This is a genomic window from Streptomyces sp. NPDC058576 (assembly GCF_042718715.1).
Classification (GTDB): domain Bacteria; phylum Actinomycetota; class Actinomycetes; order Streptomycetales; family Streptomycetaceae; genus Streptomyces.
Genome location: NZ_JBHXPF010000020.1, coordinates 56303 through 112699 on the forward strand (window position 1 = coordinate 56303; position 56397 = coordinate 112699).

The 56397-nt window shown below is 70.6% G+C and carries 51 protein-coding genes and 3 pseudogenes (1 of these 54 running past the window's edge); 25 read left to right on the top strand and 29 right to left on the bottom strand.

Annotation, left to right across the window (positions count from 1 at the left end; genetic code table 11):
* Positions 1 to 78 precede the first annotated feature (78 nt).
* Positions 79 to 897 carry an NAD(P)-dependent oxidoreductase gene (locus ACFWRV_RS16570; RefSeq protein WP_384334653.1) on the top strand — a complete coding sequence of 273 codons (819 nt, stop codon included), beginning with the start codon at positions 79 to 81 and terminating at the stop codon, positions 895 to 897.
* A 141-nt stretch (positions 898 to 1038) separates the two neighbouring features.
* On the opposite strand, the gene ACFWRV_RS16575 is transcribed toward ACFWRV_RS16570, so the two are convergent.
* Positions 1039 to 1368: a hypothetical protein gene (locus ACFWRV_RS16575; protein ID WP_384334656.1), complete on the bottom strand. Its 330-nt coding sequence runs from the start codon at positions 1366 to 1368 to the stop codon at positions 1039 to 1041.
* Positions 1369 to 1543: 175 nt separating this feature from the next.
* Here ACFWRV_RS16575 and ACFWRV_RS16580 point away from each other — a divergent pair, with 175 nt between their 5' ends.
* The 3 genes from ACFWRV_RS16580 to ACFWRV_RS16590 all read left to right on the top strand — a co-directional run bounded on the left by ACFWRV_RS16580 (position 1544) and on the right by ACFWRV_RS16590 (position 4350).
* Positions 1544 to 2356 (top strand): arylamine N-acetyltransferase, encoded by an 813-nt coding sequence (locus ACFWRV_RS16580; RefSeq protein WP_384334659.1) that lies wholly within the window; start codon positions 1544 to 1546, stop codon positions 2354 to 2356.
* Positions 2357 to 2652: 296 nt separating this feature from the next.
* On the top strand, positions 2653 to 3864 hold the full coding sequence (locus ACFWRV_RS16585) for a pyridoxal phosphate-dependent aminotransferase (protein WP_384334661.1): 1212 nt from the start codon (positions 2653 to 2655) through the stop codon (positions 3862 to 3864).
* Between the two features lie 81 nt (positions 3865 to 3945).
* Positions 3946 to 4350 (top strand): hypothetical protein, encoded by a 405-nt coding sequence (locus tag ACFWRV_RS16590; RefSeq protein WP_384334664.1) that lies wholly within the window; start codon positions 3946 to 3948, stop codon positions 4348 to 4350.
* 260 nt (positions 4351 to 4610) lie between these two features.
* Here ACFWRV_RS16590 and ACFWRV_RS16595 read toward each other — a convergent pair whose 3' ends face one another.
* Complete coding sequence (locus ACFWRV_RS16595) at positions 4611 to 6437, bottom strand: phosphoenolpyruvate carboxykinase (GTP) (RefSeq protein ID WP_384334667.1); 1827 nt, start codon at positions 6435 to 6437, stop codon at positions 4611 to 4613.
* A 224-nt stretch (positions 6438 to 6661) separates the two neighbouring features.
* Here ACFWRV_RS16595 and ACFWRV_RS16600 point away from each other — a divergent pair, with 224 nt between their 5' ends.
* Positions 6662 to 7354, top strand: coding sequence for a hemolysin III family protein (locus tag ACFWRV_RS16600; protein ID WP_384334670.1), 693 nt, complete (start codon positions 6662 to 6664; stop codon positions 7352 to 7354).
* 69 nt (positions 7355 to 7423) lie between these two features.
* On the opposite strand, the pseudogene ACFWRV_RS16605 reads toward ACFWRV_RS16600, so the two are convergent.
* From ACFWRV_RS16605 to ACFWRV_RS16620, 4 genes and pseudogenes are all read right to left on the bottom strand, one after another.
* A pseudogene (locus ACFWRV_RS16605) lies at positions 7424 to 9462 on the bottom strand (thioredoxin domain-containing protein).
* Between the two features lie 522 nt (positions 9463 to 9984).
* Positions 9985 to 10557, bottom strand: a complete 573-nt coding sequence (locus tag ACFWRV_RS16610; RefSeq protein ID WP_384334673.1) for a hypothetical protein — start codon at positions 10555 to 10557, stop codon at positions 9985 to 9987.
* Positions 10558 to 10685: 128 nt separating this feature from the next.
* Entirely contained in the window at positions 10686 to 11108 is a 423-nt protein-coding gene (locus tag ACFWRV_RS16615) for a hypothetical protein (RefSeq protein WP_384334676.1), read from the bottom strand.
* A complete protein-coding gene (locus ACFWRV_RS16620; RefSeq protein ID WP_384334679.1) occupies positions 11108 to 13474 on the bottom strand; it encodes a glycoside hydrolase domain-containing protein in 2367 nt (788 codons plus the stop codon). The genes ACFWRV_RS16615 and ACFWRV_RS16620 overlap by 1 nt, the downstream gene beginning before the upstream one ends.
* Before the next feature lie 1518 nt (positions 13475 to 14992).
* On the opposite strand from ACFWRV_RS16620, the gene ACFWRV_RS16625 reads away from it, so the two are divergent.
* The 3 genes and pseudogenes from ACFWRV_RS16625 to ACFWRV_RS16635 all read left to right on the top strand — a co-directional run.
* Positions 14993 to 15547: a hypothetical protein gene (locus tag ACFWRV_RS16625; protein WP_384334682.1), complete on the top strand. Its 555-nt coding sequence runs from the start codon at positions 14993 to 14995 to the stop codon at positions 15545 to 15547.
* Positions 15547 to 16044, top strand: coding sequence for a hypothetical protein (locus ACFWRV_RS16630; protein ID WP_384334685.1), 498 nt, complete (start codon positions 15547 to 15549; stop codon positions 16042 to 16044). Before ACFWRV_RS16625 ends, ACFWRV_RS16630 begins: the two co-directional genes overlap by 1 nt.
* Positions 16045 to 16145: 101 nt before the next feature.
* Positions 16146 to 16706: pseudogene (locus tag ACFWRV_RS16635) on the top strand (winged helix-turn-helix domain-containing protein); the annotation flags it as partial.
* Between the two features lie 904 nt (positions 16707 to 17610).
* Here ACFWRV_RS16635 and ACFWRV_RS16640 read toward each other — a convergent pair.
* The 3 genes and pseudogenes from ACFWRV_RS16640 to ACFWRV_RS16650 form a co-directional block, all read right to left on the bottom strand.
* Positions 17611 to 17763: pseudogene (locus ACFWRV_RS16640) on the bottom strand (DUF255 domain-containing protein); the annotation flags it as partial.
* 95 nt (positions 17764 to 17858) lie between these two features.
* The gene (locus ACFWRV_RS16645) at positions 17859 to 18092 is read right to left on the bottom strand and encodes a hypothetical protein (RefSeq protein WP_384334687.1); all 234 of its coding nucleotides are present in this window, start codon (positions 18090 to 18092) and stop codon (positions 17859 to 17861) included.
* Between the two features lie 516 nt (positions 18093 to 18608).
* Positions 18609 to 19106 carry a hypothetical protein gene (locus tag ACFWRV_RS16650; RefSeq protein WP_384334690.1) on the bottom strand — a complete coding sequence of 166 codons (498 nt, stop codon included), beginning with the start codon at positions 19104 to 19106 and terminating at the stop codon, positions 18609 to 18611.
* Positions 19107 to 19472: 366 nt separating this feature from the next.
* Between ACFWRV_RS16650 and ACFWRV_RS16655 the strand changes: the two genes are divergently transcribed.
* On the top strand, positions 19473 to 22694 hold the full coding sequence (locus ACFWRV_RS16655; protein WP_384334693.1) for a tetratricopeptide repeat protein: 3222 nt from the start codon (positions 19473 to 19475) through the stop codon (positions 22692 to 22694).
* 355 nt (positions 22695 to 23049) lie between these two features.
* Here the strand turns inward: ACFWRV_RS16655 and ACFWRV_RS16660 are convergent, their stop codons facing one another.
* Positions 23050 to 23289, bottom strand: coding sequence for a hypothetical protein (locus tag ACFWRV_RS16660; RefSeq protein ID WP_384334696.1), 240 nt, complete (start codon positions 23287 to 23289; stop codon positions 23050 to 23052).
* 1 nt (position 23290) lies between these two features.
* Positions 23291 to 24172, bottom strand: a complete 882-nt coding sequence (gene mca, locus ACFWRV_RS16665; RefSeq protein ID WP_384334699.1) for a mycothiol conjugate amidase Mca — start codon at positions 24170 to 24172, stop codon at positions 23291 to 23293.
* A gap of 181 nt (positions 24173 to 24353) precedes the next feature.
* On the opposite strand from mca, the gene ACFWRV_RS16670 reads away from it, so the two are divergent.
* On the top strand, positions 24354 to 24770 hold the full coding sequence (locus ACFWRV_RS16670) for a DUF4307 domain-containing protein (protein WP_384334702.1): 417 nt from the start codon (positions 24354 to 24356) through the stop codon (positions 24768 to 24770).
* A gap of 194 nt (positions 24771 to 24964) precedes the next feature.
* On the top strand, positions 24965 to 25462 hold the full coding sequence (gene greA / locus ACFWRV_RS16675) for a transcription elongation factor GreA (RefSeq protein WP_384334705.1): 498 nt from the start codon (positions 24965 to 24967) through the stop codon (positions 25460 to 25462).
* Between the two features lie 86 nt (positions 25463 to 25548).
* On the opposite strand, the gene ACFWRV_RS16680 is transcribed toward greA, so the two are convergent.
* The 3 genes from ACFWRV_RS16680 to ilvA all read right to left on the bottom strand — a co-directional run bounded on the left by ACFWRV_RS16680 (position 25549) and on the right by ilvA (position 28748).
* Positions 25549 to 26412 carry an ABC transporter permease gene (locus ACFWRV_RS16680; RefSeq protein ID WP_384334707.1) on the bottom strand — a complete coding sequence of 288 codons (864 nt, stop codon included), beginning with the start codon at positions 26410 to 26412 and terminating at the stop codon, positions 25549 to 25551.
* Positions 26409 to 27383: an ATP-binding cassette domain-containing protein gene (locus ACFWRV_RS16685; protein ID WP_384334710.1), complete on the bottom strand. Its 975-nt coding sequence runs from the start codon at positions 27381 to 27383 to the stop codon at positions 26409 to 26411. The genes ACFWRV_RS16680 and ACFWRV_RS16685 overlap by 4 nt, the downstream gene beginning before the upstream one ends.
* Positions 27384 to 27518: 135 nt before the next feature.
* A complete protein-coding gene (ilvA, locus tag ACFWRV_RS16690; protein ID WP_384334713.1) occupies positions 27519 to 28748 on the bottom strand; it encodes a threonine ammonia-lyase in 1230 nt (409 codons plus the stop codon).
* 157 nt (positions 28749 to 28905) lie between these two features.
* Here ilvA and ACFWRV_RS16695 point away from each other — a divergent pair, with 157 nt between their 5' ends.
* From ACFWRV_RS16695 to ACFWRV_RS16705, 3 genes are all read left to right on the top strand, one after another.
* Positions 28906 to 29436: a MarR family winged helix-turn-helix transcriptional regulator gene (locus ACFWRV_RS16695; RefSeq protein WP_384334715.1), complete on the top strand. Its 531-nt coding sequence runs from the start codon at positions 28906 to 28908 to the stop codon at positions 29434 to 29436.
* A gap of 72 nt (positions 29437 to 29508) precedes the next feature.
* Complete coding sequence (locus tag ACFWRV_RS16700; RefSeq protein WP_384334718.1) at positions 29509 to 29985, top strand: sigma factor-like helix-turn-helix DNA-binding protein; 477 nt, start codon at positions 29509 to 29511, stop codon at positions 29983 to 29985.
* A complete protein-coding gene (locus tag ACFWRV_RS16705; RefSeq protein ID WP_384334721.1) occupies positions 29982 to 30239 on the top strand; it encodes a hypothetical protein in 258 nt (85 codons plus the stop codon). Before ACFWRV_RS16700 ends, ACFWRV_RS16705 begins: the two co-directional genes overlap by 4 nt.
* A gap of 36 nt (positions 30240 to 30275) precedes the next feature.
* Here the strand turns inward: ACFWRV_RS16705 and ACFWRV_RS16710 are convergent, their stop codons facing one another.
* On the bottom strand, positions 30276 to 31421 hold the full coding sequence (locus ACFWRV_RS16710; protein WP_384334724.1) for a cystathionine gamma-synthase: 1146 nt from the start codon (positions 31419 to 31421) through the stop codon (positions 30276 to 30278).
* A gap of 67 nt (positions 31422 to 31488) precedes the next feature.
* On the opposite strand from ACFWRV_RS16710, the gene ACFWRV_RS16715 reads away from it, so the two are divergent.
* A complete protein-coding gene (locus ACFWRV_RS16715; RefSeq protein ID WP_384334727.1) occupies positions 31489 to 32592 on the top strand; it encodes a hypothetical protein in 1104 nt (367 codons plus the stop codon).
* An 85-nt stretch (positions 32593 to 32677) separates the two neighbouring features.
* On the top strand, positions 32678 to 33343 hold the full coding sequence (gene msrA, locus ACFWRV_RS16720) for a peptide-methionine (S)-S-oxide reductase MsrA (protein WP_384334730.1): 666 nt from the start codon (positions 32678 to 32680) through the stop codon (positions 33341 to 33343).
* A 114-nt stretch (positions 33344 to 33457) separates the two neighbouring features.
* Here msrA and ACFWRV_RS16725 read toward each other — a convergent pair whose 3' ends face one another.
* The 3 genes from ACFWRV_RS16725 to gdhA all read right to left on the bottom strand — a co-directional run bounded on the left by ACFWRV_RS16725 (position 33458) and on the right by gdhA (position 36105).
* Complete coding sequence (locus tag ACFWRV_RS16725; RefSeq protein ID WP_384334733.1) at positions 33458 to 33895, bottom strand: helix-turn-helix domain-containing protein; 438 nt, start codon at positions 33893 to 33895, stop codon at positions 33458 to 33460.
* Positions 33896 to 33904: 9 nt separating this feature from the next.
* Positions 33905 to 34552 (bottom strand): hypothetical protein, encoded by a 648-nt coding sequence (locus ACFWRV_RS16730; protein WP_384334736.1) that lies wholly within the window; start codon positions 34550 to 34552, stop codon positions 33905 to 33907.
* A 164-nt stretch (positions 34553 to 34716) separates the two neighbouring features.
* Positions 34717 to 36105 (bottom strand): NADP-specific glutamate dehydrogenase, encoded by a 1389-nt coding sequence (gene gdhA, locus ACFWRV_RS16735; protein ID WP_384334739.1) that lies wholly within the window; start codon positions 36103 to 36105, stop codon positions 34717 to 34719.
* Positions 36106 to 36915: 810 nt separating this feature from the next.
* On the opposite strand from gdhA, the gene ACFWRV_RS16740 reads away from it, so the two are divergent.
* On the top strand, positions 36916 to 37365 hold the full coding sequence (locus tag ACFWRV_RS16740; protein WP_384334742.1) for an RDD family protein: 450 nt from the start codon (positions 36916 to 36918) through the stop codon (positions 37363 to 37365).
* A gap of 97 nt (positions 37366 to 37462) precedes the next feature.
* On the opposite strand, the gene ACFWRV_RS16745 is transcribed toward ACFWRV_RS16740, so the two are convergent.
* From ACFWRV_RS16745 to ACFWRV_RS16755, 3 genes are all read right to left on the bottom strand, one after another.
* A complete protein-coding gene (locus ACFWRV_RS16745; protein WP_384334745.1) occupies positions 37463 to 37822 on the bottom strand; it encodes a DUF1330 domain-containing protein in 360 nt (119 codons plus the stop codon).
* A gap of 215 nt (positions 37823 to 38037) precedes the next feature.
* Positions 38038 to 39306, bottom strand: a complete 1269-nt coding sequence (locus ACFWRV_RS16750; protein WP_384334748.1) for an Ig-like domain-containing protein — start codon at positions 39304 to 39306, stop codon at positions 38038 to 38040.
* Between the two features lie 236 nt (positions 39307 to 39542).
* Positions 39543 to 39992, bottom strand: coding sequence for a hypothetical protein (locus ACFWRV_RS16755; protein ID WP_384334751.1), 450 nt, complete (start codon positions 39990 to 39992; stop codon positions 39543 to 39545).
* Positions 39993 to 40099: 107 nt separating this feature from the next.
* On the opposite strand from ACFWRV_RS16755, the gene ACFWRV_RS16760 reads away from it, so the two are divergent.
* Positions 40100 to 40396, top strand: coding sequence for a hypothetical protein (locus ACFWRV_RS16760; RefSeq protein WP_384334754.1), 297 nt, complete (start codon positions 40100 to 40102; stop codon positions 40394 to 40396).
* 99 nt (positions 40397 to 40495) lie between these two features.
* Here ACFWRV_RS16760 and hutH read toward each other — a convergent pair whose 3' ends face one another.
* The 5 genes from hutH to ACFWRV_RS16785 form a co-directional block, all read right to left on the bottom strand.
* Positions 40496 to 42046: a histidine ammonia-lyase gene (gene hutH, locus ACFWRV_RS16765; RefSeq protein WP_384334756.1), complete on the bottom strand. Its 1551-nt coding sequence runs from the start codon at positions 42044 to 42046 to the stop codon at positions 40496 to 40498.
* Between the two features lie 93 nt (positions 42047 to 42139).
* Entirely contained in the window at positions 42140 to 43294 is a 1155-nt protein-coding gene (locus ACFWRV_RS16770; RefSeq protein WP_384334759.1) for a diguanylate cyclase domain-containing protein, read from the bottom strand.
* 114 nt (positions 43295 to 43408) lie between these two features.
* The gene (locus ACFWRV_RS16775; RefSeq protein WP_384334762.1) at positions 43409 to 44221 is read right to left on the bottom strand and encodes an enoyl-CoA hydratase/isomerase family protein; all 813 of its coding nucleotides are present in this window, start codon (positions 44219 to 44221) and stop codon (positions 43409 to 43411) included.
* Positions 44222 to 44364: 143 nt separating this feature from the next.
* Positions 44365 to 45564, bottom strand: coding sequence for an adenylate/guanylate cyclase domain-containing protein (locus tag ACFWRV_RS16780; protein ID WP_164616882.1), 1200 nt, complete (start codon positions 45562 to 45564; stop codon positions 44365 to 44367).
* 203 nt (positions 45565 to 45767) lie between these two features.
* A complete protein-coding gene (locus tag ACFWRV_RS16785; protein WP_384334765.1) occupies positions 45768 to 46637 on the bottom strand; it encodes a biotin--[acetyl-CoA-carboxylase] ligase in 870 nt (289 codons plus the stop codon).
* 229 nt (positions 46638 to 46866) lie between these two features.
* Here ACFWRV_RS16785 and ACFWRV_RS16790 point away from each other — a divergent pair, with 229 nt between their 5' ends.
* The 4 genes from ACFWRV_RS16790 to ACFWRV_RS16805 all read left to right on the top strand — a co-directional run bounded on the left by ACFWRV_RS16790 (position 46867) and on the right by ACFWRV_RS16805 (position 49636).
* Positions 46867 to 48447, top strand: a complete 1581-nt coding sequence (locus tag ACFWRV_RS16790; protein WP_384334768.1) for an acyl-CoA carboxylase subunit beta — start codon at positions 46867 to 46869, stop codon at positions 48445 to 48447.
* Positions 48448 to 48490: 43 nt separating this feature from the next.
* Positions 48491 to 48697, top strand: coding sequence for an acyl-CoA carboxylase epsilon subunit (locus ACFWRV_RS16795; RefSeq protein WP_010058521.1), 207 nt, complete (start codon positions 48491 to 48493; stop codon positions 48695 to 48697).
* An 87-nt stretch (positions 48698 to 48784) separates the two neighbouring features.
* Complete coding sequence (gene mmpB, locus ACFWRV_RS16800) at positions 48785 to 48913, top strand: morphogenic membrane protein MmpB (RefSeq protein ID WP_010058523.1); 129 nt, start codon at positions 48785 to 48787, stop codon at positions 48911 to 48913.
* A gap of 105 nt (positions 48914 to 49018) precedes the next feature.
* Positions 49019 to 49636 carry a Maf family protein gene (locus tag ACFWRV_RS16805; RefSeq protein ID WP_384334772.1) on the top strand — a complete coding sequence of 206 codons (618 nt, stop codon included), beginning with the start codon at positions 49019 to 49021 and terminating at the stop codon, positions 49634 to 49636.
* A gap of 79 nt (positions 49637 to 49715) precedes the next feature.
* Here ACFWRV_RS16805 and ACFWRV_RS16810 read toward each other — a convergent pair whose 3' ends face one another.
* On the bottom strand, positions 49716 to 50153 hold the full coding sequence (locus tag ACFWRV_RS16810) for a hypothetical protein (protein ID WP_384334775.1): 438 nt from the start codon (positions 50151 to 50153) through the stop codon (positions 49716 to 49718).
* Between the two features lie 352 nt (positions 50154 to 50505).
* Between ACFWRV_RS16810 and ACFWRV_RS16815 the strand changes: the two genes are divergently transcribed.
* Both ACFWRV_RS16815 and ACFWRV_RS16820 read left to right on the top strand, forming a co-directional pair.
* Positions 50506 to 52260, top strand: coding sequence for an acetyl/propionyl/methylcrotonyl-CoA carboxylase subunit alpha (locus ACFWRV_RS16815; protein WP_384334778.1), 1755 nt, complete (start codon positions 50506 to 50508; stop codon positions 52258 to 52260).
* A gap of 147 nt (positions 52261 to 52407) precedes the next feature.
* The gene (locus tag ACFWRV_RS16820) at positions 52408 to 53004 is read left to right on the top strand and encodes a TetR/AcrR family transcriptional regulator (protein WP_384334781.1); all 597 of its coding nucleotides are present in this window, start codon (positions 52408 to 52410) and stop codon (positions 53002 to 53004) included.
* A 173-nt stretch (positions 53005 to 53177) separates the two neighbouring features.
* Here ACFWRV_RS16820 and ACFWRV_RS16825 read toward each other — a convergent pair whose 3' ends face one another.
* The gene (locus ACFWRV_RS16825; protein ID WP_384334784.1) at positions 53178 to 54140 is read right to left on the bottom strand and encodes a DeoR/GlpR family DNA-binding transcription regulator; all 963 of its coding nucleotides are present in this window, start codon (positions 54138 to 54140) and stop codon (positions 53178 to 53180) included.
* A gap of 186 nt (positions 54141 to 54326) precedes the next feature.
* Positions 54327 to 55766, bottom strand: coding sequence for an NAD(P)H-quinone dehydrogenase (locus ACFWRV_RS16830; RefSeq protein WP_007458836.1), 1440 nt, complete (start codon positions 55764 to 55766; stop codon positions 54327 to 54329).
* Between the two features lie 293 nt (positions 55767 to 56059).
* On the opposite strand from ACFWRV_RS16830, the gene ACFWRV_RS16835 reads away from it, so the two are divergent.
* Positions 56060 to 56397, top strand: the 5' portion of a protein-coding gene (locus ACFWRV_RS16835) for a gamma-glutamylcyclotransferase (RefSeq protein ID WP_007458837.1). The gene runs 100 nt beyond the window's last position; 338 of the gene's 438 nt are visible here — the first part of the coding sequence; the start codon lies at positions 56060 to 56062; its stop codon lies off the right edge, out of view.

The following is a 56397-nucleotide window of genomic DNA, read 5'->3' on the forward strand; positions in this document are numbered from 1 at the left end:
GGTCGCTATCCACGAGGTAACCACCCACTCCATAGTGCGTACTTGTCGGCACCGGCCTCTTCGACCAGCCTAATCGTCATGTCCGACAACACCGTTGAATCCGCCTCTCCCGCCCCTCTCACCCTGCTCGGCCTCGGCGCCATGGGCACCGCGCTCGCCCGTACCTGGCTCGCCGCCGGGCACCCTCTGACCGTCTGGAACCGCAGCCCCGGCCGGAGCGCCGAACTCGCCGCCGCGGGCGCGCGGGTGGCCGCGACGGCGGCCGAGGCGGTGGCCGCGAGCCCGCTCGTCGTCGTCTGCCTCCTGGACGACGCCTCGGTCCGCGCGGCGCTCGCCGACGCCGACCTCACCGGCAAGGACCTGGTCGACCTCACCACCTCCACCCCGGCCGAGTCGCGCACCCGGGCGGTCTGGGCGAACGAGCGCGGCGCCCGCTTCCTGGACGGCGGGATCATGGCCGTCCCGCCGATGGTCGGCGTGCCGGAGGCCGGCGGCTATGTCTTCTACAGCGGCTCGCGCGAGGTCTTCGACGCGCACCGGGACGTGCTGGCCGTGCCCGTCGCCACCCGGTACGTCGGCGCCGACCCCGGTTTCGCCGCGCTGCACGACGTGGCGCTGCTCAGCGCGATGACCGCCATGTTCGCCGGGGCCCGGCACGCGGCCGCGCTGGTGGCGGACGCCGGGATCGACCAGAAGGAGTTCGGCACGCTGGTGGCGGACTGGCTGACGGCGATGGCCCCGGCGACGGCGGCGTACGCGGGCGGTCCCGTGCCCGAGGACTCCACCAGTGCCGCCGTGGCGGAGGCGGGAGACGCGACGCTGCTCCGCACCGCGCAGGAGCAGGGCGTCGACACGGCCCTGCTGATCGCGTCGGCGGGCTCGATGACGGGCATGTGACGGTCCGGCGCGACTCACGGCCCGTGACGGTCCGGCGCGACTCACGCCGCGTGACAGTCGGGCGCGGCGATGCGGACCGGGCGCTTCCGCCCTTCCGCCCTCCCTTCCGCCCTACCGTCGGCGCCTGCGCCTGCGCCTGCGTCAGGCTTCCGTCGCCGCGGCCTCCTTCGCGTACGTCACCGCCTGGAGCAGCGTCAGTCCGGGTTCGGCCTGGCGCAGGATCTTGATGGCCTCCACCGAGTCCGCCGGCCCCGCGTGCCCGGCGGCGGCGAGCCGCTGCCGCACCCACTGGCCGCGCAGCTCCGCGTCCGGGCGTCCGGCGGAGTCCTCGGCCAGGGCGAGGGCGCGCTCCAGTCCGGGACGCTCGGCGTCCGGGGCGGTCTCCAGCGCACGCCGAAGGCCGGCGACGACATCGGGGGCGTCGCGGACGACGAGAACGGCGAGGGGCTGGGGCTTCCGGAACAGGCTCATGGGGCACCGTTACCCGGGACGGCCCGGCTCTCACCGGAGTTGAGCAAGATCTGAGCCGCCCGCCTCGGGAGCGCCTCGGTCCAGCGACCGAGGCCCAGCGACCGAGGCCCTCCGGTCGCGCACTTCGGTCCGTGGCCGGAGGCGTGCCCGCGCCCCGGCTGCGTACGGTCGGCGTATGACAATCGACCTCGACGCGTACTTCGCCCGCATCGGCTGGGCCGGGGAGCCCCGCCCCACGCTGGAGGTGCTGCGGTCCCTGCACCGGGCCCACCTGTCCGGCATCCCGTTCGAGAACCTGGACGCCGTCCTCGGCTCCGCCCCGTCACTGGCGCTCGACGACCTGGAGGCGAAGCTCGTGCGCGGCGGGCGCGGTGGGTACTGCTTCGAGCACAGCACCCTCTTCTGCGCCGTCCTGCGGCAGATCGGCTTCTCCGTGACGCCGCTGACGGCCCGCGTGATGCTGGGTGCGGCGCCGGGCGACATCCGGCCGCGTGCGCACATGCTGCTACAGGTGGGCGTGGAGGGTGAGCCGCATCCCTATCTGGCGGACGTCGGCTTCGGGGCGACCGGCGCCCTGCTGGAGCCGATCGAGCTGGTGGAGGGCGCCGACCTGTTCGACGCCCCGCGCCACCACCGGCTCGTCCAGGTCGCCCACGACGGCCCGCTGCCGACGTGGGAGCTCCAGGCGAACAAGGGCGGCTCGTGGGAGCCGCAGCACACGTTCACCCTGGAACCGTTCGAGGCGCCCGACTACGAGATGATGAACTGGCACGTCGCGACGCACCCGAACTCGCCGTTCCGGCAGGCGGTGTACGCGCAGCGCACCCGGATCGGCTCGCACCTGCTGCTCGCCGGGCTGGACCTGGTGGAGACGGCCGACGACGGCACGGTCAAGGAGCGGCGGCTGAAGGACGGCGCAGAGGCGCTGCGGGTCCTGGCGGACGACTTCGGCATCCGGCTCCCGGAGGGCGCCCGGCTGCCCGAGTGACCGCCCCGGACGGCCCGGCCGACCCCACGCACCCGCCCCGTACGCGTCGGCCGGGTACGGGGCGACCGGGTCCACCCGGCCCCCGGCCCGGGTACCCGCGTGGCGCATCTCACCCGTCCCGGCCGCTCACGCCGCCTTTCCAAGCCCCGACGCCGTCCCGACCGGGCGATCCCACGGTCCGGGGCGGCGACGGGCATGGCGATGGAAGACGCGGCGGGGCGGGGGCGCGCCCCGCGGGGAGCACGCCGGGAGCAATCCCCGCGCACCCCGCGAAACGCCGCCGTAAGCTCGCGGACATGCAGGTCATCCAGTCGACGAAGCTCGCCAACGTCTGTTACGAGATCCGGGGTCCCGTGCTGGAGGAGGCGATGCGGCTGGAAGCGGCCGGTCAGCGCATCCTCAAGCTGAACACGGGCAACCCCGCCGCGTTCGGGTTCGAGTGCCCGCCGGAGATCCTCGAAGACATCCTGCGCAATCTCGCGGGCGCGCACGGCTACGGCGACGCGAAGGGGCTGCTGTCCGCGCGCCGCGCGGTGATGCAGCACTACCAGACCAAGGGGATCGACCTCGACGTCGAGGACATCTACCTGGGCAACGGCGTCTCCGAGCTGATCCAGATGTCGATGCAGGCGCTGCTGGACGACGGCGACGAGGTGCTCGTACCGGCTCCCGACTATCCGCTGTGGACCGCCTCGGTCTCGCTGGCGGGCGGTACGGCCGTGCACTACCGGTGCGACGAGCAGGCCGACTGGATGCCGGACCTCGCGGACATCGAGCGGAAGATCACCGACCGCACCAAGGCCCTGGTGATCATCAACCCGAACAATCCGACCGGTGCGGTCTACGACGACGCGATGCTGCGCGGTCTCACCGAGATCGCCCGGCGGCACAACCTGATCGTCTGCTCCGACGAGATCTACGACCGGATCCTCTACGACGGCGCGACCCACACCCCGACGGCGTCGCTGGCGCCGGACCTCATGGTGCTGACCTTCAACGGGCTCTCCAAGAACTACCGGGTGGCCGGCTACCGCTCCGGCTGGATGGCCGTCTGCGGCCCGAAGGCGCACGCCACCTCGTACATCGAGGGGCTGACGATCCTCGCCAACATGCGGCTCTGCGCGAACATGCCCTCGCAGCACGCGGTGGCCACCGCGCTCGGCGGGCGGCAGTCGATCGAGGACCTGGTGCTGCCGGGCGGCCGGATCCTGGAGCAGCGGGATGTGGCGTACGACCTGCTGACCTCGATCCCCGGGGTGACCTGCGTGAAGCCGAAGGGGGCGCTGTATCTCTTCCCCCGGCTCGACCCCAAGGTCTACAAGATCAAGGACGACCGGCAGATGGTGCTGGACCTGCTGCGGGCCGAGAAGATCATGGTCGTGCAGGGCACCGGCTTCAACTGGCCCGAGCCCGATCACTTCCGGATCGTCACGCTGCCGACGGCCGAGGACCTGACCGACGCGGTGACCCGGATCGGCACCTTCCTGGACGGTTACGGACAGCCGTAGACCGATCACGCCTCCGGACCCCACATAACTTTAGACTCATTCCAATGTAGGATGGTTCCACGCACCATCGGGAGGCCATCCATGTACGAGCCGATCCGCAGCCCATCGGTCCACGCTCCGGCCGACGACGCGGACTTTCCGCACCGCAGCCGCGAGGACGAGCTGGACATCCAGCTCGCCGGGCATCTGGCCGCCCTGCTCGCCGTCACCGACGAACTGGGCCTCGGCACGGCGGGCGACCGGATCGCCGAACAGGTGGCCCGGCTGCGCGGCGCCCCGCCCGCCCGGCACGCGGGCCTGACCGACGCTGCCCCCGCGGACCTCCACCGTCGCGCCCACGCCCTCGCGGGCCGCGCCCTGCTGGTGGCCGCGTCCCGCGCCGACACCACCGCCGCCATCCTCTCCGCCGAGCGGATGGACGCCCACACCGCGGCCCTCGCCGCCGCCGACGTCGCCCCCTCCGGGCACCTGGTCGGCGCCCACTGACGGCCCCGGTCCGCGCGCTTCGGAGGCGTGCGGACCGGGTGCCACGGACTTCACGGCATCACGAAAAGGGGCGGCCCCCGGAACCGTGAGGGGGTTCCGGGGGCCGGGAGGGGTGTCCTTGGTCGGGGACGAGCCCTCCGGGGCCGCCGGTCACGACAGGCGCGACGACGGGCCCCGTACCGCGGCGGGCCGTTCGGCCCCACAGGTCAGGGCGGATGTCCGATGGACCCGACCGCGGGGTTTCAGGAGGACCGGCGGGCTCAGCCCAGGCGCTCGACGAGCGCGTGGTACTCGTCCCACAGCTCCTTGGGCGTGTGGTCGCCGAAGGTGTTGAGGTGCTCGGGGACCAGGGCGGCCTCCTCGCGCCAGACCTTCTTGTCGACGGTGAGGAGGAAGTCGAGGTCGGCCTCGGAGAGGTCCAGGCCCTCGGTGTCGATCGAGCCCTTGGCCGGCAGGATGCCGATCGGGGACTCGACGCCCTCGGCCTTGCCCTCCAGGCGCTCCACGATCCACTTCAGTACGCGGCTGTTCTCGCCGAAGCCGGGCCAGACGAACTTGCCGGCGTCGTTCTTGCGGAACCAGTTCACGTAGTAGATCTTGGGCAGCTTCGACTGGTCGGCCTTGTCCGCGCCGACCTTGACCCAGTGGTTCATGTAGTCGCCCATGTTGTAGCCGCAGAACGGCAGCATGGCGAACGGGTCGCGGCGCAGCTCGCCGACCTTGCCCTCGGCGGCGGCGGTCTTCTCGGAGGCGACGTTGGCGCCGAGGAAGACGCCGTGCTGCCAGTCGAAGGACTCGGTGACCAGCGGGACGGCGGAGGCGCGGCGGCCACCGAAGAGGATGGCCGAGATCGGCACGCCCTTGGGGTCCTCCCACTCGGGCGCGATGATCGGGCACTGTCCGGCGGGGACGGTGAAGCGGGCGTTGGGGTGGGCGGCGGGCGTGGCGGACTCGGGGGTCCAGTCGTTGCCCTTCCAGTCCGTGAGGTGCGCGGGCGCTTCCTCGGTCATGCCCTCCCACCAGACGTCGCCGTCGTCGGTGAGCGCGACGTTGGTGAAGACGGAGTTGCCCCACATGGTCTTCATGGCGTTGGCGTTGGTGTGCTCGCCGGTGCCGGGCGCGACGCCGAAGAAGCCGGCCTCGGGGTTGATCGCGTAGAGCCGGCCGTCCTCGCCGAACCGCATCCAGGCGATGTCGTCGCCGATGGTCTCCACGGTCCAGCCGGGGATGGTCGGCTCCAGCATGGCGAGGTTGGTCTTGCCACAGGCGGACGGGAACGCGGCCGCGACGTACCTGCTCTCCCCACGCGGCGGCGTGAGCTTCAGGATGAGCATGTGCTCGGCGAGCCAGCCCTCGTCGCGGGCCATCACGGAGGCGATGCGCAGGGCGTAGCACTTCTTGCCGAGCAGGGCGTTGCCGCCGTAGCCGGAGCCGTACGACCAGATCTCGCGGTCCTCGGGGAAGTGCGAGATGTACTTCGTGGTGTTGCAGGGCCACGGGACGTCCTGCTCGCCCTCGGCCAGGGGGGCGCCGAGGGTGTGGACGGCCTTCACGAAGAAGCCGTCGGTGCCCAGCTCGTCCAGGACGGCGCGGCCCATGCGGGTCATGGTGCGCATGGCGACGGCGACGTACGCGGAGTCGGTGATCTCGACGCCGATCGCGGAGAGCGGCGAGCCGACGGGGCCCATGCAGAAGGGCACGACGTACATGGTCCGGCCACGCATGGAGCCCCGGAAGACGCCCTGCTCCCCCGTGAAGATCTCCCGCATCTCGGCGGGGTCCTTCCAGTGGTTCGTCGGGCCCGCGTCCTTCTCCTCCTTGGAGCAGATGAACGTGCGGTCCTCGACGCGGGCGACATCGCTCGGGTCGGACGCGGCGTAGTACGAGTTCGGCCGCTTGATCTCGTCCAGCTTGGTGAACGTGCCCTTGGCGACGAGCTCCCCGCACAGGCGCTCGTACTCGGCCTCGGAGCCGTCGCACCAGACCACCCGGTCCGGCTGGGTGATGGCTGCGATCTCGTCGACCCAGGAGATCAGCTCCTGGTGGTGGGTGGGGACAGTGAGGGGAGCCGCGATGTCGCGCGCCACGATCGCTCCTAGTTGAGGGTGTCAGTTGTCTGTAGGCCCCGTGGGGGCTGCGACCCGGATGCTTCGTACCCTTCGAATTCCCCTGGCGCTCATCCGGTGCCGACTGCACTCATTTGATCATCCGACCGATCCGCCCATCTGTCCAGGGGGCCTCACACGTGAGCATCGCCACTCAATTGCGCCCCATATCCACTACCTACGGTGGCGTAGGTAGCATGCGAGTCATGACTGACGTTGCCGCTGACGCCGCGAGCCCGGGCCCCGTCGTACTCGACCCCACCCCCGTCAAACCGAGGATGCGCGGCTGGCTGCACGCCGGAATGTTCCCGGCGGTCGTGATCGCCGGCATCACCCTGATCGCGCTGACCGACAGCACGCTGGGCCGGATCGCCTGCGCCGTCTACATCCTCAGCGCCTGCCTGCTGTTCGGTGTCAGCGCGGTCTACCACCGCGGCACCTGGGGGCCGCGCGGCGAGGCGGTGCTCCGCCGCCTGGACCACGCGAACATCTTCCTGATCATCGCGGGCACCTACACCCCGCTGACGCTGCTCCTGCTCCCCGAGTCCACCGCCCGGCCCCTGCTGTGGGCAGTCTGGGCGGCCGCGGCGGCGGGCATCGCCTTCCGGGTGTTCTGGGTCGGCGCCCCGCGCTGGCTCTACACGCCGTGCTACATCGCGATGGGCTGGGCGGCGGTCTTCTTCCTGCCCGACTTCATGCGGAGCGGGGGCATCGCGGTCCTGGTGCTGGTCATCGTCGGCGGGCTGCTCTACAGCGCGGGCGGCGTGATCTACGGCATCAAGAGGCCGAACCCGTCGCCGCGCTGGTTCGGCTTCCACGAGGTCTTCCACTCACTGACGCTGGCTGCGTTCATCGCGCACTACGTGGGCATCTCGCTGGTGGCGTACCAGCACGGGTGATCGCTGAGGGGTTACGCACGAGGGGCCGGCCGCACGAGACGACCGGCCCCTCAGCGCTGTCCGCTGGCGTCACCCGCCCAGCTTGGCCGCCAGTTCCCGCACGTCCGTGGTCGGCGCGTCGCACACGAAGTGGCGGCAGACGTACGCGGTCGGCTCCCCGCCCACCAGCGGCCGGTCCACCAGCAGCGGGAACTCGGCCCCCGCACCCGGCCCCTGTCCCGCCGCGACGACCGCGCCCGGGGCCCGCCCCAGCAGCGCCGTACGGTGCAGCTCCCCGCCGACCGGCCCCGCCACGGCGACCTCGCGGGGCCCGTCGAGCAGCGCCTCGGCCACCGCGAGCCCCCAGCCGACGAACCGGGGGACGCGCGGGCCCAGCGCCTTCACCACGCCGAGCGCGCCCTCGGCGGCGGTGCGGTGGGCCTCGGACCCGGTGTACGCGGCATAGGAGAGCAGCGCCCCCGCAGCAGCCGTCCACCCGGACGGGGTGGCGCTGTCCGTCGGATCCTGGGGCCGCCGGATGAGCTGCTCGGCGTCATGGGCGGTGTCGTACAACTGACCGCCCTCGCCGGTGAACTGCTCCAGCACGATGTCCAGCAGGAACCCGGCAAACTCCAGCCAGGCCCCCTCCCCCGTCACCGCGGCCAGCGCGAGGAAGCCCTCAGCCACATCGCCGTAGTCCTCCAGCACCCCGGCGTTGTCACCGGCGCGCCCGTCCTTGGACGTACGGGTCAGCCGGGCCACCTCGCCCAGATGCACCCGGACCAGCAGATCGGCGGCCTCGGTGGCCCGCTCCACGAGGTCGGGCCGGTCGAAGTACGCGCCGGTTTCGGCGAGCGCGGCGATGGCGAGCCCGTTCCAGGCGGCGACCACCTTGTCATCCCGCCCCGGGCGCGGCCGCTCCTCACGGGCCGCCAGCAGCCGTGCGCGTACGCCGTCGACGCGCGCGGCGTCCACGGGCCCCGCGTCCCCCGGCAGCCGGAGCACGGAGGCGCCCTCCTCGAAGCTCCCGTCCTCGGTCACCCCGAAGTACGCGGCGGCGAAGGCGGCGTCGTCCTCCCCCAGCACCTCGCGCAACTGGTCGGGCGTCCACACGTAGAACGCCCCCTCGACGTGCTTGCCCCGCGCGTCCTCGCTGTCGGCGTCCAGCGCGGAGGCGAACCCGCCCTCGGCCGTCCGCAGCTCGCGGACCAGGAAGTCGGCGGTCTCCAGGGCGATCCGCCGGGCCTCGTCCGACCCGGTGGCGCGCCACAGGTGGGCGTACACCCGGCACAGCAGCGCGTTGTCGTAGAGCATCTTCTCGAAGTGCGGGACGATCCACTCCCGGTCCACGGAGTAGCGCGCGAACCCGCCGCCGAGCTGGTCGTAGATCCCGCCCCGGGCCATCGCCGAACAGGTGTCGGCGGCCATCTGCAGCGCGCCCTCGGCCCCCGTACGGGCGTAGTGCCGCAGCAGGAACTCCACCGCCATGGCCGGCGGGAACTTGGGCGCGCCCCCGAATCCGCCGTACTGCTCGTCGTACTCCCGGGTGAGCCCGAGCAGCGCCTGAGCGACCTCCGGCTCCCCCGGCACCCCGTCACCTCCGTGGGCCAGCGACCGCCCGGCCAGATCCGCGACGATCCGCCCGGCAACCTCGGCGACCTCCTCGCGCCGATCGGTCCAGGCGGCCACCACGCCTTCCAGAACCTGGTGGAAGGAGGGCGAGCCGTGCCGGGGCTCGGGCGGGAAGTAGGTCCCGAAGTAGAAGGGTTCGGCGTCCGGCGTGAGAAAGACGGTCATCGGCCACCCGCCGTGCCCGGTGGCCGCCTGAACGGCCTCCATGTACACGGCGTCGACGTCGGGCCGCTCCTCGCGGTCGACCTTCACGGGCACGAAGTGCGCGTTGAGATAGGCGGCCACGGTCGCGTCCTCGAACGATTCGTGCGCCATGACGTGGCACCAGTGAATTAGCAGAAGCATAAGTGGCAGGACGCATAGCCCACACTCAAGAGGATGGGCACGTCCCGCCGCTTAGCTTCTTCCATCGCCTCCTCTCCCCATGGCCACCAGTCCACTGGATTGGAGGCGTGCTGGAGTAGGTAGGGCGACTGCTCATTAGCCAGTCGATTCATACCGGCATCGTTGCATGTCCCGGCCCGTCCGACCTACGCTTCCGCAACCTCCGTGTCGAACCCAGCACGCCAGGGGCGTGCCACCCTGCTGGGCCAACGAGGCGGGCGAGACGGGCCGCCTGCCGGAGATGGTCGCGTCGCTGTCGTCCATGCGGCTGGCCGTCCGGCGGCTGGAGCCCGCGGAAATCCGCCGGGCGATCTCCGTGGTGCATCGCGGCGACCGGGCGACCGCCGCGGCACTACGGTGCTCGCCCTGCTGCGGAGTGGGTTCGGGCAGGCAGCGGCACTGTGAGCAACCGCCCAGCACTCCGGACAACCGAAACGGCCCGCCGAATAAGCCGACGGGCCGTCACGAAAAATCGAGGCCAAGGCGGTAAGGGTGAGCCGAAGACACCCACGAGCCGCTGACCTTGGAGTCACGCTTCCCGCCATCGAAGGTCTGCAGCGGTCGGATCGAACATCATCCCGTAACCGTTCGCCAAACAACCCGTCGCCCCTGTGCGGGCACAGCTCAAGCAGTGGTCAACGTGCGTTCTTTGCCGCTCGAGAACGAGATATCCGGGAGCGGGTGAAAGCGTCGATGCAGCCCGCGCCCTTTCCGGGGCGGGTGTTCCAATCACCGATGCGGTCAGCCATCGCTTCAAGGCGCCGATCGCCAGGAGGGGTGGCTATATGGAAGTGGGACTGTTTGAGCGGGTCCAGCTCTCCGCCCCACGCTACGACTTCACCCACGTCGGCAAGAATGTCCTCTACCACTGTCACCGCAAGCTCACTCATGCCGTTGGCGGCCGTACCGCCCAGCGGATAGAGCATAGGCTGAATCGTTACGGCTGTCCCGGACAGGTAATTCGATTCGAAATCCGCCCCCACTGCACGGTCCGTCGTGTGCCCTGCCAGCTCTTCGGGTCGAAGCATGTCGATCTCGTAGGCATAGCGGCGCACAACGTATAGCAGGATGGTCGCAGCTGCGCCCTTCGTGAGCCTGACGTTGAGCTTCGGTACACCCTGCACCTGGTACTGGGTGGTCTCGGCCAGGATATCCCAGCCATTTGCGGACTTTCGCCCGATCCATTCCCTGCCTCCCGGCAGCTTCACTTGCTCGGCACTCGGCAGTGGCTTCGGCCGGGCAGAAGCCTGCGCGGGGCTCCCGCTGGTAGCGAGAGCGAGGCCAGCAGCGGTAGCTGCACCTGCTCCGAGCAAACGTCTACGACTGGTTGTACCGCTCATGAGGAGACCGGTTCCTTTCTGTGAAAAATCGCAAGAGCGATCCGGAACAGAGCAAGGGCGAGAGCGCTGACGGTGAAGGCGGCGAGAACGGCGATCGTGGGGTTCACCCATGCGGGCACCAGACTGACGTGCTCGTTGCATGCGTTGGCCAACGGGAAGACTGATGTGCCATCCGCTCCCGAGCGTTCACGCCACGCCTGGTCGTAGGTGGTGTGATGGGTGAGCTGACAGGTTTCCCGACCATCCAGCCCCCCTGCGAAGACGCCGATCCCCCACACGACGACTGCGCAAACGCCGACTGCCAGGGCGGCACCAATGAGCTCAATAGGCTGCTCGTACCATCGCGATCTAACGCTGCGACGCAGCATCAGTCCTGCCAGGATGGCAGGGCCGAGAGCTGCGAAGACGAGAAGGAACATCAGGACTCGGAACCCATCCTTGCAATGATCGCGTCGGCAAACCCCTGGCAGAAGCTTTGCAGTTTATCGAATCCGCCAGGAAGGTTGGCTAGTACTGTCGGAGATTGCGCCCCGGTTGCCAGGATCAGCGCAGAGCGCGCAACGTTGTACGTTTCGTTCTCCATCGTCAGAGCGTTATATGCCTGGGCCTTGCAGTCTGCTGCCGTGAAAAACCGCTTGTTGAAATACTGCGTGAACCGGGTGCGGTGGCCACCGCCATCGCCATAGTACGCCCGCACGAACTGGTTGATCGGAGTCCCGTCAGCGCAGGCGCGGGCAATCAGGTAGCCGTCGGCGTCTTCGAGCAGGTCCTTGAAGGAGAAGGAAGAAGATATGCCCGGCTTGGCGAGCTTCGCGTCACAGTACGCTTTGCCGGACGCATACTGCTGCTCGTCGTTGCGCCAGTTGGCATAGAAGGTCATAAGGTCGCCGGCCCACCCGGCGATGTCCCCAGCGTTCACGGACTTGGCATTTGCTGGTTGGGCATAGAGCAGGTGGCCGTTAGCGGTGGCCAGCAAGTGCTCGGGGCCCATTTCGTAGCCCGAGACAGGGTCGACGAATTCCTCCTTCACTTTGTGGCCCTTACGCTCGGCGTAGGCGACCCAGTCCCGGTCGTAGGGGCCGATGAGATAGCCCCAGTTATATCCGCCATAGTCTTCGTGGCGGACGAACTCCATTACCAATTGGGATGCGCTGCGGTTGGTGGAGTTGGCAGCCTTGTATTCCTGGGCCGTGGCATACAGTTGATCAATATAGGATATGAAGTCCGCCGCCGGGGAGGCAGCGGTGGCCAGTGAGGACACGCCGGGGTCGCCGCCGTCTTCACGTAGCCGCCACACGGTGTTGTCCAGGTCGATCTTTCCCCCGGCGCCGCCTATCTCGATGCCAGATATCTCCTTGATCTGGTTCAGCGACCAGTTCGCAGGGAGGGGGTAGCCGAGATTCCCGGAGAAGCCCCAGGACATACCTGAAACGAATGAGTATCGGGCGTAGGTCTTGTTGGTGACGTTGATGCACACGTTCCTCGACCCGTACACGCCATGGACGTACTTCTTGCCACGATCGGCCAGGCCGGCTACCACGCCTTGGTAGTACTTCACGACGTAGGGGTCCATTTGATCCTGGGTGGCATCATAGTCGACCGCGAAATAGATGACCGACCCGCGTGGGATACCGAACGTCGTCGCCTTCTCGTGCGCTATCAAAGCGTGCTGGAAACCTGTGGTGTAGGTGTACTCGGTCACATCCCGACCGTGGACCTGCATGATCGGGAAGAATTTCAGACCGGCATTGAGGATGACCTCAAGCTCACCGGGCAGGATCTCCTTCTCGAATTTGGGATCCGGACTGTAAAGGTACCGGCCGACGATCTGGTAGTCGTTATTCTTGAGCCATCTGGCACGGTCAGCATTAATGACGAACCGAGTGTCGGATCCGAAGACCTTGCGATCGGGATTTCCCATGGACACGAGCAGCTGAGACCACGTGTCGTAGTCGCCGTTTCCGGAAGCCGGTAGGTAGGAGAAGCTCTGGAACAACTTCACGTACCTGGTGATCGCCGCGTCGAAAGTGGAGGTGAAGCTGGTCCGCTCCGCGTACTCGCCGACCGGCACCGGTTCATTGAACACGCACGCGGCGGTGAACAGTCGCACCATGATGCCGGTGGCACCTTGGGCAAGCGTGTGGTTTTTCAGGGCGGCCTGGGTGCCGGTCCCGAAGTTTCCATTCGGCGACGCGATGCCCATCTCATACTGGAGAGCAATCACCAAGGATTTTTGCACATCTCGCGAATAGAGTCCGTCGCACGGCCCTATTGAGTAGGCAGACTTTTCCCAGTACAGGCCGTTCAACCATTGCTGAATTCCGCGGATCTTGTCAGTGCCGCCGGCGACCACAACATAGGAGTCCATGGTGAGAAGGGCCTTAAAAACCTTGGCCTGCACCATGCGGTTCCACCCCTCCTGACCCTCTTGCCATATACCCATGTTCTTCTTCATCGACTCAAGTGCGTCGGCGTTGAAGGTGTCCCCGGCTTCTCCCCAATAGCCCTTGCAGAACAAGCCGTAGCGAACGATGTAGGGTATGTTCTTATTGGGCTGGTTCTCTCCGTCGGTAATGCCCTTGAGTGCCTCAAGCTTACTCATCGTGGTCGCCCCGAACGAGGCAACGACCGGGCTGATTCCCAGTTCGTGCTGTAGGCCCATGATCAACGAGTTCATGGTCGACCAGCTGGTCTGACCGTTTTCTGGGCACTTCACGTACCCCGACACGCCAGCATAGGTGGCATTGACCCACTTCTGACCCTCAAGGACCTTCGCATCAGCCACGAGAACCTACCTTCTTTAACTTTGAGTGAGAAATATGTTCGCTCGCTACCATGGTCAACATGGTGCGCGACTCAGCCGACGCGTTGCCCTGAGGCTCAGCCTGGTCAGCCGCCGACGCAGCGGGGCCCGTTATTGTCACGGCCAACAAGACGGCATATTCGAAGAACAAACAATATTCTTTATCAGTCCCCCGTGAAGCAGTCGGGCAGCTCTGATGCAGCGAGAATTATGCGTAAAATTTTCTTGCGACAACGCTCATTGATTTTCACCGACCAGCGGTGGGGTGATGTGTGGCGATTTACCAGTTTTGCCGGTATAAGGTCTACTTTCTCTACCGCCAGACGGAGAGTCTCGGAACTTTCACACATCTCGCGAATGAGGTCACAGGTTATTCACGAGAAGTCGACAAGTCTGTGATCAATCACACAAGGCGCGCAGTTCCACGAGATCTTGGCTCGAATTCGCTGACAGTTACATCGTGCGAGAAAGTGGTGTTTTCACGGAAGAATGGGCAGCCTGCCGAGTGCCCACACCGGGCATTCTGGATAAACGGGCCAATAGGACCGGATGTGAAGCGGCGCGAAATCGCGAGGTCCCGTTTTCCGTGTCGGCAAGGCTGGCCGGAAAATGCCCCTGCCCAACTCTGTCGGGATCTTGGGGTTCCACCGACCGAATTTCTGGTGGTTCAGAATGCTTCGGGCGGTTCGGTGCAGCCCTGTCTTCCTGTGGTGATCAGTCTGCATTCGTCCTCGGTCCGGTGTGATGCCGGCGCTCGCTGCTCGGACCGCTCGGACGAGTCATGCTCACCGGCTGACGTGGAGCCTCCGCTCCAGTGACAACCCAGGAGGGGCTTCAGCACGTGATCGCCGGCAAACTCGATCCAACCGCAGCGCGGGCCACCTCTGGAGAAACTGCCGACGATGGGCACGAGACGGCCGTGCCTTAAGGCGTCAGACCACAGACTATTTGCGCCTGATGACCCAGGGAACGGCTCGCTGGTAGGCGCGGTATGTCAGGAACGGGACACCCTGGCACTCGTAGATCTGGATGATCCAGCGCTTGTGAGTCGCTGCGAGGCCGACGGCTCAATGGCCTGCATGTCCTTACCGTGCGCGAGCTGGATAGGCAAGCAGGCGGACGGCTCAGGCAGGCAGGTTGAGGAGGGCCCAATGGCGACAAGTGCGTAAGAGGCGGCTTGTATCGGAATTGAATGGACAGGTGATACCGATCAGCTCGGTGTTCGCTTCTTGGCTATATCGCGACCACGACCGTTCTGCTCCCTTCGCTGCCCTGAGTTGACTTTTCCAGAAGCCTGCTGCTCAGTCCGCCTCGACTACTCCGTCGGTGTCACTCTCACCCTGTGCGACCTGGAAGACAGAAATGGCGGAAATGCTCCTATAGATCACTGAACGCCAGCTCTCTGGTCGTCGGCTTGATCAACAAACCTGTCCGCATGTGCATTCGATGCGGTACTGTCCGTGCGTCAGGATCACCTGACTGTCACTTTAAGGGGAGAAAGTGAAGACTGTTGTGCGCATGGGGGGCATCTGTGCAGCCCTGCTTGCCGTGACAATGGCTGCGCCTGCCGCCTCCGCGGCCGACCAGGCCGAGTTGAAGAGCAACACCCCGATCGCGACCATGGACGTTAAGGGCGTTCAGGTCGACGAGAAGGCAACGGAAGAAACCAAGCAGGTCATCGCGGCTGAACCCGCGATAGCTGCAGCTGCGGCCAACGTGTGCGGATCTGGCTACACCATCTCTGTCCGGGCTGCCCGTTACGGCACCTATGCCACCGCCTATACCTGGACCAACGGCAAGACAACGGGTGACAGTTACAACGACAAGCCGATCTGTGCCGTGCTCTTCAACGACACCGGCGTCGCGCACTACATGGGTATCCGATTGAAGGACAACTACACCTCCACGCCCGATGTTCAGGACTTCGGTACGTACAGCACCTACGCCGGGCCCGTGTACCAGAACAAGGGCTACTGCGGCGTGGCGTACTCATACATGAAGGTCGGCAGCAACGTGGTCGTCGACAACAACCTTACTGTAGGAGCCTGCAACTAGTGCCAGCCCTCAACTTGCTGCTGCGCCCCGTGTTCTGGGGCGCAGCACTGGTCACAGTCACGCTTGTGGTCACCGCGTGCTCGAACGGCGAGAGCCATCTTCCCGACTCCTCGGTTACTGCCCCGGTCCCTGCCACGTCGAGCAGTGCCCCAAGCGCTTCGACAACACCTGAAGCCAGTCAGGAGCCGTCGCCGGTCATCAGCTACCTGGGGAAGACGAAGGTTGTGACGCTCGGCGACACGGAGGTGCGAGCCACTCGCGATTCGATCGGATTCAGAGTTGCCTGCAACGCCACCAATAGCACTGACTTGAATCGCAACATTAAAGTTACTGTCAGCATAGGCAACGGAACGGACTGGGTGCAAACCACCAATTTTGAATTCAAACAAATTGCGCCAGGTCAAATTGGCAGAGAGTCCGTACTCATGGGAGATGCCTACGAAGGCGCCTTGCCGGATGATCCGAAGATCTACATCGATTCAGTCATCTACTACTGAGAACGGTGTGGATCCGAAACGCTTTGAGTTCAGGCTCGTCGATGATGTGTGAGTGATCGAGTGGGGGGACGTGGTCGCCGAACGCGGGTGAGGTGGCGCGCGGTGGCCGGGACGCACTGCTGTCGTGCCCGTGAGGCCGCCGTGTGGGCGAGCACCAGGTCCTGTGCGAGGCCGAGCAGGCCGCTGCGCGGCAGGCTATCCTTGATCACACCCCCTCTGACCTGGGGCTTTCGGGTCAGCTGTGGACGCGGGGGCAAATGGGCGAGCTGATCTTAAAGCTGTACGGGGCCCGGTTCACCGAGCACGGGGTGGGCAAGTACCTCAGGCGCTGGGGGCTGACCTTCCAGCGTCCGAACAAGCGGGCTGTCGAGCAGGATCCGGAAGCGGTCCGCATCGGGCGCGAGGAGACCTGGCCGGCGATCCGGGCCAGGGCGAAGGCGGAGAACGCCGAGGTTCTCCTCGGTGACCAGGTCGGGATCCGCTCGGACCAGGCCACCAGCCGCACCTGGCGCGCCCAAGGCTCCACCCCCATCGTCCGCCGGACCGGGAACCGGTTCTCCGTGAACGCGATGTCCGCGATCAGCACCCGCGGCCGGATGCACTTCATGGTCTTCACCGAGTCGTTCGACGCGAAGATGATGTGCCGCTTCCTGGACCGGCTCGCTCCGTACTCGTACACCAGGTGAACGCCCCGGTAGCCAGAGTCGCGTGGCCCCGGTTCATCACGTAAGTAGTCGTAAACCTTCTTGATGTGGTTCTTGCTCCGTGGCATGTCCGCCAGGACTCTGACCAAATCTTCCACCTCGGCGACGGGGTCGAGGACCACCCGGCAGCCCCCAAGTCCTGCATGGTGGTCACACTCATCGTGGGATGGCGCTTCAGCTTGTCCAGGATCGTAGGCAGGCGCTTCCGGCGCTCGGCCACAACGGCGTTCGGGTTCACGTCGAGTGCTCGCTGCCACACGGTCCCGGTCACCGCGTTCAGAGAAAATGCGTGGGCGAAACGGTAGTTGCTCAGGACGTCCCGCGCCTTCCTGATCTCCTCGGGCGTGCCCGTCCCCTTACCGATCGTCCGGCTATCGCGTCGGACGCGGTTGTTCGAGTTCTCAGGGACACCCACTTCTTCATGGTCGCGACCGTGCAGCGCCGCACCGACGCGCGCCTGCGGTTATCGCCGCGGCCGACGCGGCCCTCTCCGGAGATCGAGGAGACCGTCCGGCGGCTACCGGTCGATACGGACGCACGGCCGTCAAGATCTCATCTCTCCGGATATCGACGCCATACCGCTCGACGGTGTGGCGCCGCCAGCCGAGCCGATGGGCCATACAGTCAAGACTGTGGCCTGCGCCGATGAGTCCGTGAAACAGGGCGTAATGCTGGCGAGCCTTCCGCTTTCTGTGCGGTGACGTGCCTATTAAGGAGCCGCTTCCGCCAAAAGATCCTAGGCACCAGAATTAGCTGTCCGAGATCGGACACCTACATATGCTCCCGGACAGGTGGTGGGACCTCGGGCTACGAACGCAGCACTCTCCAGCTACCTGGATCTACACATTTAACAGTGGCATCAGTGGCAGCTGGCGTACCCCACGCTGAGTAGCACCGGCACATCCCGCTTCCTCGCCTCCTCGAACGCCTCGGGCGGCCAAGGCCACCAGTCGACGGGATCGTCGGCGTGCTGGAGGAAATACGGGGAGGTGGTCTGCGCAAGTCGGTTGGCCATGCCCCCAATCCTCGCGACCCTCGTCCCCGCGACGCCCCCGCGCCACGGGGAAGGGGCGCGCGGCCGATCTAGCAGGACGGCCACCGGGGTCCCGATCATCTGCACGTGTCTGCGGCGAACTCGGGCGCTTCGTCCTTCGGTACGTGTGCGGCCCGGTACGGGCTGATGGTCTCCGGCCGTACGAGGACGAAGGCGGACAGGACCGCCACGGCTCCGGAGGCGCAGGTCAGCAGGAAGGCGCTGAAGTATCCGGAGTGCCGGGCCAGCTGTCCCGCCGTCAGTGCGGCCGCGCCCTGGGCGGCGATGAGACCGCTGCCGAGGAGCGTCATCGCCTCCCCCCAACCGCGCCGTCGGGGCCACGTGTTCCGCGAGGGTGAAAACCGCAATGAGATGCGGCGCCACAGCGAACCCGATGCCGACGACGGCGGCGGTCGCGCCGATGAGGCTGTCGACGGCGAGGAGGGGGAGCAGGAGGACGGTCTGCGCGGCGATGGCGACGCGGAGCTGGAGCGTGAGGTCCAGGGCGCCGGGCCGCATCGTGATTGCCAGGCCGGTCAGCACGCTCGTCACCGCCATGGCGCCCCAGACCAGGCCGCCCATTCCGGTGTCGCCGAGGTGCGCGGACAAAGCGCTGGAGCCCGCGTTGGCGCTGCCCAGGATCATGCCCTGGAGAAGCGCCTTGGCGAAGAGTGCGATCAGCGCGGGATGCAGAAGCCGTACCGGGGCGGAGGCACGGGCGGGTGTCCCCGGTGGCGCAGTGGGATGAAGGGCGAAGAGGGTGCCGAACACCGCCATGACCATCCCGGCGAGGACCAGTCCGGCAGCCGGATGGATCAGGACGACCGTCACCCCGGCGAGCGCCGGTCCGGCCATGAAGCCGAGTTCGTCGACGGTCGTGTCGAAGGAGAGCGCCCGCCGCGTCGACTCCCGTGCGTATGAAGAACTTTCGCATCGGTGGGTTCCGTCAGGACGATCCATCGGGTGCGGGAGAGCGGCCCGATCTGCGGCACCGTGACGCCGACGACGGCCGCGAGCGCCGCCTGAACGATGAGCGGCATCGACGCCAGGGCCGACACGACGAAGAGCGCGATGGCCGCGGCGTTGGCAAGGGACGCCGCCAGGATGACCGGGCGATGGCCGCGGCGGTCGGCGTGGCGTCCGAGGAACGGTCCGCCCACGGCCTGGCCCGTCCACAGCATCCCGGCGGCGATTCCCGCCGTGCCGATGCTGTTGAGCTCCGTCAGCATCAGGAGGGTGGCGATGGGGCAGATCGCGGCGATCAGGCGTGCCGCGAAGGAGATCCCGGGCAGGGCGGGGCCCGCGATCCGGGTAACTGTGCGCACACTGGCAACGCTGGCACCTGATCATTTCCCGTCGTCGTGCGGAGGGACGCGCGGCCGCGGTCCGGCGACCGTAACCACACCGAGCCCCCCACGGGGCGCCTCGGACGGGCGCGATCTCACACCGCGGACACCTTGGGATGAGGCGACGAATCCCGCCCGGTCACCGTCGTAGGTACTGTTCCTGTCGCGCGTTGCACGTAGGGTTCCTGCCGCGCCTCTCCCGGCCGGATGCCGGCCCTTGCCCTGCGCCCCTCGCGCCGGAGCGCGCCACGCAGGACACTTGACCCCGACGCTTGATATCCGACGCTTGGTATCTGACGCTCCGGAACCCGAGGTCCGGAGCGCGGCACTCGGAGGGGGACACATATGCGGGACAGCCATCGGGCGGAAGCCGAGAGGCTGTTGGTGCGCGCCGTGGAGGAGGAGGCGCGGCGTACCGGCGGGCGGAGTGATGCCGGTGCGCTGATGTCGCGGGCGCGGGCGGCGCTCGACACCATGGCCGCCAGTGCGGGTGAGGAGTACGCCGCGTACACGCAGGCGCTGGACTCGGCGGCGGCGGGTGACCGTCCGCTCGCGGAGCGCTTCAGCAGAGCGACGCTCGGAACGCCCCTGCTGGTGACGGGGGTTGCCGCGGCCGCCGCGTTCGGCGCGGACCTGGCGCTCGGGGCCAACACCGGCCTGGCGTTCGGCGCGGGCGCGGCCGTCGCGGTGGCCGGTACGGCGACGACCGTGGCGAAGGTGACCGCCTCGCACTGGCCCGCCGCCCACCGCCGCGCCGCGGCGGCCGGGCAGCCGGGCGGGGCCGAGCAGTTGCGGCTCCAGTGGCTGACCGCACTGGAGGTGCGGGGCATCCGCCCGTATCTGGACCAGCAGCGCATGCTGACGCCCGCCAAGCGCGCCCCGAAGAAGCAGACCGCCCCGGTGGTGAAGCAGTTGCGCGGCGGCGACCGCAGCGCGGCGGCCCGCACCCGGGTGGTGCTGGAGCAGTCGTTCGGCCATCTCCCACAGGCCGAGGGGCCGTTCACGGGTCGGCGGGCCGAGCTGGCGCAGGTCGCCCAGTGGGTCCACGCGGCCCGCGCCTCCACCCGGACCCGGCCGACCGTGGTCGTGCTGCACGGTGAGCCGGGTTCGGGGCGGACCGCGCTCGCGGTGCGGGCGGCCCATGCGCTCAAGGACCAGTTCCGGGGCGCGTGTGTGGTCGATCTGCGCGGCCAGGTGGCGGGAGAGAGCCCGCTGCCGACCCGGGACGCCCTGCTGCACCTGCTGAACCGGCTGGGCGCGCCGCGCGAGCAACTGCTCTTCCGGGAAGGCGCGTCGGCGGAGCAGCAGGTGCGGCGGCTCGGCGAGCTGTACCACCAGCACCTCACGGGGACGCCGGTCACGATCGTGCTGGACGACGCGACGGACGCCGGGCAGGTGCGCACCCTGGTGCCGGAGCGCTCGGACAGTCTGGTGATCGTCACCGCCCGGGAGCCGCTGGAGCTGCCCGATGACCTGCCGGCCTGGGTGCACCACCTGCCGGTCGGCCCGCTGGACGCGGCGGGCGCGGAGGAGCTGCTGCGCGAGGTCGCCGAGGAGGAGGAGACCGGGCCGTACGACTACCCGTCGACGGACACGATCGCTGAGCTGTGCGGCGGGCTGCCGCTGGCGCTGCGGGTGGCCGGTTCCGCGCTCGGGGCCCGTAGCCGGCACACGCTGGCGGAGGACCTCGGTGCGTACGGGCCGGTGGCCCCGGTGGAGCGGGCCCTGTGGCTGCGCTACACCGACCAGGGCGATCAGGCCCGGCGGCTGCTGCGGCGGCTCGCGCTCGCGGGCCGGGCGAGCCTGGGGGCGGCAGCGGCGGCCTCGCTGCTCTCCGCCGACGAGCAGGAGGCGGAGCGGCTGCTGACCGCGCTGGCCCGGGCCGGGCTGCTCACCCGCGTACGGGGGTCGCGCTACCGGCTGCACGACCTGGTGCGGGCCTTCGCGCTGGCCCGGCTGCTGGACGAGGAGGAGCCGGCCGAGCGGACGGCCGCGCAGGAGCGGCTGCTGACGAACTACGCGGAGCTGGCCGACGCGGTGATCCGGATGGTCGACGGGAAGATGTCGACCCGGGCCGGGCAGTTCGGCTCGCACGGTTTCGGGTCGCTCGACGCGGCGCTGCGCTGGCTGGACGACGAGTCGAGTTTCATCACCTCCGCGCTGCGGCACGCGGAGGGCGTCGACCAGGCCACGGTGCTGCATCTGCTGGGCGCGCTGTGCGACTACTGCCTGCTGCGCGGCGACCTGTACCGCCTGGGTGAGATCAGCGAGCTGTCGCAGGCGGTGGACCAGGGGCTGCTGGAGCGCTCGGTGCAGTGGCGTACGGGGATCGCGGCCCGGCAGCTCGGCGAGCTGGACAAGGCCCGCACCACGCTGTCCTCCGTCGTCGGGCTCTACCACGAGGCGCAGAACGACGCGGGCGAGGCGCTGGCGCTGTGCTCGCTCGGGATCACCCTGCACCACCAGGGCAATCTGTCGGAGGCGGCGGCCCGGCTGGAGGAGGCGCTGGCGCTGCAGTCCTCCGAGGCGCAGGCCGAGGACCGGGCCTGGTCGCTGCACGCGCTGGCCGCCGTGGAGCGGGACCGGGGCGACCTGCCGAGGGCGCTCGCGCTGCTGGACGACGCGCTGCGGCTGCACCGGGAGGGCGAGTCGCTGCACGGCGAGGCGTGGACGCAGTTCCAGTTGGGCCAGGTGCGGCTGCGCACGGGCGAGGTCGTCCCGGCCGAGGAGGCCCTGAGCACCGCCCTGGAGCTGTACGGGCGCACCCGCGACGGGCGCGGTGAGGCGTGGGCGATCACCCAGCTGGCCCGGGCCCGGCTGCTGGACGGCGATCCGGCGGCCGCCCTGGAGCAGTTGCGCGAGGCGCTGGCCCGGCACCGGGACAACGAGGACGCGCGCGGTGAGGCGTGGACCCTGTACTACCTGGGTCAGGCGCTGGAGGAGGACGGGGACACCGATCAGGCGGTGCGTGAGCTGGAGCGGGCCCGCACGATGTTCTCCCGGATGCGGGACGTGTACGGGCTGGCGTGCGCCCGGCACCATTCGGGCCGGGTGACCCGGGACCAGCGGGCCGCGCAGACGGGCAACCTGCGCAATTCGGGGTTCGCCCGGCAGCTGCTGATGGACGCGCGGGCCGATTTCCGGCGGATCAAGGTGCCGTACGGGGAGGCGTGGGCGTGCGTGGAGCTGGCGTTGATCGACGCGGGCAACGGGCGGGCCCCTCAGGCGCTGGAGCTGTGCGGCGAGGCGGCGGAGCTGTTCGCCTCGTACGGGGACGAGCGGGGCGGCGACTGGGCCCGGTTCCTGCGCTGCACGCTGCTGCCGTACGCCTCGCCCGGGGGCATCGAGGTGGGCACGGTGGTGGCCCAGCAGGAGCTGGCCGAGCTGATCGAGGCCCGGCACCCGGCGCGGGACGGCAAGCTGGAGCAGTCGGCGGCGGCTTTCGCGGTGGCGCTGGAGCGGGGCGTGGACCTGGAGGACGGCTGGCAGGCGTGGCGGCTCGGGCTGACCCCGACCCGCGGCGCCGGCCAGATCATGGGCGTGGCGGTGGAGCCGGCCCGACCGTGACCGTACGGGCGTCGCCGAGCCGCGCGGCCGTGACCGTACGGGCGTCCCCGGCCCGGCGATGACCGTACGCGCGTCGCCGCCCCGGCCGTGATCCCGCGCGTCGCCGAGCCGCGCGGCCGTGACCGTACGGGCGTCCCCGGCCCGGCCATGACCGTACGCGCGTCGCCTGCCCGGCCGTGACCGTACGGGCGTCGCCTGCCCGGCCATGACCGTACGCGCGTCGCCGCCCCGGCCGTGATCCCGCGCGGCGCCGAGCCCCGCGGTCATGACCGTGCGGGGTGGGGAGAACGGGAGCGAGGCGTCCGGCGAACCGGCCGGACGCCCCTCCCGTTTCCGTACGCGCGGAGCCGGCGCGCTACTTGCCGGGCGAGGCCGCCTTGTCCCCGGCGGGCTCGGCCGACTTCGCGTCCGGGTCGGGGGCTTCCTCGAAGTTCACCCGGCCCATGTGGCGGTTCATCGACTTCATCAGGGCCCACACGCCGACGGCGAGCGCCGCGAAGACGAGGAAGCCGAGGACGCCGGGAGTGACCTTGTTCTTGTCGAGCTCTTCGGCGGCGAGCGGGACGAGGTGCGTCAGTGCCTGGGTCGCGTACATATCAGGCATTGTCGCGGATGCCCGCGAAGAGGTCGCTCTCGGGGAGGGAGGTATCGACGAGAGACTTCGCCAGCTCGTACTCCTCGGTCGGCCAGACCTCGCGCTGCACGTCCATCGGAACCCGGAACCAGCCGCCCTCGGGGTCGATCTGCGTGGCGTGCGCGATGAGCGCCTTGTCGCGGATCTCGAAGAAGTCGTCGCAGGGGATGTGCGTGGTCAGGGTGCGTTCGACACGCTCGAACTCCTTCCAGCGCTCCAGCCACTCGCCGTACGGGGACTCCAGACCGCGGGCCAGGAGCGCCTCGTGCAGGGCGACGGTGCGCGGTCGGTTGAAGCCCTGGTTGTAGTAGAGCTTCCGCGGCGTCCAGACCGGGCCGAACTCGTCCTCGGGGAAGCGCTCCGCGTCGGCCGCACCGTCGAACGCGATCATCGAGACCGTGTGCGTCATGATGTGGTCGGGGTGCGGGTAGCCGCCGTTCTCGTCGTACGTGGTGATGACCTGCGGCCGGAACGCGCGGATCTTCGCCACCAGGCGCCCCGCAGCGACCTCGGGGTCCTCCAGGGCGAAGCAGCCCTCGGGGAGCGGCGGCAGCGGGTCGCCCTCGGGCAGCCCCGAGTCGACGAAGCCGAGCCACTCCTGCTGGACGCCCAGGATCTCCCGGGCCTCGTCCATCTCCTTCTTGCGCACCTCGTGGATGTTCTTCTCGATGTACGCGTCGCCCTGGAGCTTCGGGTTGAGGATGGAGCCGCGCTCGCCTCCCGTGCAGGTCACGACCAGCACGTCCACCCCCTCGGACACGTACTTGGCCATGGTGGCCGCGCCCTTGCTCGACTCGTCGTCGGGGTGGGCGTGAACGGCCATCAGTCGCAGCTGCTCAGTCAAAGCTCGATCCTCAGTCATTGGTCGCTCTGGTCGATCATGGGTCGCTCCGGCTCCCCGCCGGGGAGGCGCCGGCCCGCGTGACACCGGTGTGGGGCGCGGTCGGGTGACGGGCGGGCGGCTTCTATAGTGACTGAACGAGGGGCCGGAAAATTCCGCGATGCCCGGTCCGGAGGGAACGATCATGACGACGGTTCGCGAGGCTGCGCCCGAGGGGCGGTACGGCCGGACCGAGGATCAGCGTGCGGACCGCAAGCTGAAGATCGTCGGATCGGTCCTGGGCGTCGCCCTGCTCGGCGTGATCGGGTGGATCGGCTTCGACTACGTGGGCGGCCAGGGCATCAGCGGCGAGATGATCAAGTTCAAGGTCGTCTCCGACACCCGGGCCGACGTCCATCTGGAGGTCCGCAAGGACCGCGAGGGCCACGGCTACTGCGTGGTGCGGGCGCTCAGCGAGGACGGTTCCGAGGTGGGCCGCAAGGAGGTCCGGTTCGACCGCGCCGAGGACCGGATCGACGAGGTCGTGACCGTGGTGACCCGGTCCAGGGCGACCGCGGTCGAGCCGATGGGCTGCACGGCCGACGACGGCCCGCGGGGCTGATGCGGCCTAACCCCTCGTGACCTGCGACGATACGAGCCGCAGGAGCCGGTCCGGGCGTGTGACGGTTTACCTTCTCCCCCTTTTCCTGCGGAATTGTTAGGCTCGTGGTTTCGCCCACCCGCAGAGGCACATGCTTCTGGGTAGGGCGATGCTTTGTATTCACCAGCACTTCCCAGCACCGACGAGGAGCACCTGTGACCCAGACCAGCGAAAACGTCACCTGGCTCACGCAGGAGGCGTACAACCAGCTCAAGGCCGAGCTGGAGTACCTGTCTGGTCCCGCGCGCACGGATATCGCCGTCAAGATCGCGGCGGCCCGTGAGGAGGGTGACCTCCGGGAGAACGGCGGGTACCACGCGGCCAAGGAGGAGCAGGGCAAGATGGAGCTGCGGGTGCGCCAGCTGACCCAGCTCCTGGAGCACGCGAAGGTCGGCGAGGCGCCGGCCGACGACGGCGTGGTCGAGCCCGGCATGGTCGTCACGATCGCCTTCGACGGCGACGAGGACGACACGCTGACCTTCCTGCTCGCCTCCCGTGAGTACGCCAGCACGGAGATCGAGACGTACTCGCCGCAGTCCCCGCTCGGCCTCGGCGTGAGCGGCAAGCGGACGGGCGACGTCGCGGACTACGAGCTGCCGAACGGCAAGACCGCCTCGGTGAAGATCCTGGCGGCGAAGCCCTACACCGGCTGACCGGCGGGCCACGACACACGACGACGCGGGAGCCCCGGCCTGAAGGCCGGGGCTCCCGCGTCGTCCCGCGTCTCCGGTGCGTGGCCTCAGACGGTGGCCGAGCGGTACTTGCGCACCGCGAGGGTGCGGAAGACCAGGATGATCAGCACCGACCAGATGATCGAGGCGATGATCGGGTGCTCCATCGGCCAGGCCCCGGTGACCGACTCCGGCACGCCGGGCATCGTGTTCCCGAACAGCTCGCGGGCCCCGGCCACCGTGGCGCTGAAGGGGTTCCACTCGGCGACATGCTGGAGGAACGTCGGCATGCCGGTGACCGGCACGAAGGCGTTCGAGATGAACGTCAGCGGGAACAGCCAGATCAGCCCGCCGGAGGTCGCCGCCTCCGGGGTGCGCACGGACAGGCCGATCAGCGCGCCGATCCAGGAGAAGGCGTAGCCGAGCAGGAGCAGCAGCAGGAAGCCGCAGAGCACCTTGCCGAGGTTCTCGTAGGTGCGCCAGCCGACGAGCAGCGCGACCCCCGCGAGGACGACGAGGGTGAGGCTGGTCTGGACGAGGTCGGCGAGCGTCCGTCCGGTGAGGACCGCGCCCCGGGCCATGGGCAGCGACCGGAAGCGGTCGATGAGCCCCTTGTGCATGTCGTCGGCGATGCCCGCGCCGGCGCCCGCGGTGGCGAAGGTGACGGTCTGGGCGAAGATGCCCGCCATCAGGAACTCCTTGTACAGCTGCGGGTCGGTGGAGCCGCCGATGCTGATGGAGCCGCCGAAGACGTAGGTGAACAGCACCACGAACATGATCGGCTGGATCAGTCCGAAGATGACCATCTCCGGGATCCGGGTCATCCGGATCAGATTCCGCTTGGCGACGACGAGTGAGTCCTTCATGGACTGCGTGACACCCCCGGAGGGGCGGGGAGCCGGTGCGGGGGCGTCCTGGGCGATCGCGCTCACTGGGTGTCCTCCTTGTCCTCGTGCTGGTTCGCCTCGGCCGCGTGGCCGGTGAGGGAGAGGAAGACGTCGTCCAGGGTGGGCCTGCGCAGCGCGATGTCGTCGATCTCCACCCCCTGGGCGTCCAGGTCCCGGATGACCTCGGCCAGCAGCTTGGCCCCGCCGCTCACCGGGGCGGTCAGCTTGCGGGAGAGCTGGACGACGGTGACCTCGCCCTTGCCGAGGGCGGTCAGCACGGAGCGGGCGCGCTCGATCTCGTCGGGGCGGTGCACGACGACCTCGACGCGCTCGCCGCCGGTCCGGGCCTTCAGTTCGTCGGAGGTGCCGCGGGCGATGACCTTGCCGTGGTCGATGACGCAGATGTCGTTCGCGAGGCGGTCGGCCTCCTCCAGATACTGCGTGGTCAGCAGCAGGGTCGTGCCGCCCGCCACCAGGTCCTCGATCACGTCCCAGAGCTGCTGCCGGTTGCGCGGGTCGAGGCCGGTCGTCGGCTCGTCCATGAACATCACGGGCGGTGACACGACGAGCGCCGCCGCCAGGTCGAGGCGGCGGCGCATCCCGCCGGAGTACGTCTTGGCGGTGCGGTCGGCGGCGTCGCCGAGGTTGAACCGGTCCAGCAGGACGCCCGCGCGGGCCTTCGCGTCCCGGGCGCTCAGCTGGTAGAGCTGCCCGACCATCTGGAGGTTCTCCCGGCCGGTCAGATACTCGTCGACCGCGGCGAACTGTCCGGAGAGCCCGATCGACCGGCGTACCTCGTTGGGCTTCTTCAGTACGTCGATCCCGGCCACGACGGCCGTGCCGCTGTCCGGGCGCAGCAGCGTGGTCAGCACCCGTACGGCGGTGGTCTTGCCCGCGCCGTTGGGCCCGAGCAGTCCGAGGACGGTGCCCTCGGGGACGTCGAGATCGACGCCGTCCAGGGCTCGTACGTCGCCGAAGGTCTTCACCAGACCCTCGGCATGGATCGCACCTGGCATGGAGGGACTCCCCCGTCACTTGTGGACGACTGCGCCCGTACGCGGCGCACTCGGCTTATTCGGCGATCCTAGGATTTTCGGGGCGTCGGCGCGCGCTGAATGGCAAGATCCGGCCAGTCGGCGTGAAGTGGAGGGTCAGCCGATCACTCGGTAGCCCGCCGCGCGCAACGCCTCCTCGACCTCCGCGCAGTGCTGCGGGCCCTTCGTCTCCAGGTGCAGGTCGACCTCCGCCTCGGTCAGTCCGAGGCGCGGGTCGGTGCGCACATGGCTGATGTCGAGGACGTTGGCGTCGGCCACGGTCAGCGTGGCGAGCAGGGCGGCCAGCGCCCCCGGCCGGTCGGTGAGCCGCAGCCGCAGGCTGAGGTAGCGGCCGGCCGCGGACATCCCGTGCCGCAGGATGCGCTGCATCAAAAGCGGGTCGACGTTGCCGCCGGAGAGCACGGCGACCACCGGCCCGCGGAACGCCTTCGGGTCGCTGAGCAGCGCGGCGACCGGGCTGGCCCCGGCGGGCTCGACGACCAGCTTGGCCCGCTCCAGGCAGAGCAGCAGCGCGCTGGAGAGCTCGTCCTCGGTGACCGTGCGGACCTCGTCGACCAGCTCCTCGACCAGCCGGTACGGTACGTCGCCCGGGCGGCCCACCTTGATGCCGTCCGCCATCGTGGCCGGGGAGTCCAGCGAGACGGGGTAACCGGCGGCGAGGGACGGCGGGTAGCAGGCGGCGCCCTCGGCCTGCACGCCGACGATCCGGATGTCGGGGCGCAGGGCCTTCACCGCGACGGCGACGCCCGCGGCGAACCCGCCGCCGCCGATGCCGAGGACGATCGTGCGGACCTCCGGGCACTGCTCCAGGATCTCCAGTCCGACGGTGCCCTGGCCCGCGATGATGTCGGGGTGGTCGAAGGGGTGGATGAAGACCGCGCCGGTCTCCTCCGCGTACCGCTCGGCGGCGGCGAGGGTCTCGTCGACGACCTGGCCGTGCAGCCGCACCTCGGCCCCGTACTCCCGGGTCGCGGCGACCTTCGGCAGCGGCGCCCCGACGGGCATGAAGACCGTGGAGCGTACGCCGAGGAGGGAGGAGGCGAGCGCGACGCCCTGGGCGTGGTTCCCGGCGCTGGCGGCGACCACCCCGGCCGCCCGCTCCACCGGGGTGAGGCCGGAGATCCGGACGTAGGCGCCGCGCAGTTTGAAGGAGCCGGTGCGCTGGAGGTTCTCGCACTTGAGGTGGACCGGGGCGCCGACCAGCTCGGTCAGATGGCGGCTGCCCTCCAGCGCGGTCATCCGGGCCACCCCGTCCAGCATTTTCCGCGCTCCCCGGACGTCGTCGAGGATCAGGGCCGGATGGTGGGCGGTCGCGCGGAAGCTCATGTCCGCAAGTCTTGCAGCTCGCGGGGGGCGCGGCAGACTTGTCTCATGGCGGCCTGCGGTGGTGTCCGCAGGTTTGTGCGGCACTGGTACACGTTGCCCCGGGGCCGCGTACTCTGTCCCCCACCCATCCGACACCGCACGAAGAGAGCTCCCGGCCATGCCCCCTCAGGACATGACGACTGCTGCGTCTCCTTCCGGGGGCGCCGCCCCCGAACACCCGGGCCCCGACCGCCTGCTGGACTCGCTCCAGCACCAGGTGGCGGTCTTCGCCCGCCGTGCCGAGCAGACCCGCCTCGGCGGTGTCGGCCAGGTCCGCAACTCCATGGACCGGGCGGCGTACCTGCTGCTGAACCGACTCGACCGGGAAGGTCCGATGGGCGTCAAGGCACTGGCGGCCGGGATGGGTATCGACTCCTCGACGGTGACGCGCCAGGTCGCGCCGCTCGTCGACACCGGTCTGGTCAAGCGCACCTCGCACCCGGAGGACGGCCGGGCCGTGGTGCTCCAGCTGTCGCCGCGCGGTCAGGCCCGCCTGGAGGAGGTACGCGCCTCGCGGCGCGAGCTGATGTCGCAGGTGACGGACGGCTGGACGCAGGAGGAACGGGACACGTTCTGCACCCTGCTCACCCGTTTCAACGGATCGCTGGCCGCCCGGCAGGCCGCGCACCAGCCGCCGCAGACCGACTGACGGCCACCCGCGCCTGTCAGGGCGTGTCGTGGCTCTTGACCGGAGCGGTGCGGCGGGGCTCGTATGTGGTCCATGGCAGAGCGGGCGACCCACCGGGACCGGCTCCGCGCCCTGGAGTTCGAGGCCTTCGTGGCGGGCGCGGGCGGACGCCTGCTGCACACGGCGACGCTGCTCACCGGCGAACCGTCGCAGCCGCCGGGCGCCTACGGGCGGGCCGAGGCGCTGCTGCGCGCGGCGCTCGCCCGTACGTACGCGGACTGGGACCGGCTGCACGGCGGCGACCCCTACGACCGGGCCCGCCGGGAGCTGGCCCTCCGCTTCGCCCGGGAGGCCCGGCGCCACCAGCGGCCGCGCGGCGGTCTGCTGGACCGGCTGACCCCGATCGAGCGGCTTGTTCTGGTCCTGCGGATGTACGAGGAGGTCGGCGAGGGCCAGACGGCGGCGCTGCTCGGGCTGCCGGCCGACCGGGTCCGCGCGGTCTGTGCCCGGGCGGTGGCGACGCTGCGCGCGGGCGGGCGGCGGCCCGGGACGGCCGGGGTGGCGCCGTGAGCGCCGGCCGCCGGGATCCGCGCGAGGAGCAGGTCCGGCGGATGCTGGACGGGCCGCACCCGGCCCTGCCGCCGGACCTGGCCGCGGGGGCGGTCCGGCGCGGCGGACGCCGGCTACGGCTGCGCCGGGCGGCGCACCGGACGGCGGGCTGGCTGCTCGCCGTGGCGCTCGCGGCGTTCCTCGTCTGGGTCGGCGTCGAGCAGCCGTGGACGACCGAGCCCGCCCAGGTCACCCCGCCCCTGGAGGGCTGGTGAGCCGGGGCCACCCGTGAGGGGCCCCGGCCCGGGGAATCAGCCCAGCGCCTGGGTGAGGTCGGCGAGCAGGTCGTCGCCGTTCTCGATGCCGACGGAGATCCGGACCAGGTCGGCCGGGACCTCCAGCAGGGAGCCCGCGACGGAGGCGTGCGTCATCCGGCCCGGGTGCTCGATCAGCGACTCCACGCCGCCGAGGGACTCGCCGAGCGTGAAGAGCTTCGCCCGGTTGCAGACCTCGACCGCCGCCTCCTCGCCGGCCGCGACGCGGAAGGACACCATGCCGCCGAACGACTTCATCTGCTTGGCGGCGACCTCGTGGCCGGGGTGCTCGGGCAGGCCCGGGTAGAGGACCTGGGAGACCTTGGGGTGCCGGGTCAGCAGGTCGGCGACCTTGGTGGCGTTCTCGGTGTGCCGGTCCATGCGGACGGCGAGCGTCTTGATGCCGCGCAGCACCAGCCAGGCGTCGAACGGTCCGGCGACCGCGCCCATGGCGTTCTGGTGGTACGCCAGCTCCTCGGCCAGCTCCGGGTCGCTGACGACGAGCGCGCCGCCGACGACGTCGCTGTGGCCGCCCATGTACTTGGTGGTGGAGTGCACGATGACGTCCGCGCCGAGCGCGAGCGGCTGCTGGAGGTAGGGCGAGGCGAAGGTGTTGTCGACGACGAGGCGGGCCCCGGCCTGGTGCGCGACCTGGGCGACGGCGGCGATGTCGGTGATGCCGAGCAGCGGGTTGGACGGGGTCTCCACCCAGACCGCCTTGGTGCGCGGGGTGATCGCGGCCCGTACGGAGGCCACGTCCGAGGTGTCGGCCACCGAGAACTCCACGCCCCACCGCGCGGCGACCTTCGCGAACAGCCGGAACGTGCCGCCGTAGGCGTCGTTCGGGATGACCACGTGGTCGCCGGGGGTCAGCAGCGTACGCAGGAGGCAGTCCTCGGCGGCGAGGCCGGAGGCGAAGGCGAGACCGCGGCGGCCGCCTTCGAGGGCCGCGAGGTTCTCCTCCAGGGCCGTGCGGGTCGGGTTGGCGCTGCGGCTGTACTCGTAGCCGCCGCGCAGTCCGCCCACGCCGTCCTGCTTGTACGTGGACACCTGGTAGATCGGCGGAACCACCGCGCCGGTGAGGGGGTCGGCGGTGTTCCCCGCGTGGATGGCGAGGGTTTCGAAGCTGTGCTGGTCGCTCATGAGGCCCGAGCGTAGTTCGTGGAGAGGACCCTTACCGGCCACTCGCCACTCCGGTGACAATGGAGCCATGGAGATTCTGTTGTTCCTGCTCGCGATGTGCATGCTCGCGGCGGTGATCGGCCCCTGGGTCATGCGCCGCCGGGGCGGTATCCGCCAGGTCGCCCCCGGTTCGCCGGACGCCGCCGACCCGGACACGTACGGCTTCGCCCGGCAGGAGGAGCTGGACGTCCGGATGCCGGGCCCCGACCAGGACCTGCTGGACGTGCTCGACGTCGTCCAGGGCACCCAGGACTGGCGGGCGGCCGCCCAGCTGCTGGCCGGGACGCCGAAGGAGGGCGAGGTGCGCTGGCAGCGGATCCAGGCCTTCGCGGGCGCGGCCTCGCTGGAGCTGGCGCAGCAGCCGGGCAAGGGCGGCTCGTGGCTGCGGGCCTGGCGCGCGGAGTCCCCGAAGGACGCGGGCGGCGCGGCGGTGCACGCGGAGTTCCTGGTGCAGCAGGCGTGGCGGTCCTCGGCGGCGGGGAGCGACGACTTCCGGATCATCCTGGAGGAGGCGCGTACGGTCTGCGGCGAGGCGGCCCTGCTCGCGCCGGGCGACCCCGTCCCGTACATCGTGGAGCTGGCGGTTGCCCGGGGCCTGAGGTACACCCCCGAGCAGTTCGACCAGCTCTGGGCGAAGATCATCGACCGGGCCCCGGCGCACATGGGCGCGCACATCGCGGCGCTGCACTTCCACTGCGAGAAGTGGCACGGCTCCCGCGCGGACGCCGACGCCTTCGCCACGGCCGCCGCCGCCCGCGCCCCGCAGGGCTCGCTGCTCGCGGCGCTGCCGCTGTTCGCGGTGTACGAGCACCTGCCGGAGGTCAACCTGGTGCAGAGCTTCTACCGCGGCCAAGTGGTGACCAAGGCGGTCGAGGGCGCGATGTTCGCGGTGCACGCGGCGCGTCCGGACGACCCGATGCTGGCCCACGTCCGCCACCTGCTGGTGCTGTTCCTGGTCCACATGGAGCGCTGGTCGGAAGCCATGCACCAGCTGGTCCGGATCGACGGCCACGTGGGCGCGCTGCCCTGGACGACGGACCCGGACCCGGCCGCGCAGTACACGGTCTACCGGGCGCTGGCGGTCGCGGGCTACGAGGCGAACGGCGGCAGCCCTGCGACGCTCTCGCACTGACCGCTTCCCCGTGCGGCCGCCCGGAATCCGGGCGGCCGCTCCCTTGTTGTACGTACCGAACACCGACCCCCGGAGGAGCCCCCGCATGTTCCTGAACCGTCGCACCCCCGAGCTCCCCACCCCGGAGCAGGCCCTGCGCGGCCGCCCCGTCCCCGAGTTCACCGTCCCCTCCCGCCACACCGTCCTCGGCAACCCTCTGGTGGGCCCGTATCCCGAGGGCCTGGAGGTGGCGGACTTCGCGCTGGGCTGTTTCTGGGGCGCGGAGCGCACGTTCTGGCAGACCGAGGGCGTCTGGACGACGCTCGTCGGCTACCAGGGCGGCTACACCGAGAATCCGACGTACGACGAGGCCTGCTCGGGCCTGACCGGGCACACGGAGGCGGTACGCGTCGTGTTCGACCCGGCCGTCGTCAGTCACGAGGAGCTGCTGAAGCTGTTCTGGGAGTCGCACAACCCGACCCAGGGCTTCCGTCAGGGCAACGACGTGGGCACCCAGTACCGCTCCGCGATCTACACCCACTCCGCCGCCCAGGCAGCGGCCGCCGACGCCTCCCGCGCGGCGTACCAGAAGGTCCTGACGGCCTCGGGCCACAAGGAGATCACCACGGAGATCCTCCCGGCCGAGGGCCGCCCGTTCTGGCCGGCGGAGGCGTACCACCAGCAGTACCTGGACAAGAACCCGGGCGGCTACTGCGGCATCGGCGGTACGGGAGTCTCCTGCCCGATCGGCGTGGCCCCGGCCGAGGGCTGAGCCGGCTGAGCCGGGCCGCAGGAGCCTCCGGGCCCCTCGTCCGGGGCCCTGCGTCGGCCGGTCAGCGCGGACCGGGCGGCCCGGGTCGACGACCGCCCGTGACGCCCTCTCGGGTCAGGCCGCCAGCAGCACGCCGCCCATCGGGCTCGCCGGGCCGGCCGGACGGGCCGGATCTGCCGTCCGTACCGGACGGTGTCCCCCGGCCGCCGCCGACGACCTGGCCCGGGACCTCACCGCCGTCAGGCTGACCAGCCGCTCCCCGGCCAGCGCCAGGACGTCCGCGAGGCTCAGGCCGAGCGCCTGGGCGGCGGCGGCCAGCACCTCGGAGGAGGCCTCCTTGCGGCCGCGCTCCACCTCGGAGAGGTAGGCCATGGATATCCGGGCCGCCCCGGACACCTCCTTCAACGTCCGCCCCTGCGCCCGGCGTTCGCGGCGCAGCACCTCCCCGACGAGGTCACGCCAGAGCGGCTCCCGGGGCAGGCCCGGGGCCGCCGCCGTGGGGAGCGGGCGCAGAGGGATCACGTCGGCCTGGTTCGTCGCTCGGATGCTCACCGTCCCAGCCTAGGAGCGCGGCACCGCCCCGGCACGGGCCGGGCGTTGCGCTCCGGGCGGATCTGCTGTCGGCGAAGTTCCGTGACATAGGGGCGTGCTGGAGGAACGGGCGGTGCGGCGGCGGTAGTAGGCGATCGCGAGGACGACGGTGATGGGCCCCCAAGCGGCGATCGGGGTGACGCACACCGTCGCCAGCGCGTGCCAGGCGTCGCTGCTGTACCCGACGGTGTCGATGACGCCGTACACGGTGAGGTGGCGACCGCCGCCGACGGGGACGGCGGTGAACAGGAAGGTGAGGATCAGGCCGCCGAGCACGGCCGGGACGACGGCCGCCGGCGGCCGGACGGGTCTGCCGCCGATGACCGGTATCCAGGCGGGAGCCACCTCTCCCCAGCCCCGGACCAGCCCGATGGTCAGGATCGCGATCACTTCCGTCAGCACGCTGAGCCCGAGGACGTACGGAATGCTCAACCAGTAGGCAGGCATTCCGCCCTCCTGCACCTGCCCCATCTCGAAGTGCAGGGCGAAGGGCAGCCGCCACAGGCACGACGGGAGCAGAAGCAGCGGAAGCGCGTAGGCCAGGCGCGTCGCCCAGCGAGGAACGGGCCGCTCGGTGTCACCGACGGACGGCGGCCGGTGGAGGATCTTCAGCGTCATGACGCCAGCCTCGCGGAGCAGGTACGGCGGGGAATCCTCCACGCGAGCCGACCCGCTCCCCCGCGCGGGGGAGACCACAGGTCGCGGCCTCGCCCACGCGGGGTAGCGGTTTCCGGTGCCCATGCCGGTCGGTGCCGATGCCGATGCCCGTACCGGACGTGCGGTCAGATCAGGCCCTGCGCCAGCATCGCGTCCGCGACCAGCTCGAAGCCCGCGATGTTCGCGCCCACCACGTAGTTGCCGGGGCTCCCGTACCGCTCGGCGGTCGTGTGGCAGGAGTCGTGGATGTGCCGCATGATCTCGCCGAGGCGCTCCTCCGTGTGGGAGAAGGTCCACGAGTCCCGGGACGCGTTCTGCTGCATCTCCAGGGCGCTCGTCGCGACCCCGCCCGCGTTGGCCGCCTTGCCGGGCGCGAAGGCGACGCCCGCCTCCTGGAACACCCGGACCGCCTCGGGGGTGGTGGGCATGTTGGCGCCCTCCGCGACCGCCTTGACCCCGTTGCGCACGAGTTCGAGCGCGTCGGCCTCGTGCAGCTCGTTCTGGGTGGCGCAGGGCAGGGCGACGTCCGCGGGGACCGACCACACGCCCGTACCGGGCACGTACCGGGCGTGCGCGCCGCGTCGTTCGGCGTACTCGGAGACCCGGCCCCGGCCGGCCTCCTTGATCTCCTTCAGGAGGGCGAGGTCGATGCCCTTCTCGTCCACGACGTAGCCGCCGGAGTCCGAGCAGGTGACGACGGTCGCGCCGAGCTGCTGGGCCTTCTCGATGGCGTAGATGGCCACGTTGCCGGACCCGGAGACCGCGACGGTCTGGCCCTCCAGCGACTCGCCCCGGCTGCGCAGCATCTCGGCGGTGAACAGGACCGTGCCGTAGCCGGTGGCCTCCGTACGGGCCTGTGCGCCGCCCCAGCCGAGGCCCTTGCCGGTGAGGACGCCGGACTCGTAACGGTTGGTGATCCGCTTGTACTGGCCGAAGAGGTAGCCGATCTCACGGCCGCCCACGCCGATGTCGCCGGCCGGGACGTCGGTGTACTCCCCCAGGTGGCGGTGGAGTTCGGTCATGAACGACTGGCAGAACCGCATGATCTCGGCGTCGGACCGGCCCTTGGGGTCGAAGTCCGCGCCGCCCTTGCCGCCGCCGATGGGCATGCCGGTGAGGGCGTTCTTGAAGATCTGCTCGAAGCCGAGGAACTTCACGATGCCGAGGTTGACCGAGGGGTGGAAGCGCAGCCCGCCCTTGTAGGGGCCGAGCGAGCTGGAGAACTCCACCCGGAAACCACGGTTGACGTGGATGTCGCCGGAGTCGTCCGACCACGGCACCCGGAAGATCAGCTGGCGCTCGGGTTCGCATATGCGCTCGATGATGCGGGCGTCCACGAACTCGGGGCGCTGCGTGAGCACGGGACCAAGCGTCTCCAGGACCTCGCGGACCGCCTGGTGGAACTCCTGCTCGCCCTGGTTGCGCCGGAGGATCTCGGCGTAGAGCGGCTCGATGACACGGGCCGCGGCATCCTGCGTGCGGGCGGAGTCGGGCGAGTCGGGGATGACCGGCATCTGATCAAGACCTTCCGTGGTCGGCTCGTGCGCGTGGGCGCCCCCGTCCCGGAGAGCGCCACCGGTCCGCCTCCCCCGCCGGAGCCCCGCGGACTCCCCTTCGGGAGGACCGCGCGGCCGTCGCCCGGCCGGGCGATGCTCAGGACCGTCGTGCGGCCGATTCTCCAGTGCGGCCCGATGATCTTCGAGGACCATCCACATATTGACCATGATCAGCCGCTTTGATCAGCGTCCGGACGGCCGCGCCGGGCCCTCCAACGGCCTCCGATCCGCCGTTCCGGCCGACCCGCACGGCTCGGATCCGGGCCCGGCCCCGCTCCCGTGAGTGGCGAAGGTCACACGCCGGATGGACTGCGTCCGGGTCGCGCAGCGTCCGGAGCCCGCGGAAGACCATGGCCGTGAAGCCGCGCGGACGCGGGCCGTCGGATCCGGGGTCATGAGCCGGACCGGAAAGGAAGCGCCCGTACAGCCGGCGGCGGGCAGCCGTAAGGGCCCGTAACAACAGGGCCGGGGCTACGGAGTTACCCGCCAGGAACAGGGACACCCCGCCTGACGATCAGTCATGATGCCCCCATGACGAAGCCGCGGGGGCGTCGGAGAGGGCAACCTCCCGACGAATTACGGGCGCTGTACGGAGTGCGCCGGGCCGGGACCAACCCTGCCCGGTCCCGTCCGGACCCGCCCGCGGCACCGCCGCCGCCGTACGCGCACGCGGTTCCGCGAGCGGCCTGGCCGGCGTACACCCGCCCCTCGGCGTATCACGCCCCGGGCCCCCGGGCGCAGCCGCGCGTCCCCAAAGGCACGGGCGACATGCGGCGCTATCTGGCGGTCGGGCTCGACGCCTATCTGTGCCTGCTGGCCGTCGGACTGCTGGTGCGGTCCTGCCTGCACGCGGGCGGGACGTGGCGCGCGATCGCCCTGCTGGTCGTCCAGCTGATCGCGCTGTCGTTCGCCAACCAGGTGCTGCTGACGCTGGCCTTCCGGGCGAGCGCCGGAAAGCTGATCATGGGCGTCCGGGTGATCCGGCTGCCGGACGCGGGCCGGCCGGGATTCCGCCTGCTGGTGCTGCGCTGGCTGTACGGGCTCCTCTGGCTGCCGCGCCAGCCCTGGCGCCGGCTTCGCCGCCCGGCGGCCCCGAGCGGCCCGGAAAGACCCCCGGGCCGCCCCGCCGAGCCGTACGAGGACGTCGCGGGGGTACGCCAGGTCCGCCACAGCGACCTGCGGTCCTACCGGGCGGCGGTGCAGGAGCGCACGGACTGAGCCCGTCCGGGGCGTTCCGCGCCCCGGGTTCCGGTGGTTCGGCGGTGCCGGCCCGGCCGCAGCCGTCCGGAACGCGTCCGGGAGGAGTACGTCCCCTTTACCCGGCCGCCCGGTCCCGCGCCGCCCGCATCGCCGCCGCCGTGGCCGACGCGTCGTACTCGGGACCGACACCGGGAACGATGATCACGTCACCGTCGAGGTGCCGGGTGCGCAGCGGCAGGATCTCCTGGTAGGCGGGGGACGCGTACCAGGCGTGGGCCTGCTCCACTCCGGGAAAGCCGATCATGACCAGCGTGCCCGGCCAGGTCCCCTCCACCACCTCCACCTCGGCGCCATGGACGAGGAAGCGGCCTCCGTAGGGCTTCATGGTGCCCTGGACGCGCTCGATGTAGCTCAGCACCTCGTCCTCGGCGGGGGCGTCGGTGGTGCGCAGGTGGGCGATGGCGTACGCGGTCATGGTCCGGTCCTCCGTCAGGGGTCGGGTGCTCTTCGTGACACTCCCGATGCTGCCGGGCGGGGCGGAGGGCGTCGATTACCTCCGGAGTCATGGCCGCGGGGGGCCCCGGCCCCGGAGGTACCCGGACACGCCGAAGGCGGCGGTCCCGGAGTGTTCCGGGACCGCCGCCTTCGGGCGGGGACGGGGGTGGTGCGAGGGGAGGACGGGCGGGTGGATCAGGCCTGGGAGCCGGCCGTCCACTCGGCCCAGCTCATGTTCCAGCCGTTGAGGCCGTTGTCCGGGGTGATCGTCTTGTCCGGGGAGTTCTTGACGATGACCACGTCGCCGACCATCGAGTTGTCGTAGAACCAGGCGCCGGGTGCGTTGGGGTCGTTCGCGCCCTTCACGTCGGCGAGGCCCACACAGCCGTGGCTGGTGTTGGCGGTGCCGAAGATGCCCTTGCCCCAGTAGTTGCCGTGGATGAAGGTGCCCGACGTGGACAGGCGCATGGCGTGCGGCACGTCCTTGATGTCGTACTCGCCCTTGCCGTCGTCATCGGTGAAGCCGACGGTGGCGCCGTTCATCCGGGTCTCCTTGTGCTTCTCGGAGATCACCATCTGACCGTTGTACGTGGGGTTGTCGGGGGAGCCCGCGGAGATCGGGATCGTCTTGATCGTCTTGCCGTCGCGGGTGATCGTCATCTGCTTGGTCTTCGCGTCGACGGTGGAGACCTGGTTGCGGCCGACCTTGAAGGTCACCGTCTTCTGCTGGACGCCGAAGACGCCGTCCGCACCCTCGACGCCGTCGAGCGCCAGCTTCAGGGTGACGGTGGAGCCGCCCTTCCAGTAGTCCTGCGGGCGCAGGTCCAGGCGCTGGGCGTTGAACCAGTGGCCGACGACCTCCTGGCCGCTGCTGGAGGTCACGGTGATGCCGTCCTGGACGGCCTTCTTGTCCGTGATCGCCTTGTTGAAGTTGATCGAGACGGGCATCCCGACGCCGACCGTGGAGCCGTCCTCGGGGGTGAAGTTCCCGATGAAGCTGTTGTCGGGCGAGACGGTGGTGAAGGAACTGTTCTCGTGGGCCTCGCGGCCCTTCGAGTCGGCCGCGGTGGCGTCGATCTTGTACGTGGTGGACCGCTCCAGCTGGCCCGCGGGCTTCCAGCTGGACCCGTCGGCCGCCAGGGTGCCCTCGACCGGGGTGCCGTCCGCCGTGGTCATGACGACCTTGGTCAGCTTGCCCTTGGCGACGGTGACCTGGGCCGCGTTGTTGATGCTGGCGTTGGTCGCACCGTTCTTCGGCTTGATCGCTATCTGCGCCTCGGAGGCGTCGGCGGCTGCCGCCTTGTCGACCTCCTGCTGCGACGACTCCGAACTCCCGGCGCTCGTCTTTCCGCCCTTGTCGCCGTCGTCGGTACAGGCCGAAAGCACCAGCACGCCGCCGAGCAGTGCGGACACGGCCACGAGGCCCTTGCGCCGCTTGCTGTCCGTCATCACACGCTTCTCCATCGTTGCCGATTTCCCCAAAATCCCCGGACGGGACCGCCAGGCGGCCATTCCCCGTCAATGTTCCAAGAACACCCGGAAAGGGTGCTCCGTTCCGCATCCACGACAGATGTGGGGAACACCACTCATCGACGCCGCCCCGGCGGCCGTGGTTCCCGTGTCCGGGTCCCGGTTTCCGTCGCCGCACGGCGCGGCCCCGGTCCGCAGGTGAGCGGGGCCGGGGCCGGTGTTCTCACACGTCACACCCGCTGCGCGGGCTCACCGTCCTCGCCGTCGTTCTTCCCATTGTGCGCGACCGTGTCGCCGTACCCCTCCTCGTCGTCCCCGTCCGTCGGCAGGAAGAGGCCCTCCTCGCCGTCGTCCGCGTCGTCCCAGTCCTCCGCGTCGGGGTCGTACTCGATGCTCTCGCTGCTCCAGGAGGCCTGGGCCAGCTCGACCCCGGGCACCTCGCTGACCAGGTCGAAGGGGTCGACCAGCGACGCGAGGGCCTCTGCACCGTCTGCCCGGACCGTGGCCTCGGCATGCATCCGCTCCTCGGCGGTGTCGCTCCCGGCGACGGCCGCGACGGGATCCCCGTATTCGGCGGCGATGGATTCGAGGGCGGTGCCGGTCAGAGCGTCGAGGTCGGTGACCTCCAACACCATCTCCACGCGAAGTCGAACAAACCTGGATGTCTCATCTGTGCTCATGGCCGGAGCGTACGGCCAGGCGAGGCCACGACTTTCCACCGACCCGCTGCTTTGCTTAGCATCGGCCCACGGGGCTAACTCATGGTTGTCGCAAGGGGATCGAATCTGTGTCCGTCGCTCGTCGCACACTGCTGACCGCCACCGCCGCAGGCACGCTGCTGGCCGCTCTCTGGTTCGTCCCGTCGGCCAACGCGACCGGTGAGAACGCCGCGCAGGGCGCACCGGCCGCCACATCCGACCGGGCCGCCGGAACGGGCGACGACGCCTCCGGGGCGCGCCTCGCCGACACCGGGCCGGGCCTGGACACCGCCCCCTATCTCATCGGCGGTACCGCCCTGTTGGGCATCGGCGCGGGCTTCGTCACGTACTCGGTACGCCGCTCCGGGGAGCGCGCGGCCCACTGACCCGGTACGCACCGGAAGGGGTCCCCGCACCCCCCGGTGCGGGGACCCCCCTGCGTACGTACGGGACCGGATCGGCTTCCCCGTTCGTACGGGACCGGATCAGGCCAGCGGCCCGGTGACCGGCTCAACGGCCGCCACCAGGCGCCCTTCCCGTACGAACGTGTCGGCGGCGGCCAGGTCCGGCGCGAGGAAGCGGTCCGGGCCCGGGCCCTCGGCTCCGGCGGCCCGCAGCGCGTCCACGGCGGCCTGCGAGGCGGGGGCGGGGGTCAGCCCCTCGGCGGCGCGGATCTCCACGGCACGGGTCGCCGCGTACAGCTCGACGGCGACGATCCGGGCCAGATTGTCCACGGCGGTACGGAGCTTGCGCGCCGCCGACCAGCCCATGGAGACGTGGTCCTCCTGCATCGCGGAGGACGGGATCGAGTCGGCGGAGGCGGGGACCGCGAGCCGCTTCATCTCGCTGACCAGCGCCGCCTGGGTGTACTGGGCGATCATCAGCCCAGAGTCGACGCCGGCGTCGTCCGCGAGGAACGGCGGCAGGCCGTGCGAGCGGTTCTTGTCGAGCAGCCGGTCGGTGCGGCGTTCGCAGATCGAGCCGAGGTCGGCGGCGACGATCGCGAGGAAGTCCAGGACGTACGCGACGGGCGCGCCGTGGAAGTTGCCGTTGGACTCGACCCGCCCGTCGGGCAGCACCACCGGATTGTCGACGGAGGAGGCCAGTTCGCGGCCCGCGACCACGGCCGCGTAGTCGAGGGTGTCGCGGCCCGCGCCGTTGACCTGGGGCGCGCAGCGCACCGAGTAGGCGTCCTGGACCCGGGGCGCGTCGTCCTGGTGATGGCCCGTCAGTCCGGACCCCGCCAGCACCCGCAGCATGTTGTCCGCGCTGACGCCCTGGCCGGGGTGCGGGCGGATGGCGTGCAGTTCGGGGGCCAGCACCTTGTCCGTGCCGAGCAGCGCCTCCAGCGAGAGGGCGGCGGTGATGTCGGCGGAGGTGTAGAGGTTGCGCAGGTCGGCGAGGGCCATGACCAGCATGCCGAGCATGCCGTCGGTGCCGTTGAGGAGGGCGAGGCCCTCCTTCTCGCGCAGCTCGACCGGGGCGATCCCGTGCGCGGCGAGCAGCTCGCCCGCCGGGCGGACCGTGCCGTCGGGGCCCTCCGCCTCGCCCTCGCCCATCAGGGCGAGCGCGCAGTGCGAGAGCGGGGCGAGGTCGCCGGAGCAGCCGAGCGAGCCGTACTCGTGGACGACGGGCGTGATGCCCGCGTTGAGCAGGTCGGCCATGGTCTGCGCGACCTCGGGGCGTACGCCGGTGTGGCCGGAGGCGACCGTCTTCAGCCGGAGGAACATCAGCGCGCGGACGACCTCGCGCTCGACGCGGGGGCCCATCCCGGCCGCGTGCGAGCGGACGATGTTGCGCTGGAGCTGCGCCCGCAGTTCGGGGCTGATGTGGCGGCTGGCGAGGGCGCCGAAGCCGGTGGAGACGCCGTAGACCGGCTCGGGCTTGGCGGCGAGCGCGTCCACGATGAGACGGGCGGCGGCCAGGGCTTCCACGGCGGTGGCGGAGAGCTCGACCCGGGCGCCGTGGCGGGCCACGGCGACGACGTCCTCGGCGGTGGTTCCGGACGTCCCCACCACGACAGTGTGCATATCCATATTCAGCAGCGTACGGACTGAAACCCTCCATGTCACTAGTGCTGCCGCGCAGGGCCCCTTACGGTCCCGGCCCGCGCACCCCCGCCCCAGCCCTCACGGCCTGTTGCCGCGCAGCCTGCGCCGGTCGTGCGCGGACTTCGGCGGGGAGTCCGCGAGCCGGATGACCTCGCCGTCCCGCCCGGCCACCACCGGACCCAGCGAGCGGGCCGCCTTGGCCCGGTACTGGGCCGCGTCCGCGAGCCGGAACAGCCGGCGGGCCGAGCGCACCGGGCCGATCGGGTCGCCGGTCGACGCGACCCCGCAGGCGACCCCCTCGCCCAGCTCGATCACCGCCGCCCGGTCGCACAGCTCGGTGGCGACGCCGACCACCGCGTCGGCCGGTGGGCCCGCCGCGAGCAGGCAGAACTCATCGCCGCCGAGCCGGGCCGCCAGCGCCTGAGGCAACATCGCCCCGCACAGCGACAGCACCGAGCCGAAACGTTCCAGCAGACGGTCGCCGACAGCGTGGCCGTGGGTGTCGTTCACCGCCTTGAGGCCGTTCAGGTCGCAGACGACGAGGCTGACGACGGTGTCGTCGACACGGTGCCGCTCGACGGCCTCGTCGAGCTGGATGTCGACCGCGCGGCGGTTGGCGAGGCCGGTCAGCGGGTCGGTGAAGGCCAGCTTCCGGACCTCCTCCAGGCGTTCGGTCTGGGCGATCCCTGAGGCCACGACGGCGGCGAGCACGGTCGCGAAGTCGGCGTCGGCCCGGTCGAAGACGGGCTGTCCGGCCGGCCGCGCCACATACAGCTCGCCCCACGCCCGGCCGTGCAGCACGATCGGCGCGACCACGCAGCAGCCCCGGCCGCGCCGCCGCAGCGCGGCGACCCGCTGGTGGCAGTACGGGCGGGCGCCGCGTGCCGGGCCGCCCGAACCGGGCAGTCCGTCGGCGGTCTCCACCCAGGCGTCGGGTTCGCCACCGCCGGCCCAGCGCTCGTGCAGGAACTCGGTGATCTCCGGGAACTCGTGGACCGGGTAGGCCTCCTCCTCGGGGAACTCCTCCTCCCCCTCGGCCCGTTGCCCGGCGTTCACCAGCACCCGCAGCCTGCCCCGGTCCCGCTCCCACACCGAGAGCGCGGCGAAACTGCCGCTCAACGCCTCGCAGGCGCCCAGCGCCGCCGCCCGCCACGATTCGCGCGGCGTGTAGGCCGCGGCCATGGTCTGCGCCAGCGAAACCACGGCCCGCAGCCGCACATCGTCACCACCCATTTCTACAGCCTATGTAGATTTGTACCTTTTTGATCAGTTTGGTGTGTAACTAATTTCAACTAATTTCGACGAGTTTCCCGGGCCGCGCTCACCCTGTGTGACGCACGCGCGTCGTCACTCGCCGGGCCAGTCGGGCCGCCGCTTCTCGTTGAAGGCGGCCACCCCCTCCGCCCGGTCCCCGGAGAAGGCCACCGACCGCCAGGCCGCGTCCTCCACCTCCAGGCCCGCCCGCAGGTCGAGCCCCTGTCCCAGCCGGAGCGCCTTCTTGGCCGCACGCAGCCCGACCGGCGAGTTGGCGGCGATCCGGCCGCCCAGCGCGAGGGCCTCCTCACGGTCCCGGCCCGCCGCGACCAGCTCGTCCACCAGCCCCAGTTGGCGCGCCTCGGCGGCCTCGACCCGGCGGGCGCTGAACACCAGCTCGGCGGCGCGCGCCGCCCCGACCCGGCGCGGCAGCAGCTGCGTACCGCCGCCGCCCGGGATGACGCCCACGGACACCTCGGGCAGCCCGACCACGGCGGTGGCGTCGGCGACGATCACATCGCAGGCGAGGGCGAGTTCGAAGCCGCCGCCGAGGGCGAAGCCGTGCACGGCGGCGATCACCGGCATCGGCAGCTCCAGGACCCCGGTGTAGGCGGCCCGGGCGGTGGGGCGCTGGCGGACCAGGTCGGAGTCGGAGAAGGAGTTGCGCTCCTTGAGGTCCGCGCCCACACAGAAAGCGCGATCGTGGCTGGAGGTCAGGACGGTGGCCCGGACCTCGCGGTCGGCGCCGAGCGCCTCGCAGGCGGCGGCGATGGAGCGGGCCATGTCGGTGGAGACGGCGTTCATGGCCTTGGGCCGGTCGAGGACCAGCTCGGCGACATGGTCCTGCCCCTCGTGCCGTCGGACGACGACGAACTCCCCGTACCGCTGCTCGGACGTGACGGTCATGGCTGCACCCCTGTCGATGGACGGCCTGTTAACGAGCGTTACCGTCACGGATCCTAGACAGGGCGGGGCCGCTCACGACAGGGCGAGTCCGGGACGGAGACGTGACGAGCGGGGGCAGGACGCGGCGAAGGGGCGGCCCGCGCTCAGGAGCCGGTCTTCCCCCGCCGCGCCAGCAGCCACGGCTCCACCACGCCGAGCCCGCGCACGGGCCGCTGCCACATCGGCTGGAGCCCGAAGCGGTACGTGGGCAGCGGCGGCTCGTCGTCGGGCTCGCGGCCCTCCTTCTCGGCGAGCCGGGCCCGCTCGGCGGCGGCCGCGACGGCCTCGGCGGCCTGCGCCTCGGACTCCGGGGCGTCGCCGTGGCGGACCAGCTCCTTGGCGAACGCCCCGTCGACCAGGACGGCGTCCTTCGGAGCTATCGAGGTGAGGCGGCTGGCGAGGTTCACCGTGGTGCCGAAGACATCGCCCATCCGGGTGGTGACCGTGCCGAAGGCGATGCCGACGCGCAGGGCGGGCATCGTCTCGTCCTGGGACATGGCCTCGATCAGCCGGAGTGCTATCTCGGCGGCCGTGCCCGCGTCGTCGGCGGCGAAGAGGACCTCGTCGCCGAGGGTCTTGATGAGCCGGCCGCCGTGCGCGGCGACCAGGTCGGCGGCGGTCGTCTCGAAGGACTCGACCAGCTCGCCGAGCTCCTCCTCCTCAAGGCGCCGGGTCAGCCGGGTGAAGCCGACCAGGTCCGCGAAGCCGACGGCGAGCCGGCGGTCGACCATCTCCTCGTCGTCCGCGGCCTGCACGACCCGCCCGGTGGCGGCGGCCAGCTGGCGCCGCCACACGTAGACGAGGAATTCCTGAAGCTCCGGGAGCAACAGCTCGACCAGCGGATACGTGACCTCGGTGCGGGTCATGCCGGGCTCGGGCGGCTCGGTCAGGCCCTCCAGGAACGAGTCGATCTGCCATTCGGCCAGCCGGGCGGTGGTCTGCCCGGTGGAGCGGGCGACCTGGATCGCCATCGGCTCGCTGAGCAGCCCCGCCTCGACGAGACCGGCGAGCCGCCGCAGGGCGAGCACGTCGGCCTCGGTGAGCGCCTTGGCCTGGCCGATGTCGGCGAAGCCCATGGCCCGCCAGAACCGGGAGGCCAGATCCATGGAGACCCCGGCGGTGCGGGCCGCCTGGAAGGGCGTGTAGCGCCGGTCGGCCCCCAGGATCAGCGCTTCGAGGCGGATGGCGAGGGGGTCGTCGGTCGGCTCCACGGTGTGGTCGACCTCGTGGTGGGGTGTGGCGTGGACCGAGGAGTCCGACCCGGGCTCCTCGCCCGCGCCGGACGTCGTGTCGCCGACGGTCACCAGCCGCCTCCTGCCCGTTCCCTGCGCACTGCCTGCCGATCTGTCGCTGATCGCCTCAACAATGATCTGTCGCTGGATCGCCTCAACAATACGGCAGGTGTGCCCTGGCTCACGTCCTTGGTCGTCCGTCCTGGGTGCGTCGCGCGTGACATCTCAGGCATACGCGGTATGCGCCCGTACGCCCATCAGAGGTCGGAGCCGCCTCAGGTCAGGCCGCCCCCCGCGCCCCGCAGGTGGACAATGTCCCCGGCCGAGACCGGCTGCTGGAGCCCGTCCTCGGTGGAGAGGACCAGCCGGCCGTCCCCGTCGATCGCGACCGCCTCGCCGACCAGGGACGTACCCCCCGGCAGCTCGGCCCGCACCGTCCGGTCCAGCGTCGCGCAGCCCGCCGCGTAGGCGGCCTGGAGCCCGCTCGCGGCCGCGTCGCCGTCGGCCGCCTGCCAGGCGCCGTACCAGTGCTCCAGCGAGCGCAGGACGGAGCGCAGCAGGGTCTCCCGGTCGGTGGAGACCGCCCCGGCGAGGGCGAGGGAACCGGCGGTGGGGGCGGGCAGCTCGTCGGCGCGCAGCGAGACGTTGATGCCGACGCCCACGACGATGCCGTCCCCGGCGAACTCACCGAGGATGCCCCCGGCCTTGCGCTCCTCCCCCTCCACCGCGACCAGCAGATCGTTGGGCCACTTCAGCGACATGTCGACACCCGCCGACTTGGCGAGCCCGGTCGCGGCGGCGACCCCGGCCAGCAGCGGAACCCACCCCCACCGCTCCACGGGGATGTCGCCGGGCTCCAGGTAGACCGAGAAGAACAGCCCGGAGCGGGGCGGTGCGGTCCAGCTCCGCTCCAGCCGTCCGCGCCCGGCGGTCTGCTCCTCGGCGACGAGCACCGTGCCCTCGCCCGCCGCCCGCGTGCGGGCCCGCCCGGCGAGGTCGGTGTTGGTGGATCCGGTGGACTCCACGACCTCCAGCGACGTCCACAACGCGTCCGGCCGCAGCAGTCCGCGGCGCAGCGCGGTCACGTTGAGGGGCGGCCGGTCGAGGTCCGACCAGCGGTTGTGTGACGCATCCGGTGGTGTCATGCAACCCAGCCTAGGTGTGGCAAAGGACGCACTGCCTTTCCGGAGGCGCGCCGATACCCTACGAGTCAGTAGCCGCAGCGCTGCGGAAGCCACAGCGTTGCGGCGTGACGAAGCAGAGCCAGACAACCGAGTTACGAGTCAGTAGCCGCAGAGCCGGACAGACGACCGCCCGAACCCCGTGACCTCCACCGGTCGTCGTCCCCGTGACCAGGCAGGGAGCCGCCCCCCGATGTCCGAGCCGCAGAGCGACATCCACACCACCGCAGGCAAGCTCGCGGACCTGAGCCGCCGCATCGACGAGGCGACGCACGCCGGTTCGGCCCGCGCGGTCGAGAAGCAGCACGCCAAGGGCAAGCTGACGGCCCGTGAGCGGGTCGAGCTGCTGCTGGACGAGGGCTCCTTCGTGGAGCTCGACGAGTTCGCCCGGCACCGCTCCACCAACTTCGGCATCGAGAAGAACCGCCCGTACGGGGACGGTGTCGTCACCGGCTACGGCACGGTCGACGGCCGCCCGGTCTGCGTGTACTCGCAGGACTTCACGATCTTCGGCGGTTCGCTCGGCGAGGTCTACGGCGAGAAGATCGTCAAGGTCATGGACTTCGCGCTGAAGACCGGCTGTCCGGTCATCGGCATCAACGACGGCGGCGGCGCCCGGATCCAGGAAGGCGTGGCGGCCCTAGGTCTGTTCGCCGAGATCTTCCGCCGCAACGTGCACGCCTCCGGGGTGATCCCGCAGATCTCGCTGATCGTCGGCCCGTGCGCGGGCGGCGCGGTCTACTCCCCCGCGATCACCGACTTCACGGTGATGGTCGACCAGACCTCGCACATGTTCATCACCGGACCCGACGTCATCAAGACCGTCACCGGTGAGGACGTCGGCTTCGAGGAGCTGGGCGGCGCCCGTACGCACAACACCACCTCCGGGGTGGCGCACCACATGGCGGGCGACGAGAAGGACGCCATCGAGTACGTCAAGTCGCTGCTCTCCTACCTCCCTTCGAACAACCTCTCCGAGGCCCCGGCCTTCCCGGAGGAGGCGGACCTCGCCACCACCGACGAGGACCGCGAGCTGGACACGCTCATCCCGGACTCGGCGAACCAGCCGTACGACATGCACACCGCGATCGAGCACGTCCTGGACGACGCCGAGTTCCTGGAGACCCAGGCCCTGTTCGCGCCGAACATCATCACCGGCTTCGGCCGGGTCGAGGGCCACCCGGTCGGCATCGTCGCCAACCAGCCGATGCAGTTCGCCGGTTGCCTGGACATCGACGCGAGCGAGAAGGCGGCCCGCTTCGTCCGCACCTGCGACGCGTTCAACGTGCCCGTCATCACCTTCGTGGACGTGCCGGGCTTCCTGCCGGGCGTGGACCAGGAGTACGGCGGCATCATCCGGCGCGGCGCGAAGCTGATCTACGCCTACGCGGAGGCGACGGTCCCGCTGATCACCGTCATCACCCGCAAGGCGTTCGGCGGCGCGTACGACGTGATGGGCTCCAAGCACCTGGGCGCGGACCTGAACGTGGCCTGGCCGACCGCGCAGATCGCCGTCATGGGCGCCCAGGGCGCGGTGAACATCCTGCACCGCCGGACCATCGCCGCCGCCGAGGATCCGGACGCCACCCGCGCGGAGCTGATGGCGGCCTACGAGGACGCGCTGCTCAACCCGTACGTGGCGGCCGAGCGCGGCTACGTCGACGCGGTGATCATGCCGTCCGAGACCCGGGCCCATGTCGTCAAGGGGCTGCGTCAACTGCGGACGAAGCGGGAATCCCTGCCTCCGAAGAAGCACGGCAACATCCCGCTGTAGGGCATCCGTTTCCGCCGCCCCTTTTTCCCAGAGAGGTCTGCCCATGATCAAGGTCGTACGGGGCAACCCCACCCCGGAGGAGCTGGCCGCCGCCGTGGCCGTGGTCCAGGCGCGCGCCGCCGCCGCGTCCGCCGTGTCGTCCGGCGCGCCGCTGCCGCCCGAGCAGTGGTCCGACCCGGGCCGCATCGCCCGCACCGGCCGCCCGCAGCCGGGCCCCCGGGCCTGGGCCCGGACCTACTGGCCGGCCTGAGCCGCGAAGCCGCCCCCGGTCCGCCGGGGGCGGCTTTGAGTACCCGTACTCAGGCGTGCGGGCGGGCGGGACAGCAGGATCGGAAGCATGCTGTGGTCCGACCCCGAGAACAAGCCCCCGAAGGAACTGCGCGACGCCCAGGCCATGATGCGCAGAGCGGGCGTCCTGCTGGCGCTGGCGATGCTGGTGGCGATGTTCGTGCTCGGCATCCACTGACCCGTCGGGCCCGTGCCCTTCCGCCCGGCGGCCCTTCCGCCCGGCGGCCCTTCTGCCCGGCGGCCCCTCTGCCCGGCGGCCTTTCTGCCCGGCGATCCTTCTACGATGGCGCGCATGACTGATCAGCCCCAGCGCCGTCTCGTGCTCGCCTCCGCCTCCCCCGCCCGTCTCGGTCTGCTGCGCCAGGCCGGATTCGCCCCCGAGGTGATCGTCAGCGGGGTGGACGAGGACGCCCTGAGCGCACCCACCCCCGCCGAGCTGGCGCTCGTCCTGGCCCGGGCCAAGGCGGCGGTGGTCGCCGAGCGGCCCGAGGCGGCGGGCGCCCTGGTCATCGGCTGCGACTCGGTGCTGGAGCTGGACGGCGAGGCGCTCGGCAAGCCCGCCGACGCCGAGGAGGCCACCGCCCGCTGGAAGGCGATGCGCGGCCGGTCGGGCATCCTCCAGACCGGCCACAGTGTCATCGACACCGCCACGGGCCGTACGACCTCGGCGACGGCGTCCACGGTCGTGCGGTTCGGCGAGCCGAGTGACGCCGAGGTCGCCGCGTACGTGGCCTCGGGCGAACCGCTCCATGTCGCGGGGGCGTTCACGCTGGACGGCCGCTCGGCCCCGTTCGTCGACGCGATCGAGGGCGACCACGGCAATGTCATCGGCCTCTCGCTGCCGCTGCTGCGCCGGCTGCTGGCCGAGCTGGACGTGTCCGTCACGGAGCTGTGGGTCTGAGACCGGGCCTCCGGATCCGGGCCTCCGGGTCCGAGTCCGGGCCCTCCCCGGCGGCTCGGACGTGTCCTCCCCCGGTGGCTCAGACGGCCGCCGGGGCCCTCTTGTCGCCCACCGCGTCTTCGGCCCGGCTCTCGGGCCCGTACGCCAACAGGGTGAGCACCAGCAGGGCCAGCACCACCATCAGGAACGCGAAGGCGGACCAGCCCAGCAGGCCGACGCTGACCGCGCCGACGACGCCGTGCACGACCGCGCAGCCGATCAGGGCGATCCGCCCGACGCGGCCCGGGGCGCGGTCGCGTATCCCGGCGATCAGGGCGGTCAGCCCGCACAGGACCAGCAGCACCCCGAAGACGCCGCCCATCGCCCAGGTGCCGGCCGACATGGCGCCCGGGTCCATTCCGGCGAGCGACATGTGCTGGTTCTCGGCGATCGTGGCCAGGACGGCGTTGATGAGCACGATGCCCACCGCCTCCCCGAACAGCACGAGCGCGGTCACGATCGCCACCGGTCTGCGCATCAGCGTCCACCCCTGTTACCTCTGGTACGTGCGTAGCGCGGACCCTACTCACGGGTATTCCTCCGGACAAGGGGTTGGACGGGCCCGGGCGCCGGGCAAAGAATCCACCGGCCGTTCGTAGGGAGTCCACAAAGAAACGCCGTGACGCGTTGACCCTAAGGACAGAGACCTGGACCACACCGGGTGGTTACTGTGCGGTTGAGGATCCCGGCGTACCGTGGTGCCACAAGGGATTTCACTACTGGGGCAAGCCTCGGATCACACTCCGTGTGGGCAAGCTCACCATTGGGGACGGGTCGTACGGCCGTGTCGGTAGTCCCTAAACTCAGCTTGTTTCGAGGAGGGAGTCATCGTGCGCAAGGTGCTCATCGCCAACCGTGGCGAAATCGCTGTCCGCGTTGCTCGGGCGTGCCGGGACGCGGGGATCGCGAGTGTCGCGGTCTACGCCGAGCCGGACCGGGACGCGCTGCATGTCCGGGCCGCAGACGAGGCGTTCGCCCTGGGCGGTGACACCCCGGCCGCCAGCTACCTGGACATGGCCAAGGTGCTGCGGGCCGCCGCGGACTCCGGGGCGGACGCGATCCACCCCGGCTACGGATTCCTGTCGGAGAACGCGGAGTTCGCCCAGGCCGTCCTGGACGCCGGGCTGACCTGGATCGGCCCGCCGCCGCAGGCCATCCGCGACCTCGGCGACAAGGTCGCCGCCCGGCACATCGCCCAGCGCGCGGGCGCCCCGCTCGTCGCGGGCACCCCGGACCCGGTCTCCGGCTCCGGCGAGGTCGTCGCGTTCGCCGAGCAGAACGGGCTGCCGATCGCGATCAAGGCCGCCTTCGGCGGTGGCGGGCGCGGCCTGAAGGTGGCCCGCACGCTGGAGGAGATCCCGGAGCTGTTCGACTCCGCGGTCCGCGAGGCCGTCGCGGCGTTCGGCCGGGGCGAGTGCTTCGTCGAGCGCTACCTCGACAAGCCGCGCCACGTGGAGACCCAGTGCCTGGCCGACCAGCACGGCAACGTGGTCGTCGTCTCCACCCGTGACTGCTCGCTCCAGCGCCGCCACCAGAAGCTCGTCGAGGAGGCCCCGGCCCCCTTCCTGACCCAGGCGCAGAACGACCAGCTGTACGCGGCGTCCAAGGCGATCCTGAAGGAAGCCGGCTACGTCGGCGCGGGCACGGTCGAGTTCCTCGTCGGCGCCGACGGCACGATCTCCTTCCTGGAGGTCAACACCCGCCTCCAGGTCGAGCACCCCGTCACCGAAGAGGTCACCGGCATCGACCTCGTACGCGAGATGTTCCGCATCGCCGACGGCGAGGAGCTGGGCTACGGCGACCCCGCGATGCGCGGTCACTCCTTCGAGTTCCGGATCAACGGCGAGGACCCGGGCCGCGGCTTCCTGCCCGCCCCCGGCACGGTGACCACCTTCGCCCCGCCGGCCGGCCCCGGCGTCCGCCTGGACGCGGGCGTCGAGTCCGGCTCGGTCATCGGCCCGGCATGGGACTCCCTGCTCGCCAAGCTCATCGTCACCGGCGCCACCCGCGAGCAGGCGCTCCAGCGGGCCGCCCGCGCGCTGGCGGAGTTCCAGGTCGAGGGCATGGCCACCGCGATCCCGTTCCACCGGGCCGTCGTCGCCGACCCCGCCTTCACCGCGGACCCGTTCACCGTGCACACCCGGTGGATCGAGACCGAGTTCGTCAACGACATCAAGCCCTTCGCCGCGCCCGCCGACGCGGACGCGGAGGACGAGGCCGGACGGGAGACCGTCGTCGTCGAGGTCGGCGGCAAGCGCCTGGAGGTCTCGCTGCCGTCCTCGCTGGGCATGAGCCTGGCGCGTACGGGCCTCGCGGCCGGCGCCAAGCCGAAGCGCCGCGCGGCCAAGAAGGCCGGCTCGGCCGCGTCCGGCGACTCCCTCGCCTCGCCCATGCAGGGCACCATCGTCAAGATCGCGGTGGAGGAGGGCCAGGAGGTCAAGGAGGGCGACCTCGTCGTCGTCCTGGAGGCCATGAAGATGGAGCAGCCGCTCAACGCGCACCGCTCCGGCACCGTCAAGGGCCTCACCGCCGAGGTCGGCGCCTCGGTCTCCTCCGGCGCCCTGATCTGCGAGATCAAGGACTGACCGCACGGCACGCTCCGAAGGGGCCCGGTCCGCGTCGTGACGACGTGGGCCGGGCCCCTTCGTCACAGTGGCATCCTGGAACCGACGAAGGGTCCGAGGGGTCCGTGTGGTCAGAGGGGTCCGAGGACCGAGGGAGGGGCGGAAGCCATGGCAGGGGCGATCCCGATGGAGACGAGCACGGCACAGCCGCCGGCCCGGCCGATGCGCGCGGACGCGCGCCGGAACCACGACCGGCTGGTGGGCGAGGCGCGCAGGTCCTTCGCCGAGCACGGTACGGACGCCTCGCTGGAGGACATCGCCCGGCGGGCGGGCGTGGGCATCGGCACCCTCTACCGGCACTTCCCGAACCGGGACGCCCTGATGAACGCGGTCTTCCAGGACGCCCTGTGCTCACTCCTGGACCGCTCGCGGGAGCTGGCGGCGGCGGAAGCACCGTGCCGGGCGCTGGTGGAGTGGCTGGGCGCGATCGTCACTCATGCGGGTGAGTACCGCGGCCTGGCGCACGGCCTGATGTCCGCCTCCCGCGACGAGACCTCGGCGCTCGTCCAGTGCCACCAGCCGCTCCGGGAGGCGGGCGCGGGGCTGCTGCGCCGGGCCCAGGAGAGCGGGTCGGTACGGGGCGATGTCTCGATCGACGACCTGCTGCAGCTGACGAACGCGATCGCGCTGGCCGCCGAACAGTCGCCGGACGATCCGGAGTTGGCGGAGCGGCTGCTGCGGCTGACGCTGCGCGGGCTGAAGTAGCGGCGTCTTCCGGGCCCCGGCGCTCGGCGTGCTCGGCCGCTGCACGGGGCTTGCTCCCCGCCCCGCCCCTTCCCGAACCCGGGGCTCCGCCCCGGACCCCGCTCCTCAAACGCCGGAGGGGCTGGAATGCGAACGAGGAGCGGGGGTTCGGGGGCAGTGCCCCCGATGTGGGCCTACCGCCGACGGAGGTCCGCCACCCGGGCCCGCTGCTCGCCCGGCACGTCCGCCAGTGTGGAGGTACTGCGCAACTGCGGTCCGAGGCCGCCGTTCTGCGTGCGCCGCTGACCCGGCAGCGGCATGTCCCGGCGGGGCTGACGCCCCGGAGGGGGGCCCTCCCCGCCGGACGCGTCCGCCTCCGGACCGGCCACCGTGATCTCCACGCCCTGGTCCGCCAGGGACTGGAGCTCGGCGGCGGCCCGCTCGTCGTGCAGCGGGGGCTCGTCGGTCACCAGGCGGGTGATCAGTTCGGTGGGCACCGTCTGGAACATGGTGTCCGAGCCGAGCTTGGTGTGGTCCGCCAGGACGACCACCTCCGCGGCGGCCTGCACGAGAGCACGGTCGACGCTGGCCGAGAGCATGTTGGAGGTGGACAGGCCACGCTCCGCCGTGAGGCCGCTCCCGGAGAGGAAGGCCCGGGAGACCCGCAGCCCCTGGAGGGACTGCTCGGCCCCGCTGCCCACCAGCGCGTAGTTGCTCCCGCGCAGGGTGCCGCCGGTCATGACGACTTCGACCCGGTTGGCATGGGCCAACGCCTGCGCCACCAGCAGGGAGTTGGTGACGACGGTCAGACCGGGGACCCGCGCGAGCCGGCGGGCCAGCTCCTGCGTGGTCGTGCCGGCGCCGACCACGATGGCCTCGCCCTCGCCGACGAGGCCCGCGGCCAGGTCGGCGATAGCAGTCTTCTCCGCGGTGGAGAGATGGGATTTCTGCGGAAAGCCGGACTCCCGCGTAAAACCGCCCGGCAAGACCGCACCGCCGTGCCGGCGGTCGAGGAGTCCTTCTGCCTCCAGTGCCCGCACGTCCCGCCGTACGGTCACTTCGGAGGTCTGGACGACGCGGGCGAGCTCACGGAGCGATACCGCCCCGTTGGCGCGCACCATTTCGAGGATCAATTGACGACGTTCTGCAGCGAACACGAAACTGACAGTAACCTGGCCGCCGGGGAGTTTTCAGCAGTTTGCGCCGAATAACAGAAGTTGTACTTCAAAGGGGCCTCCAAGTGGTATAGGAGGCCCCTTTGTTGTTCAGGGGTGATCGCCAAGCGGTCTCAGCACCGCCCGGACTGCCGGGGTTTGCCAGTGATGGTCCGGATTCCCGGCCCCTCAGCCCTCGCCGGTGAGCTTGCGGGTGTGCAACTGCCGGGCCACTTCGGCGATCGATCCGGACAGGGACGGGTACACGGTGAAAGCGTTTGCGATCTGTTCCACCGTCAGGTTGTTGTCGACCGCGATCGAGATGGGATGGATCAGCTCGCTGGCCCGCGGCGCGACCACGCAGCCGCCGACCACGATCCCCGTACCGGGGCGGCAGAAGATCTTGACGAAGCCGTCGCGGATGCCCTGCATCTTGGCGCGCGGGTTGCGCAGCAGCGGCAGCTTCACCACCCGGGCCTCGATCTTGCCCGCGTCGACCTCGGCCTGGCTGTAGCCGACGGTGGCGATCTCCGGGTCGGTGAAGACGTTGGCGGAGACGGCCTTGAGGTTCAGTGGGGCGACCGCGTCGCCGAGGAAGTGGTACATCGCGATGCGGCCCTGCATCGCGGCGACCGAGGCCAGCGCGAAGATCCCGGTGACGTCGCCGGCCGCGTAGACGCCGGGGGCGCTGGTGCGCGAGACCCGGTCGGTGAGGACGTGCCCGGAGTCCTTGAGCCGTACGCCGGCCTCCTCCAGGCCCATGCCCGCGGTGTTCGGGATCGCGCCGACCGCCATCAGGCAGTGCGAGCCGGTGATGACCCGGCCGTCGGCCAGCGTCACCTCGACCCGGTCGCCGACCCGCTTGGCGGACTGGGCGCGGGAGCGGGCCATGACGTTCATCCCGCGGCGGCGGAAGACGTCCTCCAGGACCGCGGCGGCGTCCGGGTCCTCGCCGGGCAGCACCCGGTCGCGGGAGGAGACGAGGGTGACGCGCGAGCCGAGCGCCTGGTAGGCCCCGGCGAACTCGGCTCCGGTGACACCGGATCCGACGACGATGAGCTCCTCGGGCAGCTCGTCGAGGTCGTAGACCTGGGTCCAGTTCAGGATGCGCTCGCCGTCGGGCTGCGCGTCCGGGATCTCCCGGGGGTGGCCGCCGGTCGCTATCAGCACGGCGTCGGCGGTCAGCCGCTCCTCGGTGCCGTCGGCGGCGGTGACGACGACCTGGCGGGAGCCGTCGGCGGCCTGGAGCCCGTCGAGCCGGCCCCGGCCGCGCATCACCCGGGCGCCGGCCCGGGTGACCGAGGCGGTGATGTCGTGGGACTGGGCGAGCGCGAGGCGCTTGACCCGTCGGTTGACCTTGCCGAGGTCCACGCCGACGACCCGGGCGGCCTGCTCCACGTGCGGGGTGTCGTCGGCGACGATGATGCCCAGCTCCTCGTACGAGGAGTCGAAGGTGGTCATCACCTCGGCCGTCGCGATCAGGGTCTTCGAGGGCACGCAGTCGGTGAGGACCGAGGCCCCGCCGAGACCGTCGCAGTCGACGACGGTCACCTCCGCGCCGAGCTGGGCGCCCACCAGGGCCGCCTCGTAGCCGCCGGGGCCGCCGCCGATGATCACGATCCGGGTCACGAAAAGTCCGCCTCGCGTTGGTAACCCGCGGCCGCCTGCCGCCCCGGCCGGGGGTCCGGGGGATCGCCCCGGGGGAATGCAGTACGTACTCCATTGTCCCGCACGCGCCAAAGTGCTTCGCCCCGGGGCCCTCCATACGGGGAAGAGGTCGCCCGCGTACGGGGAACGGCGCGTCGGCCGCGGCTGGACGGGGCGCCCGGTGCGGCCCCGCGACCCCGCCCCGCACTCCTCCGACCGGGGCCTTCGTCACAGGAACCGCCGCTCCCGCGCCCACCTCCCGTACCCTCGGTCCCATGTCGCTCTACGCCGCGTACGCCGGCAACCTCGACGCGCGGCTGATGACCCGCCGCGCCCCGCATTCCCCGATGCGCAGCACCGGCTGGCTCAACGGCTGGCGGCTGACCTTCGGCGGGGAGCAGATGGGCTGGGAGGGGGCGCTGGCCACCGTGGTGGAGGCGCCGCGCTCCCAGGTCTTCGTCGCGCTGTACGACCTGGCGCCGATGGACGAGGACTCCATGGACCGCTGGGAGGGCGTCGGCCTCGACATCTACCGCCGCATGCGCGTCCGGGTGCACACCCTGGACGGCGAGGAGCCGGCCTGGATGTACGTGCTGAACGGGTACGAGGGCGG

Coding starts and splice junctions, on each gene's coding strand:
- ACFWRV_RS16715 (WP_384334727.1), top strand. CDS start 31,489: ATGGAGATTCTGTTGTTCCTGCTCGCGATGTGCATGCTCGCGGCGGTG.
- ACFWRV_RS16785 (WP_384334765.1), bottom strand. CDS start 46,637: ATGACACCACCGGATGCGTCACACAACCGCTGGTCGGACCTCGACCGG.
- ACFWRV_RS16655 (WP_384334693.1), top strand. CDS start 19,473: ATGCGGGACAGCCATCGGGCGGAAGCCGAGAGGCTGTTGGTGCGCGCC.
- ACFWRV_RS16730 (WP_384334736.1), bottom strand. CDS start 34,552: ATGACGCTGAAGATCCTCCACCGGCCGCCGTCCGTCGGTGACACCGAG.
- ACFWRV_RS16755 (WP_384334751.1), bottom strand. CDS start 39,992: ATGAGCACAGATGAGACATCCAGGTTTGTTCGACTTCGCGTGGAGATG.
- gdhA (WP_384334739.1), bottom strand. CDS start 36,105: ATGCCGGTCATCCCCGACTCGCCCGACTCCGCCCGCACGCAGGATGCC.
- ilvA (WP_384334713.1), bottom strand. CDS start 28,748: ATGAGCTTCCGCGCGACCGCCCACCATCCGGCCCTGATCCTCGACGAC.
- ACFWRV_RS16670 (WP_384334702.1), top strand. CDS start 24,354: ATGACGACGGTTCGCGAGGCTGCGCCCGAGGGGCGGTACGGCCGGACC.
- ACFWRV_RS16750 (WP_384334748.1), bottom strand. CDS start 39,306: ATGGAGAAGCGTGTGATGACGGACAGCAAGCGGCGCAAGGGCCTCGTG.
- ACFWRV_RS16615 (WP_384334676.1), bottom strand. CDS start 11,108: ATGTTCCTTCTCGTCTTCGCAGCTCTCGGCCCTGCCATCCTGGCAGGA.
- ACFWRV_RS16810 (WP_384334775.1), bottom strand. CDS start 50,153: ATGCGCAGACCGGTGGCGATCGTGACCGCGCTCGTGCTGTTCGGGGAG.
- ACFWRV_RS16805 (WP_384334772.1), top strand. CDS start 49,019: ATGGCGCGCATGACTGATCAGCCCCAGCGCCGTCTCGTGCTCGCCTCC.
- ACFWRV_RS16695 (WP_384334715.1), top strand. CDS start 28,906: ATGCCCCCTCAGGACATGACGACTGCTGCGTCTCCTTCCGGGGGCGCC.
- ACFWRV_RS16795 (WP_010058521.1), top strand. CDS start 48,491: ATGATCAAGGTCGTACGGGGCAACCCCACCCCGGAGGAGCTGGCCGCC.
- ACFWRV_RS16820 (WP_384334781.1), top strand. CDS start 52,408: ATGGCAGGGGCGATCCCGATGGAGACGAGCACGGCACAGCCGCCGGCC.
- ACFWRV_RS16710 (WP_384334724.1), bottom strand. CDS start 31,421: ATGAGCGACCAGCACAGCTTCGAAACCCTCGCCATCCACGCGGGGAAC.
- ACFWRV_RS16580 (WP_384334659.1), top strand. CDS start 1,544: ATGACAATCGACCTCGACGCGTACTTCGCCCGCATCGGCTGGGCCGGG.
- ACFWRV_RS16570 (WP_384334653.1), top strand. CDS start 79: ATGTCCGACAACACCGTTGAATCCGCCTCTCCCGCCCCTCTCACCCTG.
- ACFWRV_RS16575 (WP_384334656.1), bottom strand. CDS start 1,368: ATGAGCCTGTTCCGGAAGCCCCAGCCCCTCGCCGTTCTCGTCGTCCGC.
- ACFWRV_RS16775 (WP_384334762.1), bottom strand. CDS start 44,221: ATGACCGTCACGTCCGAGCAGCGGTACGGGGAGTTCGTCGTCGTCCGA.
- ACFWRV_RS16700 (WP_384334718.1), top strand. CDS start 29,509: ATGGCAGAGCGGGCGACCCACCGGGACCGGCTCCGCGCCCTGGAGTTC.
- hutH (WP_384334756.1), bottom strand. CDS start 42,046: ATGGATATGCACACTGTCGTGGTGGGGACGTCCGGAACCACCGCCGAG.
- ACFWRV_RS16645 (WP_384334687.1), bottom strand. CDS start 18,092: ATGACGCTCCTCGGCAGCGGTCTCATCGCCGCCCAGGGCGCGGCCGCA.
- mmpB (WP_010058523.1), top strand. CDS start 48,785: ATGCTGTGGTCCGACCCCGAGAACAAGCCCCCGAAGGAACTGCGCGAC.
- msrA (WP_384334730.1), top strand. CDS start 32,678: ATGTTCCTGAACCGTCGCACCCCCGAGCTCCCCACCCCGGAGCAGGCC.
- ACFWRV_RS16740 (WP_384334742.1), top strand. CDS start 36,916: ATGCGGCGCTATCTGGCGGTCGGGCTCGACGCCTATCTGTGCCTGCTG.
- ACFWRV_RS16685 (WP_384334710.1), bottom strand. CDS start 27,383: ATGCCAGGTGCGATCCATGCCGAGGGTCTGGTGAAGACCTTCGGCGAC.
- ACFWRV_RS16660 (WP_384334696.1), bottom strand. CDS start 23,289: ATGTACGCGACCCAGGCACTGACGCACCTCGTCCCGCTCGCCGCCGAA.
- ACFWRV_RS16770 (WP_384334759.1), bottom strand. CDS start 43,294: ATGGGTGGTGACGATGTGCGGCTGCGGGCCGTGGTTTCGCTGGCGCAG.
- ACFWRV_RS16600 (WP_384334670.1), top strand. CDS start 6,662: ATGACTGACGTTGCCGCTGACGCCGCGAGCCCGGGCCCCGTCGTACTC.
- ACFWRV_RS16745 (WP_384334745.1), bottom strand. CDS start 37,822: ATGACCGCGTACGCCATCGCCCACCTGCGCACCACCGACGCCCCCGCC.
- ACFWRV_RS16590 (WP_384334664.1), top strand. CDS start 3,946: ATGTACGAGCCGATCCGCAGCCCATCGGTCCACGCTCCGGCCGACGAC.
- ACFWRV_RS16585 (WP_384334661.1), top strand. CDS start 2,653: ATGCAGGTCATCCAGTCGACGAAGCTCGCCAACGTCTGTTACGAGATC.
- ACFWRV_RS16790 (WP_384334768.1), top strand. CDS start 46,867: ATGTCCGAGCCGCAGAGCGACATCCACACCACCGCAGGCAAGCTCGCG.